Here is a 55,955-nt window from a genome sequence, read left to right as displayed (position 1 = left end):
CGGCGCTCGACGCGCTGGGCGGACAGATTCCGCTCGCGGTGGTCGACCTGCCTTCTGCGCTGCAGCAGATCAAGGCGGGCAAGCTGATCGCTTATGCCGTGACCAGTCCGCAGCGCCTGCCGATGCTGCCCGATGTGCCGACAGTGGCCGAGGCCGGATTGCCCGGCTACGACTCCACGGGCTGGTTCGGCGTGGTGGCGCCTGCCGACACGCCGGCGCCGATCGTCGCGCGGATGAACGCGGAGATCGTGGCCGCGCTGAACGACGAGAAGGTGAAGGAGTCGATGCGCATCCTCGGCGTGGAACCGGCGCCGGGCACGCCGAAGGACTTCGACAACTACATCCGTTCGGAAACGAAGAAGTGGGCCAAGGTCATCAAGACCGCTGGCATCAAGCTGGACTGAAAAGTTGAGAGCGCAATGACGAAAGAAGAACTCCAGGCCGACGTCCTCATCGTCGGCGCCGGCCCGGTTGGCTTGACGCTGGCGATGGATCTGGCCTCCCGCGGCGTGAAAGTCGCGATCGCGGAAATCCGCCGGTATGCCGAACCGCCGAACGTGAAGTGCAACCATGTATCGGCACGCACCATGGAGGTGTTCCGCCGCCTGGGCGTGGCGCAGAAGCTGCGCGACGCCGGTCTGCCCGCCGACTATCCGAACGACGTGGTGTTTCGCACGAGCGTGACGGGCACCGAACTCACGCGCATTCCGATTCCCTGCCGCCGCGACCGCTACACAGAGTCCGAAGGCCCCGACGCATGGTGGCCGACGCCGGAGCCTCCGCATCGCATCAACCAGATTTTTTTGGAGCCGATCCTGCTGGAGCACGCGGCCGCGTTGCCGAACGTGACGCTGCTCAACCGCACGCAGGTGACGGACTTCGAGCAGGACGCTGAGGGCGTGCGCGCCACCGCGTCGGATCTCGACCAAGGCACGACGCGCACCATTCGCTGCCGCTACATGGTGGGCTGCGACGGCGGTGGCTCCGGCGTTCGGAAGGCGATCGGCGCCAAGCTGGAAGGCACTGCCGTGATCCAGCGCGTGCAGTCGACCTTCATTCGTGCCCCTGGGCTGCGCGCGATGATCCCCGGCAAGCCTGCCTGGTCGTACTATTCCGTCAACCCGCGCCGCTGCGGCACCATGTTTGCCATCGACGGACACGAAACCTGGCTGGTACACAACCACCTCAACGCCGAAGAGCCGGAGTTCGATTCGGTCGATCGCGACCAGTCGATCCGGGACATCCTCGGCGTGGGTCCTGAATTCAGCTACGAGGTGATCAGCAAGGAAGACTGGGTAGGCCGGCGCCTTCTGTCCAACCGCTTTCGGGACCGGCGGGTGTTCATCGCGGGTGATGCGGCGCACCTGTGGGTGCCCTACGCCGGCTACGGGATGAACGCCGGCATCGCGGATGCGATCAACCTTTCATGGCTGCTCGCGGCGCGCGTGCAGGGGTGGGCTGACGAAAGCATCCTCGACGCCTACGAGGCCGAGCGGCAGCCGATCACCGAACAGGTGTCGCACTTTGCGATGGACCACGCGCAGAAGATGATCCGCGCCCGGCGCGCCGTGCCCGCCAACATCGAAGCGCCAGGCCCTGAAGGGGATACCCTGCGCCAAGAGGTCGGACGCGAGGCTTATGAATTGAACGTGCAGCAGTTCTGCTGCGCCGGGCTCAACTTCGGCTATTTCTATACCGGCTCGCCGATCATCGCGACCGATGGCGAGGAACCGCCGACCTACTCGATGGGCAACTTCACGCCTTCGACAGTGCCCGGCTGCCGCGCACCGCATTTCTGGCTCGCGGACGGCCGTTCGCTGTACGACGCTTTCGGGCCCGGCTACACACTGCTGCGTTTTGATCATGGCGCGGATGTCTCGGCGCTCGTGCAAGCCGCGAAGTCGTCGGGCATGCCGCTGGCTCTGGTGGACGTCGACGCTGCGGAAATCCCGCCCGCTTACCGGCATCGGCTGCTGCTCTGTCGCGCGGACCAACACGTGGCTTGGCGCGGCGACCGCCTTCCGCCCAACGTGGATGAGCTCCTGGCTCGGCTGCGGGGCGAGCCGGTGCAAGACACAGCCACCGCCTGACGTTTTCGCGCGACGGGCATCGCCGGAGATGCGCGACACTGTCGGCCCATGCCAGTTGCTTCTCCCTCCGGCGCCGCGCCGGATTATTCGCCGCGCCGCGCCACGTTGCGCTTCATGCTCACGCACCCGGCGCACGTCATTGCGCTGGGCTTCGGCTCAGGGCTGCCGCGACACGCGCCCGGAACCGTCGGCACGCTCTGGGCCTGGGCCGCTTACCTTCTGATGAGCCACTGGCTCTCGGCCCCGACCATCGGATGGGTGATCCTGGCGTCGCTGCCGGTCGGCTGGTGGGCCTGCACGGTCACTGCGCGAAACATGAACATCGCCGACCCGGGGTCCATCGTCTGGGACGAAGTGGTCGCCTTCTGGATCATTCTCTGGATCGTGATGCCCGCGGGGCTCTTCGGCCAGGTCGTCGCCTTTGCGCTCTTTCGCTTCTTCGACGCGGTGAAGATCGGCCCCGTCGGCTGGGCTGATCGGCTCTTCAAGCAACGCGGCGCCACGCCCGAGACCATGCGCTGGAGCGCTGCGGGCTTCGGCATCCTGTTCGATGATCTGGTGGCGGCGTTCTGCACCCTTCTGGTGATCGCCGCGTTGCGTGCATGGTGAAACGATGAACCCGACAACTTCTCCTTCCGAACTCGACACGCCCGCCCTCGTCACGCTGCTCGCAGAGTTGCTGCAGCGCAAGCGCTGGATGATGGCGACCGCGGAAAGCTGCACCGGAGGCCTGATCGCGGGCGCATGCACCGATGTCTCGGGTTCGAGCAACTGGTTCGAGCGCGGCTTCGTCACTTATTCGAACGAGGCGAAGACCGAAATGCTCGGGGTCGATGCGGCGTTGATTGCGGCGCATGGCGCGGTCAGCGAGGAAGTCGCGCGCGCCATGGCGGAAGGCGCCGTCGCGCACTCGAAGGCGCAAGTCTCGGTGGCGGTCACGGGTGTTGCCGGGCCCACGGGCGGATCGCCCGAAAAGCCAGTCGGCACCGTGTGGTTCGGCTGGTCGGTGGACGGCCACGTGCGCACCGAACGCCGCCGTTTCGACGGCGACCGCGCCGAGGTGCGCGCCGCCACCGTCCGTTACGCGCTGCAGGTGCTCGCGACGACCATCGACAGCTAGGCGATTAGCGCCAAATGCGCGATCGCTGGGCTACGATGCCGCGATGCGCAACGAACAAACCATCCGCCGCTTCTACGACGCGTTTGCGCAGCTTGACGCCGAGACCATGGCCGCCTGCTACGCACCCGACGCCACCTTCGATGACGAAGCGTTTTCGCTGCGCGGCGCGCGCGAGATCGGCGGCATGTGGAAGATGCTCTGCAGCGGAACCAAGGCCAAGGGCGCGGCGGTCTGGAAGCTGAGCTATGGCGATGTTCAGGCCGATGCAACCACAGGCCGCGCGCACTGGGATGCGCATTACCTCTTCAGCGCGACAGGGCGCATCGTCGACAACGCCATCGATTCGCGCTTCACCTTCACGCCCCAGGGCCTGATCGCGACGCAGCGCGACGAATTCGATTTCTGGCGCTGGGCTCGGCAGGCGCTCGGCGCGCCGGGCCTGTTGCTCGGCTGGTCGCCGATGCTCAAGAAGAAGGTGCGCGCGACTGCCGCTGCCAATCTGGCGACCTTTCTGGCGCGCACGTCATAGACCCTGAAACACCAACACCGGACACCGGGCACTGGACACCGCAAATGACCGATATCACCATCACCAACAATCCCGCCGCGCATCGCTACGAAGCCACCATTGGTGGCGAGCTTGCCGGCTACTGCGAATACAACCTGCTGAGCGAAGCGATCATGTTCACGCACACCGAAGTGCTGCCGGCATTCGAAGGCAAGGGCGTGGGCTCGGCCATTGCGAAGCACGTGCTCGACGAGGCGCGGTCCGAGGGCAAGCACGTCATTCCGGTATGCCAGTTCATCGCAGGCTGGATCCGCAAGCACCGCGACTATGCCGACCTGGTCCGGCCTGACATCCAGCGCGCCTTCAAGATCTGAACGGGAGCGAGCATGGCCGACAAGGTCCTGGTCTTCTACGGCTCCTACCGGTCCGACCGGATGGGCATTCGCCTCGCGGACTACGTCGTCAGGGGTCTCGCAGCGCGCGGTGCGGAGCCCGAACTGATCGACGCCCAGGCCGTGGGCCTGCCCATGCTGGACCGGATGTACAAGGAGTACCCGAAAGGCACCGCGCCGGCGGCGATGGAAGCGCTGGCCGACAAGATCCGCAAGGCCGATGCCTTCGTATTCGTGACGGGCGAATACAACTGGGGACCGCAACCCGGTCTGAAGAACCTCACCGACCACTTTCTGGAGGAGTGGTTCTGGCGCCCCGCTGCCGTTGCGAGCTATTCGGCGGGCCGCTTTTCAGGCGTCCGGTCGGGCACGATCTGGCATTCGATCCTGTCGGAGATGGGCATGGTGGTGGTTTCGAGCACGCTGGCGGTCGGGCCGATTTCCCAGACGCTGGACGCGGATGCCAAACCCACCGGAAGCGCTGGCGATGCGCTGGTGCGTTCGTTCGGACGTTTCGCGGACGATCTTGCCTGGTGGACCGAGGCTGCCCGTGAACAGCGGGCGCGCAAGGCGCCGCCGTACTGAGCCGTCAGGCGCCGTGGCACTTCTTGTACTTCTTGCCACTCCCGCAAGGGCAAGGATCGTTGCGCCCGGGCGTCGCCTCCTTGCGGATGGTCTCCACGCGCGGGCCCATGCTGCGCCATAGCTGGCGCAGGTCGTACACGGCCCAGATCGCCGCGCCGAAATCGTCGATGCGTTCCTGGCTCACGCTCGGCGGGCCGTCTTCGCTGTACATCGAAGCCGTCGGTGTGCCCTTGTCGTCCTCGGTCAGCGTGACGATGGCGTCAAGCGCTTCGTCGAGCATCTGCGCGCCTTCCTTGTCGCGCGGCGGGGTCCATTCATCGGGCCAGTTCTCGACCGCATACATGAAGCCGAGCGCCCACACTTGGGCGAAAGACGGGATGGCTTCGCCCGCCATTTCGGCGCGCTCTTCTTCCGGCAGCGCGGCGATGGCGCCGCGCGTGTCGAGCACTTCGGGCTGCCAGGTGCGTTCGTCGTCCAGCGATTGCACATCGGCGTCGAGGCCGGTCTCGATCTCGCGCCAGCGGCGTTTCCACCGCCAGACGAATTCCATGTGCTGCGCCGGTGCGAATGTGTCGCCGAGCAGCACAGGCCAGTACTCGGCCGGCTCGATCGGCCGGCGCGTGCAGACCAGCGCGGCCATGAAGCCTTCGCAGAATTCCCACTGGGGGATCTCTTCGTCCTGCTCGCGCATTGCATCGAGCGCCTGGTCCTGCGCGTCGAAATCGTCGGGCCCGAGCGGTGCGTTGTCGGGCTGAGAGGGGTTCTGGGGGTCTGAAAGGGTAGTCATGTCTGGCACAGGGAGCCCTCTATGATGCAGCAAGGTTCCCGGAGACTCCTTATTCCTACACCGCTGATTCCGCCGTTTCCAACGCGTTACACGGCCTTTGTGCTGTGCGTGGCTGGCTTATTTGCCAGTCTGGCCGCTGTACTGCTCATGCCGACCCTGTGGACGGGTTGGGTCGCTTTCGTGGTTTTCGCGGTGCTCAGCGGCACCGGCGTGCACGACCTGCGACAGACGCCGCACGCCATCTTGCGCAACTATCCCGTGATCGGCCACCTGCGTTTCCTGCTGGAATACATCCGGCCCGAGATGCGGCAGTACTTCATCGAAAGCGATTCCGAAGCGGCGCCTTTTTCGCGCGCACAGCGCTCGCTGGTCTACCAACGCAGCAAGGGCGAGCCCGACAACCGGCCTTTCGGGACGCAGCTCGACGTCACGATCTCCGGCTATGAGTGGATCAATCATTCGATGCAGCCCACCCGCCTGGACGACCATGATTTCCGAATCGTGATCGGCGGCACGCCCAATCCTGCGTCCGCCGCCGGCGAGGTCTGCACCCAGCCCTACAGCGCGAGCGTGTTCAATATTTCGGCGATGAGCTTCGGCGCGCTGTCCGCCAACGCGATCATGGCGCTGAACCGCGGCGCAAGCCTGGGCGGCTTTGCGCATGACACGGGCGAAGGTTCGATCTCGTCGCACCATCGCGTCCACGGCGGCGATTTGATCTGGGAGATCGGCTCGGGCTACTTCGGCTGCCGCAACGACGACGGCAGCTTCAGCGAAGAGCGCTTCATCGCCAACGCGCGCGACCCGCAGGTCAAGATGATCGAGCTCAAGCTGAGCCAGGGCGCCAAGCCGGGGCACGGGGGCGTCCTGCCCGCGCCGAAGGTCACGCCTGAAATCGCCGCCGCCCGGGGTGTGCCGGTGGGCGTCGAATGCGTTTCGCCCTCGTCGCACAGCGCCTTCTCGACACCCGTGGAGATGATGCATTTCATCGCCCGGCTGCGTGTGCTTTCCGGCGGCAAGCCCTGCGGCTTCAAGTTCTGCCTGGGGCATCCCTGGGAATGGTTCGCGATCGTCAAGGCCATGCAGGAGACGGGCCTGACGCCGGACTTCATCGTGGTCGACGGCGCGGAAGGCGGCACGGGTGCGGCGCCGGTCGAATTCAGCGATCACGTGGGCGCGCCGCTCCAGGAAGGGCTCCTGCTGGTGCACAACACGCTGATCGGCGTCGGCCTGCGCGATCGAATCAAGATCGGCTGTGCCGGCAAGGTGATCACCGCCTTCGACGTGGCGCGGATGATGGCGCTGGGCGCTGACTGGTGCAATGCGGCGCGGGGTTTCATGATGTCGCTGGGCTGCATCCAGGCGCAGGCCTGCCACACCGGCTTCTGCCCGACGGGCGTGACGACGCAGGACCCGGTGCGGCAGAAAGCCCTGGTGGTGCCGACAAAGGCCGACCGCGTGCACAACTTTCATCGCAGCACGCTGCATGCACTGAAGGAACTGGTGCAGGCCGCCGGGCTCGACCATCCCCAGCAAATCACCGCGCACCACATCGTGCGCCGCATCTCCGACACGGAGGTTCGCCTGCTGAGCAATCTGGTGATGCAGGTGCAGCCGGGCGCGCTGCTGGGGCCGCTGGACGGCTTGCACACCGTGTTTCGCAACTACTGGCCGCTCGCCAGCGCGCGCAGCTTCCAGCCTTTGGCCTTGGCCGTATGAATCCTGTGAGAAGGGGCGGGATGTCGACCCGCGTACAGATGCGCAAGGGGTTTGCCTCGGCGCCGGCGCCGCTCGAAGCGGCCGCGGTGCCACACCAGGCCGACGACTACGCCGAGTTTCTGCGGGCCATGCTGCCGCAGCAGACCAAAGCGGTGGCCAGCCATCGCTTCGGCACGGAGCGCGTGTGGATCAAGAAGGCCGGGCCGCGCCACGGGATGATGCGCTACCGCCTGCAAGCGGCGATCTCGGCCATCCTGCGGCTCGATGTGCTGGCGCCCGTGCCCAACCCGGGCGGCGAGGCAGCGCTGGTGATCGAGGCGCGCAGGCTCGAGCAGCTCGCACTGGCGGGCCTGCGTGTTCCGACGGTGCTGGCACAGCAGCCTGACGGACTGATGATTTCCGACCTGGGCGAAAGCGGCCGGCCGGCCGTCGTGCTGCAGGAAAAGCTCGACCATGCAGCAGCGGCGGGCCCCGCATCGCTGCTCGCGGTATGGAGCGAGGGCCTTGCGGCCATCGCGCTGGTCCATTCCCGCGATGCTTATCTGAGCCAGGCCTTCGATCGCAATCTGGTGCAGTGCCCCGACGGCACCATCGGCTATATCGATTTCGAGGACGACCCGGGCGAAACGCTGCCGCTGGCCGAATGCCAGGCCCGGGACTGGCTCAGCTACCTGCACTCGACCGCGATGCTGGTCGATGCAGCGTCACCGCACGCCGCCGGAGCGCACTGGCACAGGACGCTGGCCGATGCGAGCGACGAAGTGCGGGCACGGCTCGCCCTGGCTGCGCGGCGCACCCGCTGGCTCCGGCACCTGCCATCCGGCCGCCGCTGGGGGCGCGACACGCAGCGAGTGCGTGCCGTGGCGAGCCTGATGGCCCGCTGGTACGGCGCCTAGCTCAGGTCTGGCGCCCTGATTCGAAGAGAAACCAGGTCCGCCGCTCAGCGTCGTCGATCCACATTTCCAGCAGGCTGGCCGTGGCGACGTCGCCGTATTCGTCGCAAAGCGAATGGGTCTCGCGCATGAAGGCGGCCACGCGCTGGTTGTCCTCGCGCAGTTCGGCCAGCATGTCGGCCGGCGTCACGAAGTCGGCATCGTTGTCGGCGATGCGTTGCAGGCGCGTGATCTGCCCTGTGGAGCGCAGCGTAGTGCCGCCGAGCTTGCGCACGCGTTCGGCGATGGGGTCGATGGTGGCGTAGATCTGATCGGCCTGATCGTCCAGCAGCAGGTGGTAGTCGCGGAAGTACGGACCGGACATGTGCCAGTGGAAGTTCTTGGTCTTCAAATACAGCGCGAAGGTATCGGCAAGAAGCACATTGAGCTCCGCCGAGATGTCGCGGACTGCCTCGGCGCCCAAGGGACTCGGTGTCTTCAGGGGCGCCAGCCGCCGCTTCTTTGCATCCTTCGCGTTTTTCAGATCTGCCATGGTCATGGACTCCTTGATGATGAACGGTTCGCTTCCGGTTGTCGCGCTCGGCACGCCATTGCGTGTTGAGCGCAAGAAAGGGGTGTACCACCGGATGCCGCATTCCGGCACACAAATTCAAAACCTGAAAGTTAAGCCCGATCGACCTCGACGCCAAGAGCCGCCAGCCGCTTGCGCATTGAAAGTACCGCCCGGTCCTTGCTCAAGAGCCGTGCGCGATGCGCCACAGCAAGGTCGATGAACATCTGGTCGTCCGGATCGCTGCAGACACATGGCGCCCGCGTCGGCGTGCCATCGACCATTCGGCAACGCGCATCGAAGGCGGCGAGCACCTCCGAGGCTTCGCGACCCTGCGAGGCCAGCCGGTTCGCGATCAGCGGATAGCCGAGCACTCGCGCGAGCTCGCCGCGCATGTCTGCGGTGGCAAGCCAGCACAGTCCTCCGGCCTGGAGCGCGGCTTCGAGCGGGGCGCGTGCAGGATCATCGAACACCAGCAGGTCCAACACGATGTTGGTGTCGAGGACGACGCTGCCGATGGGCGCTGAAGGCGGCACAAGCGGGCTCAATCGCGGCGCGGGATTCCCAGGCCGGCAACGACCGCCGGCCGGGCGACGAAAGCCTCCAGCGCGCGCGTCACGTGCGGGAAGTCGGAGATCCCGACGAGGTCGCCTGCCTCATAAAAGCCGACGAGATTGCGCACCCACGGGAAGGTCGCGATGTCGGCAATGGTGTAGTCGTCGCCCATGAGCCAGGCGCGGCCCTCCAGGCGCTGGTTCAGCACGCGCAGCAGGCGCTTGGACTCTTCGACATAGCGGTCACGCGGCCGCTTGTCTTCATAGGCCTTGCCGGCAAACTTGTTGAAGAAGCCGAGCTGGCCGAACATGGGACCGATGCCGCCCATCTGGAACACGAGCCACTGGATGGCCTCATAGCGCGCAGCCGGGTCCTTCGGGAGCAGCTTGCCGGTCTTGTCAGCGATGTAGATGAGGATGGCGCCGGATTCGAACAATGCGAGCGGCTTTCCACCGGGGCCATTCGGATCGATGATGGCCGGGATCTTGTTGTTGGGATTGAGCGAGAGGAATTCCGGCGACATCTGGTCCTGCTTCTCGAAGCTGACCAGATGGGGCTCATACGGCAGGCCGGTTTCTTCCAGCGCAATGGACACCTTCACGCCGTTGGGCGTGGGCAGCGAATAGAGCTGAAGCCGCTCGGGATGCTGCGCGGGCCATTTCTTGGTGATGGGGAAAGCGGACAGGTCTGTCATGGTGCGATGTGACTTGGGACTTGGTTGACGGAATGACGTGGGCGCCATTCTGTCCCAGCCGCTAATCCTTGGCAGGCGGCTCCGGCGCAGGCCGTGCGCGGGCCGAGCCCGCAACCATGTCGAATCGGAACAAACGGCATTCGATGGGACCGTTCCACATCGGCACGCGGCGCGATTCCTTGAGCCGCATGCGCTTGGGCAATTGGAGATCGGGCGTGAGCACCCAGGCGGTCCAGCCTGCGAAGTTCTTTTTCCAGTGGGTGGCCAGTTGACTGAAGAACTGTCCGCCGTCTTCGGTCTGCGCCTGTTCGCGGCCGCGCGATACGCCGCCGACTTCGATGCGTTCACCGTAAGGCGGGTTCAGCACGATCACGCCAGATTCGGCGGGCGGCATTCGCTGCAAAGCGTCACCGCCGCGGAACTGAATGGCTTGCGCGACGCCGGCACGCTCGGCATTGCGTTCGGCGAAGTCCACCATGCGGTGCGAGACGTCGGAGCCAAAAACGGCGGGCGCCTGCTTCGGCTCCTTCGGCGCCGCCTCGGCTTTGAGGGCGGCCCAGACGTGGGCCTGAAAAGGCAGCAGCTTTTCGAAGCCGAACCGCCGCAGCGAGCCCGCGGCGATGCCGGACGCAATCTGCGCCGCCTCGATAGCGATGGTTCCGCTGCCGCAGCAGGGGTCGTACAGGGGCTGGGTCGACACCGCGCCGGTTTCGGGGTTCCACCAGCCGCTGGCAGCCAGCATGGCTGCCGCAAGCGTTTCCTTGAGAGGCGCATCGCCCTTGTCCTGCCGCCAGCCGCGTTTGAAGAGCGGCTCGCCGGAGGTGTCGATGTAGAGGGTGCAATCGTCGGTGGTCAGGTGCGCGAACACTCGGCTGTCGGGCCACTGGGTTTCGATGCTCGGCCGCACGCCGCCTGCCTTGGCCCGAAAGCGGTCGGCAATGGCGTCCTTGATGCGCAGGGTGGCGAAGTTCAGGCTCTGCAACGGGCTGTGCTGGGCCGTGGTCTCAATCTTGAAGGTCTGCTTCGGGGTGAACCAGATTTCCCAAGCCACGCCGTTCGCGATGGCGTAAAGGTCGTTCTCGCTGCGATAAGGCGCATGGGCCAGCTCGATCAGCACGCGCTGCGCCAGACGGCTGTGGAGATTGAGCTTCAAGGCGTCGCGCCAGTCGGCTCGCACCCGCACGCCGCCGCGCAGCGTCAGGAGGTCCTGGCCGACGCGGCCGGTCAGCGCATGCACTTCCTGTGCAAGGAAATCCTCGACGCCGGCGGCGCAGGGAAGAAAAAGCGAAAGATCATTCACGGCCCGATTGTCGCCTTGTCTCGATGCTGCTCTATAGTGGGCCGCCGATGAGTTCCTTGCCCACCACAGCCGTCGCAGAGGCTTCCACAGCCGATCGGTTCGCTGTGCATTGCGAGGTTCTGCGGCTCAGCACCCAGCCGAGCGGGCCGGTGCTGCTCGTGCAGTTTCTGCTCGACTGCGGCGTGGCAGCCCTTTTCGCATGGCAGTACTCGGTGCAGCATGCGGCCATCTGGATCGCGATGATCGCGGCCACCACCGCGTATCGCGGCTTCTTTCCGCAACGGCTGCCGGATCCGCTCACGCCGGAGAACATCCGGCCGGCCTTGCGCCTGCACACCCTGCGCATCGCGGTGCATGAGGGCGCCCACGGCGCGGCGGGCGTGCTGCTCTTCGATCGTGCCGATGCCACCTCGCAGCTGATGATCGGTCTGGTGGTCATGGCGATGACGCTGTCGTCGGTGTTTTCGGTCTCGTACTACACGCCTGCCATGCAATTGGCGATCACCTTGCTGTTGGCGCCGGTGATCGTCATGGGCCTGGCATTCGGCGCGCCGTCCATGATGGTGCTGGCACTGCTGGGTATCGGCCTGCTCGCCATGGTCTGGCGCCTGGTGGCCGAGCGTGCGCGGCAGCTCGAGGAAAACATCGGCCTGCGCCACAACGAAAGCGCACTGCGCGCGCAGGCACTGGCGGGGCTGCGCGAATCTCAACAGGCGCAGGCCGAGCGCTTGCGCTTCTTCTCGGCGGCCAATCATGATTTGCGCCAGCCGGTCATGGCGATGGGTCTCCAAGCCGAGGTGCTCCGGCACCAGTTGGATGTCGGCGAAGATCGATCGACGGTGCAGAACACCGTCGCTGCGCTGTCGCGGGCGCAGCAGGCGCTGGAAGGCTTGACCAATCAGTTGCTCGAGATCGGGCGCATCGAGGCCGCGGTGGATCCGATCGCGCCGGTTGCCGTGGCGCTGGCGCCGCTGCTGAATGACTTGGCACGCCAAGCGGGCAGCGGTCGCGTTCGTGTGCGGTGCCCCGCCAATGTGCTGGTCTGGACCGACGCCGTGGCGCTGCGGCGCATCCTTGGAAACCTGGTCGACAACGCGCTGAAGTTCACGCCGAGAGGACGCGTGCTGCTGGCCTGCCGGCGGCGGCCTGGAGGGTGGCGCATCGAGGTGCGAGACGCCGGAATCGGCATTGCGCCGGAAGCGCAGGAGCGCGTGTTCGGTGATTTCGAACAGGTCGGCAACATCGAGCGCAACCTGCAGCGCGGCCATGGTCTGGGGCTCGCCATCGTGCGGCGGCTTGCCGATCGGCTGGGCGTCCAGGTCACGCTGCGTTCGGCGCCTGGGCGCGGATCCGTGTTCGGCTTCGAATTGCCGGTCGCGCCAGAAGGCACGCCAGTGGCGTCGTCGATGGGTCTGGCCGCCGATGCCGCCGCCACCCCGGCCACACTGCGGCCGGGCCTCGCAGTGCTCGTGGTCGAGGACAACGCCGTGGTGGCCGACAGCGTGGCGGCGCTGCTGCGTCTATGGGGTGCGCGTCCATATGTCTGCGCCTGCGCGGCGGAAGCATTGGCGCTGCCCTACCTCCCCGATTTCGAAATCGCCCTGTGCGACATCCGGTTGCCCGGCGAGCTCGACGGCATCGCGCTCGCCCAGGAGCTGCAACGGCGAAATCCGCGCCTCGCGATTGCATTGATTTCGGCAGACATCGACGACGCCACGCTTGAACTGGCCCGCGAGCGCGGTTGGCAGGCGCTGCGCAAGCCTGTGCAGACTTCAGCGCTGCGCACGCTGCTGCTGCGTGCGCAGCGCGATCCGGTCCCCTAGAGCGCCTTGCGCAGATTGGCCGGCGCGATGCGCAGGGCCTCGCGATACTTCGCGACGGTGCGGCGAGCGCACTCGATGCCCTGCTCCTTGAGCATTTCGGAAATCTGGCTGTCCGACAGCGGCTTCTTGAGGTCCTCCGCACTCACGAACTGTTTGATCAGCGCCCGAACTGCCGTGCTGGAGGCGTTGCCGCCGGTTTCAGTACCAAGTGCCGAGCCGAAGAAATACTTGAGCTCCACGGTGCCGTAGGGCGTGGCCATGTACTTGGCCGTGGTCACGCGGCTGATGGTTGATTCGTGCAGGCCCAGTTCGTCGGCGATCTCGCGAAGCACCAGTGGACGCATCGCGAGTTCGCCATGGACGAAGAAGCTTTTTTGCCGCTCGACGATCGCATTGGACACGCGCAAGATGGTGTCGAAACGCTGCTGGATGTTCTTGATGAACCACCGCGCCTCCTGCAGGCGCTGCGACAGGGCCTGGCTGCCTTCGCCCTTGTGCTGCTTGAGCGCGCTGGCATAGATGTCGTGCACGCGCAGGCGCGGCATGACTTCGGGGTTGAGCATCACGCGGAACTTGGTGTTCGTGCCGTTGCCGACGCGCGAAACGATCACGTCCGGAATGACCACGTTGCGCTCCACGTCGACGAAGCGGCGGCCGGGCTTGGGCTCGAGCTTGGCGATGAGTTGCAGCGCGCCGCGGACTTCGTTCTCGTTGCTTCGCGTGAGCGTGACGAGGCGCTTGATGTCACGCCGTGCCAGCAATTCCATCGGCTGCTTGCAGACGGCGATGGCAGTCTTGCGGATCTGCGCTTCTTCTTCGCTTTCGTCCTCGCTCGCCAGTGCGCGCAACTGGATGCTGAGGCACTCCCCAAGGCTGCGCGCGCCGACGCCCACCGGCTCCAGGCTCTGCAGCAGGCCGAGCGCGACCTGGAAGTGATGCACGAGGTCGTCGAACTGGTCGTTGTCGTCGCCGGCAAGGCCGGACGCGAGCGCGGGGAGCGAGTCTTCGAGGTATCCGTCGTCGTTGAGGGATTCGATCAGAAAGCGCAGCGCCGCACGGTCGGTATCCGTCAGCCGAAGTCCCAGCGCCTGACGATGCAGAAACGACTGGAGGGACTCTTGGCTGCGCGCGAGTTCGGTCGCGTCGGTGCGCTCGTCGTCGCCGAGGTTGTTGGCACGGGCCGGCGCATCGCCACCCCATTCGCTGTCGTCCGGCGCGAGATCGGTGGTGCCGTCGCCCTCCCAGTCGGGTTCGCTGTCGGTACCTTCGCCGGTGGCAGCCTCGGTGTCGGCGCTGGACGTGGTTGTAGATTCCGCCGTCGAGCTGGATGGACCCGCCACGAAGTCGCCTTCACCCTCACCCTCGGCCATCCGGTCGTCGTCCCGAACGGGTGCGTCAGCGGCATCCAGGCCGAATTCCTCGCGCGCAGCTTCCTCGGCGGTGCGCTCCAGGAATGGGTTGTCGTCCAGCATCTGCTCGACTTCCTGCGAAAGCTCGAGCGTGGAGAGCTGAAGCAGACGGATCGACTGCTGCAGTTGGGGCGTCAACGCGAGGTGCTGCGAAACACGCAGCGAGAGACCCTGCTTCATAGGAAACCGTTAGCCCTCGCCTGTACGGAGCACGAAGTGCGTAGCCAGAGGGGGAGCAACATGGTCACATCCTGAAATGCTCACCGAGGTAGACGCGCCGCACCTCGGCGTTGTCGACGATTTCCGAGGGCGTGCCTTGGGCGAGCACGTGCCCATCGCTGATGATGAAAGCGTGATCGCAGATGCCCAGCGTTTCACGGACGTTGTGGTCGGTGATCAGCACACCGATGCCACGCTCTTTCAGGAAACTGATGATCCGCTGGATCTCGATCACGGCGATGGGGTCGATCCCCGCGAACGGTTCGTCGAGCAGGATGAAGCGCGGCTGCGTGGCCAGGGCGCGGGCGATCTCGACGCGACGGCGCTCACCGCCGGACAGGGCCAGCGCAGGCGAATCGCGCAGATGGTCGACGCGCAGATCGGCCAGCAGTTCGGCCAGGTGCTCCTCGATGCGTTGCTTACTCAGGGGCGCCAGCCGCCCCTGGGAATCGGGCTCGTACTGCAGTTCGAGCACGGCCCGGACGTTTTCCTCGACCGTGAGCTTGCGAAAGATCGATGCTTCCTGCGGCAGGTAGCTGAGCCCCATGCGCGCGCGGCGGTGGATGGGCATGTGGGCGATGGGCTCGCCGTCGATGGTGATCTCGCCGGCATCTGCGCGAACGAGGCCGACGATCATGTAGAAAGACGTCGTCTTGCCGGCGCCGTTGGGGCCAAGCAAGCCGACGACTTCGCCCTTTTGCACGCCCAGCGAGACGTCCTTGACGACAGTACGGCTGCCGTAGCTTTTTTGCAGGCCGCGCGCCTCCAGGCGGCTTCCCGCCATATCAGCGCCCGTGCTCATGCCAGCGGTCTCGATCACTTCTTTGCCTCTCCGCCCAAGATGGTGGTGGACCGCAGGCCCCTGCCCTCGGCGGGCTTGGCGGCCGCGGCGGGCGCCGGCTTGCCGCCAGCGGCAGGCGCTGGGGCCGCGGCGGCCTTGGGCGTCAGGATGGCTCGGACGCGTCCGCCGGGCTGAGTGGCCACGCCGGCATTCGGAGGCACGGATGATCCGTTGACGGTGAACGTGTCGTTGCTCTGGTCGTAGACGATCATCGGGCCGCTGCTTTCGTCGTTGACGGTCGCGCCGATCAGCCGGCGCATGACGGCCTGGCGGATGAACTTCACGTTGTCGGCGCGGCTGTCGTATTCGATGGTTTCGCCCTGGCCTTCGATCCACTCGTCCGTACCGGCATCGCGCTTTTGCTTGTAGTACGCAAGTTTTCCTGGTGCGCCGGTGACCACGCCATATTGGTAGCCTTCCGGGTCCTGGCGGACGTCGATGCGGTCGCCGCGGATGAGGATAGTGCCCTTGGTGACCACCACGTTGCCTGTGAACACGCTGGTCTGCTTGAGATCGTCATAGCGCATCGAGTCGGCCTCGATGTTCATGGGCTTGGCGCGGTCGGCCTGCTCGGCTTGCGCAAACGATGCGATGCCGGTGAAGACCAGCGCCAGCAACAGCGCGCGACCTGAACGACGAATAGGGATGAAGGTAAGGGGGGATTGCATAGAGGCACGAAACTTGCTCTGTGATTGTATGCCCCCGGGTTGGCGCGGCCGTGCAGGCCTAGCGAAAAAGCCCGCCAAAGCGGGCCTTTCGGGGGAAGGAAGTCGGGCCGGCCCGACCTTGTCAGCCCTTGCGGGCTTCGGCAACCAGCGAATCCACGACCTGCAGTGCGCGCTCCATCGAACCGGCTGTTTCACCGTCAACATACCAGCGCCCGGCCACGCCGAATGCGGGTACTCCGGCCACCTGATAGTCGTTCGTGAGTTGGGCGGCGCGCTTGGCTTTGCCGACCACCGAGAAAGACTTGAACAGTTCGGCGAACTTCTTGGCATCCAGGCCTTGCTGCTTTTCTGCCCAAGCGAGGATGGCCGCATCGCCGAAGATCGGCTGCCGCTGCTTGTGGATGGCATCGAAGAGCACCGGCTGGAATTCGTCCACCTTGCCCATGGCTTCCAGCGTGTAGTACAGGCGCTGCTTGGCTTCGGTGTCGTTGCCGACGAAAGGCACGGGCACGCGCTTGAAAGCAACGTTCGCGGGCAGCTTCTTGGCCCATGCTTCCAGTTGGGGCTCGAACGCTGCGCAATGCGGGCAGTTGTACGAGAAGAATTCGATCACTTCGACCTTGCCAGCCGGCGTGTCGACCGGCGCAGGCTTGCCCAGGACAATGTAGTCCTTGCCAGCTTTGGGAGGTTGCTGCTGAGCGTGCGAAGGTGCGGCCAGCGGAAGAAGACCCAGCGAAGCTGCGGCCAGCGAAAAGTCACGACGTTTCATATATGAATTCTCCTATGCGGCTGAAAGAGCCCGGCCTCCGGGTGGAGTTCCCGGAGCGCGAAGTGAAGGTTGGCAAAGCTCAACGTTGGACGCGAACCAGGGCGGACTCGAGACCGCCGCTGTCCAGCCGCTCCTTGAGCCGATCGGCGTCGTCTTTCTTGTTGAATGGACCCGCACGCACACGGTAAACGGTGCGCCCCGCTTGCTCGCGCTCGGTCACGCGGGCCTCGACACCCATCAGCGACAGTTTGGCGCGTTGGGCTTCGGCATCTTCCGGCGTGCGGTAGGCGCCGGCCTGGACGAAATAGACAAAGGGATCGGCGCTGGCGCCCGACGAATTCGCGCTAGCGCTCGCAGTGGTGCTCGATGCCCCGATGCCCGATCGGGCGCGGGCCAGATCACCGAGGGGGTCGCTGGACGGCGTTGCATTCGCCTCGGCTGGCACGGGTGCGGTGCGCGGGGGACGCGCCGGCGTTGCCGGCGCCACCACCACGGGAACGGGCGCCGAGCTCGGCGGATTCAACGGGCCGACGGTGGCCGGCTGGGATGGCGTCGCGGCGGCATTGGCTGGCGCGGCCGGTGGACGGGCGGCCGGCGCCGACTTGCCTGCCAGCGGCGCATTCGGATCCCAATCGCGGTTCTTGCGCGCCTCGGCCTCGTCCTGCTCGGGGCCGCTGCGCTGGGTTTTCGTCATGAACGGAATCGGCACCTTGGTCACATAGACCGCGATGCCCAGCGCCACACCGAGCCCGAGCACGAGGCCGATGATCAGGCCGATGACGATATTGCCGCTTTGTCTTTTATTCATGGTGGAAGTCAAATCACATCTTCCTCGGCGCGCTCACGCCGAGAACAGCGAGGCCATTGTGCAGCACCTGTGCGGTCGCGGCGACGAGGGCCAGGCGCGCCAGCTTCACGGGCTCTTCGTCGACCAGAATGCGCTCGGCGTCGTAATAGCTGTGATAGGTCGCGGCCAGTTCGCGCAGATAGAAGGTCACGTCGTGCGGCGCAAAATCCTTGGCCGCTGCCGTGAGCATGGTTGGATATTTGGCGATCTGCAGCAGCAGCGCCTGCGAGGCAGCGCTCTGCAACGGCGAGAGGTCGACGTCGTTCAGTGTGCCGACGTCACCGCCCCAGCCCGCCAGCACCGAGCAGATGCGCGCATGCGCGTACTGCACGTAGTAGACGGGGTTGTCGTTGTTCTGCGCCAGCGCGAGATCGATGTCGAAGGTGTATTCGGTATCGGGCTTGCGGCTCAGAAGGAAGAAGCGCACGGCGTCGGTGCTGGTCCATTCGATCAGGTCGCGCAGCGTGACGTAGCTGCCCGCCCGTTTGCTGATCTTGACCTCTTCGCCGCCCCGCATCACGCGCACCATGGTGTGCAGGACGTAGTCCGGGTAGCCGGCCGGGATACCGACGCCCGCTGCTTGCAGGCCGGCGCGCACGCGCGCGATCGTGCCGTGGTGGTCGGTGCCCTGGATGTTGACGACCTTGTGGAAGCCGCGCTCCCACTTGGCGATGTGATAGGCCACGTCGGGCACGAAGTAGGTGTAGGTGCCGTCGCCCTTGCGCATGACGCGGTCCTTGTCGTCGCCGTAGTCGGTCGACTTGAGCCACAACGCGCCGTCCTGCTCGTAGGTCTTGCCGGCTTCGATGAGCTTCTTTACCGTCGCCTCGACGCGCCCGCTCGTGTAGAGGCTGGACTCCAGGTAGTAGTTGTCGAACTTCACCTGGAAAGCCTTCAGGTCCAAGTCCTGTTCATGGCGCAGGTAGGCAACGGCAAACTGGCGGATCGAGTCGATGTCTTCGACGTCGCCGCTGGCGGTGTATTCGCGGTCGTCCGAGCGGACCGTTTTCTTCGCCTTGAAATCCTCGGCGATATCGGCGATGTATTCGCCGTTGTAGGCCTGCTCGGGCCATCCCGGTTCGCCCGGCTTGAGCCCCTTGGCGCGCAATTGCGTGCTGGTCGCAAGCGTCTGGATCTGCACGCCGGCATCGTTGTAATAGAACTCGCGATAGACGCTCTGGCCCTGCGTTGCAAGCAGGTTGCAGATGGCGTCCCCCAGTGCGGCCTGGCGCCCATGGCCCACATGCAGAGGGCCGGTCGGGTTTGCCGAAACGAATTCGACGAGGACGCGTTCTCCACCAGCGGGCTGGCTACCGAAAGCATCGCCCGAATTCAGTACTTCGCGCACCACCTGTTGCTTGGCGGCCGTCTTGAGGCGGATGTTGAGGAAACCAGGGCCGGCGATTTCGATCGACTCCACCCACTGGGTGAAGGCCGGCGTCGCCAGCAATGCGGCGCTGAGTTCTTCGGCCAGCTCGCGCGGCTTGCGCTGGAGCGGCTTGGCGAGCTGCATGGCGGCTGTGCTGGCGAAATCGCCATGTGCGGCGACCTTGGGTGACTCGAACGCGGCTTTGTTGCCGGCGCCGGGCGAGAGGGATTCGAGCGTGTTCGCGAGCGCCGCGAGCAGCTCCTGTTTGACCAATAGCATCGCGGGATTTTACCGGGGGCAAAACCGGGATACGTCACGTTCGTCAATGAAGGTCATCCAACCGTGAAGGTCGCCCGTTAGAGTGGACAGCCCCGGGGTGGGGGAACCAGTCACAACCTGTCGTCAAGGATTCCAAACACCATGAAAAAACTCCTTTCCCTGCTGGCTCTGGGCGCATCGCTGTCCTTCGGCGCCGCGCATGCGCAATCCACTTGTGATGCTCAGGCTGCGGACAAGAAGCTGAACGGCGCCGCCAAGACGAGTTTCGTCAAGAAGTGCCAAAAAGACGCGAAGGCAGCCGTGGAGTCGAGTTGCGCGGCGAAGGCGATCGACAAGAATGGCAAGGCGCTGGCTGGGGCGGCCAAGAACAGCTTCATGAAAAAGTGTGAAAACACTTAACCCCCCAGGCTCGCGCACTTCGTGTCGCTCTCCACCCCCCTGCTGGGGGCAACACCGGCGGCCCGGCGAAGCCGGTTCCGCGGTGTTCCACGGATTGGGCTCAGCGGCGGACGGCCTGTGCGAGCCTAGGATCTTGCGGCGAAGCCGCGGGCGAAGAAGACTGCGACGAGGGGGATGACGGCGATGATGTGCGCCTGGATCATCACGAGTTTGCGAGTCTTGCGGATGTCGGCCTCTGCGGGTAGCGAGCCGCTGGAGCGCAGGGTTTTGCGCCAGCGGAAGTAGGTGAGGGTCGGGAAGATGGAGATTGCGCCCACGATGATGAAGAGCGCGAGCTTCACGTGCAGGAGCGGATTGGTCCAGTACCACGCGGTGCCCTTGATGCCCCACAAGGTGCGCGCGACGCCGGTGGCGAGCACGCTGATGGCGGCAATGCCATAGATCATGTCGACCTTGGCGAGTCGCTCCACGACAGCGGCGTTGAGCCACTCCACGCGGCAGAGCGCAGCCTCGCTCGCGATGAAAACGACCATCGTGAGAATGGCCAGGAGATGCAGGTATGCAAGGATCGCTTCAAGCGTCATCGGTGGGGTTCCTCGGTTGTCGACGGCGGTGCGATTGTGCCGCCCCAGAACTCCGGCCGCGCATATTGCGCCTTCAAAAAATCGAGCCAGAGCCGAACCCGCAACGGCAGATGCTTGCGCTGCGGAAAGACCGCATAGATGCCATTCGGCGGAGCGGCATATTCGTCGAGCAGCGGCACGAGCAGTCCAGCATCTATTTCCGCCTCGACTTCCCAGGTGCTGCGCCACGCAATGCCGTGGCCGGCCAGGCACCAGTCATGAAGTACCTGACCGTCGGAGCAATCGAGCGGCCCGGTTGGCTTGAGGTGGATCACCTCGTGCTCCCCGCCGTCGGTCGGTACGCGAAACGCCCACCCGCGAGTCTGCGATGCGTCGCTCGACAGGCTGAGGCACGCAAAGCGCACCAGTTCGCCAGGATGGCGAGGCGCGCCATGCCGGCGCACGAATTCTGGCGTCGCGACGCAGCGGCGACGATTGTCGGCAAGGCGCAGGCTGACCAGCGATGAATCGGGGAGATCGCCGACGCGCACCGCACAGTCGAAGCTCTCCCCGGCCATGTCGACCACGCGGTCGCTCAGGTTCAGCGAGATGGTCACTTCCGGATGCAGTTCATGAAATCGCGGCACCAGCGGCGCCACGTGCCGCCGCCCGAAGCCCGCAGGCGCAGTCACCCGCAGATGGCCGCTGGCCTTCACGCCGCCCGCACTGACGCTGGCCTCCGCGTTCGCGAGTTCGACCAGCAGGCGCTGGCAGTCTTCCAGGAAGGCGCTCCCCTCGTGAGTGAGCGAGATGCGCCGAGTGGTGCGCACCAGCAGCTTCACGCCCAGGCGCTCTTCGAGCGCATCGAGGCGGCGACCGATGATGGCTGGCGCGACCCCCTCCGCCTTGGCCGCTGCCGTGAGGCTTCCGCGCGTTGCGATCGAGACGAAGGATTCGAGTTGCTTGAGTCGGTCCATGGCAGGCGCCAATGATGCCTTCAATGCCTTGCCGTCAGCTATGTCGCTTAGGCTCGGCGCATGCAGCCTCTTCCCTCGACGCGCGATGCGCCAGCCCCCGTCAGCTTCGCGGAGGCTTTCAGGTTCTGGCTCAAGCTCGGATTCATCAGCTTTGGCGGACCGGCCGGGCAAATAGCCATCATGCACACCGAGTTGGTGGAGCGCAGGCGCTGGATCAGCGAGAAGCGCTTTCTGCATGCGCTCAACTACTGCATGCTGCTTCCCGGCCCCGAGGCCCAGCAATTGGCGACGTACATCGGCTGGCTGATGCATCGCACCTGGGGCGGCATCGTCGCTGGCGCCCTGTTCGTCCTGCCGTCGCTGTTTATCCTGATCGGGCTGTCGTGGATCTACCTTCGATTCGGCAACGTGCCGATCGTGGCGGGCATCTTCTACGGGATCAAGCCGGCGGTGACAGCCATCGTTCTTCATGCTGCGCACCGCATCGGTACCCGGGCGCTGAAGAACGCGTGGATGTGGGGCATCGCAGCGGCGGCTTTCATCGCGATCTTTGTCTTCGACACACCTTTCCCGGCCATCGTCGCCGCGGCCGGGTTGATCGGCCACTTCGGCGCACGCCGGGCGCCGGGGGTGTTTGCGCTCGGCGGCGGCCATGGGAGCGAACAGAAGAGCTATGGCCGCGCGCTGATCGACGACGACACGCCGCCGCCTGCGCATGCGCGGTTCTCGCGCCGCCACCTGGCAAGGCTGCTGACTGCGGGCATCGGACTTTGGCTCGCGGCGATGGGCGCACTCATCGCCGCACAGGGCGTGCAAGCGACGCTCACTCAGCTGGCATGGTTCTTCACCAAGGCGGCCCTGCTGACCTTCGGAGGTGCCTACGCCGTGCTGCCCTACGTCTACCAGGGCGCAGTCGAACAGCATCACTGGCTCTCCGGGACGCAGATGATCGACGGGCTCGCGCTGGGCGAAACAACGCCCGGACCTCTGATCATGGTGGTGGCGTTCGTCGGATTCGTGGGCGGTTGGACGCATCGCGTGCTGGGCCCGGATGCTGTGTTCCTGGGCGGCGCGTTGGCCGCGACCGTGGTGACCTTCTTTACCTTTCTTCCGTCGTTCATCTTCATCCTCGTCGGCGGGCCGCTGGTCGAGGCCACCCATGGAAAGCTCGGCTTTACCGCACCGCTGTCGGCGATCACAGCGGCGGTGGTGGGCGTGATCCTGAATCTGGCGCTGTTCTTCGCGTACCACGTGTTTTGGCCCAGAGGCTTTGGCGGGAGCTTCGATGTGTCCTCGGCCGTGATTGCAGCCTTGGCGCTCGTTGCACTCTTCCGGCTCAAGCTCGGCGTGATGCCGCTGCTCGGCATCTGCGCGCTTGCAGGGTTGGCGCTGACTCTGCTGGTCCCCGGCTCCCGGTGAGAAAGCATCGACCGATGGGCCTAGGCCTTCTTTCGCATGGCGAAGCCGGCGCGAAGGGCCTACAACGAGGGTCGAGAACTGTGCGGAGCGTTCACCATGAGCCCACTTGCCTCCAGCCACGTCACTTGCATGCTGCCCGTGAAGGACCTCGCTCGGGCGCGACGTTTTTACGAAGACGCTCTAGGCCTGGAGCCGCTCGGCGCGAAACCCGACGGCAAGTTCATCTACCTGTGCGGCGGGACTGAACTGGCACTTTTTCCGAAGCCAGAGGGCACCAAGGCCGAGCACACCGCGTTGAGCTTTCGGGTGACCCACATCGGCGAATCCGTCGCCGCACTGAAGGAGCGCGGCGTTCGCTTTGCCGACTACGACCTGCCGGGGCTCAAGACAGTCGAGCATGTCTGCGTGCTCGGTTCCGAAAAGGCGGCGTGGTTCGAGGACCCTGAAGGCAACATCCTTTGTCTCCATGAAGACATCGAATAAAGACCTCGCCTGACGGTTCAGTCTCCGGCGGCGATGTTCTGCGCCTTGAGCCCGGCGATCTGCGCGTCGCTGTAACCCACTTCCTTGAGCAACGCGCTCGTGTGCTCGCCGAGCAGCGGGGGCTGCAGGCGAATTCCCGGACGTTCGCCGCCTAGCGTGAAGGGCATCAGCGGCACCTTCGACTCGCTGCCGTCGTTCATGCGGACCGGCGCGAGGCCGCCGGTTGCGTTGAGGTGCGGATCGTCGAAGAGCTCTTGCGGCTTCGTGATCGGCGCAAAGGGCAGTTCGTTCTTCTCGAACACGGCGCTCAGCTCGGCCGCGCTGTGATTGGCCAGGTGCGAGCGCAGGATCGGCATCATCCATTCACGCGCCAGCACGCGGTCGTTGTTGGTCTTCAGGCGCGGATCGGCCAGCATCTCGTCGAGCCCGAAGGCCTTGCAGAAGATCGCCCATTGCTTGTCGCTCACTGCCGCGAGAAAGATCTGCTCGCCGTCCTTCACGGTGAAGACGTCGTACACGCCCCAGGCAGAGATGCGGCTCGGCATCGGGTCGGCGGCCTTGCCCGTGGCGGCGAACTGCATCATGTGCTGCGCGACGAGGAAGATGTTGTTCTCGAACAATGCCGACTGCACTTCGGAGCCTTCGCCGGTGCGCTCTCGCTGACGCAAGGCCGCCATCGCGCCGATGGCGCCGAACATGCCGCCCATGATGTCGTTCACGCTCGTGCCGGCACGCAGCGGGTCACCCGAACGGCCCGTCATGTAGGCGAGCCCGCCCATCATCTGCACGACTTCGTCCAGGGCAGTCCGATGGTCGTACGGGCCGGGCAGGAAGCCCTTGTGGCTCACGTAGATGAGGCGCGGGTTGAGCTTGCGAACGCTCTCGTAGTCCAGCCCCAGCTTCTTCATCGTGCCGGGCTTGAAGTTCTCGCTGACGATATCGGCCGTCGCGATGAGACGCAGGGCGGCTTCCACCCCTTCCGGCTTCTTGAGGTCGAGCGCGATGCTCTTCTTGTTGCGATTGAAGGTCGGAAAGAAGCCCGCGCCGGAGCCCAGCAGCCGCCGCGTGTTGTCGCCCTCGACCGGCTCGACCTTGATGACCTCGGCGCCCAGGTCGCCAAGCAGCATTCCGCAAGTCGGCCCCATCACCATGTGGGTGAACTCGACGACGCGGATGCCGGCGTAGGGCAGCGGGGTGGATTCAGTCATGAGCGGTTCCTTGCATTCCTTGCATTCCTTGCTTTCGTTGCTTTCGTTGCGCGAATCCCTTGGGCAGACCTGCCTCGGGCGTCATGCCGTAGACCGGTTCGCCCGGCAGGCCGGCGATGAGCGGCGCGCGCGCCGCGATGAGTTTGTCGATGTCGATGCCGGTGCGCACGCCCATGGCCTCGAACATGAAGACGAGGTCTTCGGTCACGACGTTACCCGATGCGCCCGGCGCGTACGGACATCCGCCGAGGCCTCCGAGCGATGCGTCGAACGTGCGAACGCCCTCTTCGTAGGCGGCGAGGCAATTGGCGAGACCCAGGCCCCGCGTGTTGTGCATGTGAGCGGCGCCGGCCTTGTCGCCAAGCTCCGCACGCAATCGTCGAAACAAGCGCCTCACCTGCGCCGGATTGGCGTAACCCACGGTGTCCGAGAGGCCGGACTCGTCGGCGCCCGCGGCGACGCACTGGAGCGCGAGGCGGATGACCTCGTCCTCGGGCACGTTGCCCTGCAGCGTGCAGCCGAAGGCGGTGGATATGCCGGCTTCGAGCTTGACGTGCGGCGCGATCTGGCGGCGCAGGTCCGCGATGGCGCGAACCTCCTCGACCATCTCCTCGCGCGTCTTGCGCACGTTCGCAAGCGAATGCGCGGCGCTGGCCGAAACAGGCATCGTCAGCTTGTGCACCCCGGCAGCGATCTCGGCTTCGGCGCCCCTGCGGTTGGGCACCAGGGCCATCACCGTCAGTCCCGGCAAGGTGATGGCGTGCCGGACCACCTCGCCGGCGTCGGCCATCTGCGGCAAAAGGCGCGCGGGCACGAAGGAGGCCACTTCGATCTCGCGCAAGCCGGCGTCATAGAGCGCGTCGATCCAGCGCAGCTTGTCGGCCGTCGGCATGGTCGCCTTGACCGACTGCAGGCCGTCGCGCGGGCCTACCTCGCTGATGAGCACATCGGGCACTGTCACGTTTCTTGTCTCCATGAATGGGAAGTTTGACACTTCTCAAAGGCCGGATCGTCGCAGCGCTGCGGCGATTACCTCCATTTTGGTCATTGATAAAACTCGATTTTCGTCATTACTCGCTAACCAGGTATCGAATAAAGTCACCGGCTGCACCTGCATCCAAGGAGAAACGAACATGACCGCCCGCACCAACGTCCACGGCCTTCAGGTCGCCAGTGAACTTCATCGCTTCATCGAAGAAAAGGTCCTGCCCGCCACCGGCGTGGCGAGCGACGTCTTCTGGAAGGGCTTCGACGCCATCGTCAGCGAATTCGCGCCCAAGAACCTGGCGCTGCTGGCCGAGCGCGATCGCCTGCAAGCTGAAATGGACAAGTGGCACAAGGCGCATCCCGGCCCGATCACGGACATGCCCGCCTATCGCGCTTTCCTCGAATCGATCGGCTACCTGCTGCCGCAACCGAAGGACGTGAAGGCGACGACGACCAACGTCGACGCCGAACTCGCGCTGCAGGCCGGCCCGCAGCTCGTGGTGCCGATTTTGAATGCGCGGTATGCGCTCAACGCGGCAAATGCTCGCTGGGGTTCGCTGTACGACGCGCTCTACGGCACCGATGCCATTCCCGAAACGGGTGGTGCCGAGAAGGGCAAGGGCTACAACCCGACGCGCGGCGCGAAGGTCATCGAATTCGCGCGCAACGTGCTCGACCAGGCAGTGCCGCTCGAAAACGGCTCGCACAAGAACGCAACCGGCTACAAGGTCGAGCACGGCAAGCTGGTGATCGCGCTGCAGAGCAGCAGCACCGGCCTCAAGGACCCGTCGCAGTTCATCGGCTACCAGGGCGATGCGGCCGCGCCGACTTCGGTGCTGCTCAAGCACAACGGCATTCACCTGGACATCCAGATCGATCGCAGCACGCCCATCGGCAAGAGCGATGCCGCGGGTGTCAGCGATGTGGTGCTCGAAGCCGCGCTCTCGACCATCCTCGACCTCGAGGACTCGGTCGCCGTGGTCGACGCCCAGGACAAGGTGCTCGCCTATTCGAACTGGCTCGGCATCCTGCAGGGCACGCTGACCGAAGAGGTTGCCAAGGGCGGAAAGACCTTCACGCGCGGCCTCAATCCCGATCGCGAATACACGGGCGCCGACGGCAAGCCGGTCAAGTTGCACGGCCGCTCGCTGATGTTCGTGCGCAATGTCGGCCACCTGATGACCAACTCGGCCATCCTGTACGCGGGCGACAAGGAGATCCCGGAAGGGATCATGGACGCGGTGATCACCACGACCATCGCCACCGTCGACCTCAAGCGCAAGGGCAATTCGCGCGCGGGCAGCGTCTATATCGTCAAGCCGAAGATGCACGGCCCCGCCGAAGTGGCTTTCGCGAGCGCGTTGTTCGGCCGCGTCGAAGAACTGCTCGGCCTGCCGGCCAACACGGTCAAGCTCGGCATCATGGACGAGGAGCGCCGCACCAGCGTGAATCTCAAGGCGTGCATCGCCGAAGCGGCCTCGCGGGTGGCCTTCATCAACACCGGCTTCCTCGATCGCACAGGCGACGAGATGCATACGGCCATGCAGGCGGGCCCGATGCTGCGCAAGGGCGACATGAAATCCACGCCGTGGATCCAGGCTTACGAAAAGAACAACGTGCTGGTGGGCCTGTCCTGCGGTCTGCGCGGCAAGGCGCAGATCGGCAAGGGCATGTGGGCCATGCCTGACTTGATGGCCGCGATGCTCGAGCAGAAGATCGGCCATCCCAAGGCCGGCGCCAACACCGCCTGGGTGCCCTCGCCGACGGCTGCGACGCTGCATGCGCTGCACTACCACCAGGTCAACGTTGCCGACGTGCAGAAGCAGTTGGAACAGAGCGACGCTAATGCCGAGCGCGACAACATCCTCAATGACCTGCTGAAGGTGCCGGTCGCCCCGTCGGTGAACTGGACCGACGCCGAGCGTCAGCAGGAGCTCGACAACAACGTGCAGGGCATCCTGGGCTATGTCGTGCGCTGGATCGATCAGGGCGTAGGCTGCTCCAAGGTGCCAGACATCCACAACGTCGGGCTGATGGAAGACCGCGCCACGCTGCGCATTTCAAGCCAGCACATCGCCAACTGGCTGCTGCACGGCGTGGTGACGCGCGAGCAGGTCGACGCCACCTTCCAGCGCATGGCCGCGGTGGTCGACCAGCAGAACGCCGGCGATCCCTTCTACAAGAACATGGCCGGCAACTTCGACACCTCGTTTGCCTACAAGGCGGCGCAGGATCTGGTGTTCAAGGGCATCGAGCAGCCCAGCGGCTACACCGAGCCGCTGCTGCACGCATGGCGCCTGAAGGTGAAAGCCGCCGCAGCCTGATCAGGCTGGCCGACCAGCCCGCGCGCGCGCCAGGGTCCGGTCGACCTCGGCCGGATCCATGCCGTACATTTCGGCGAACTCGGCGACCGTGCGGCCACTGGCCTCGAAAGCGCGGAGCAGGGCTTCGCGCTTGGCTGTTCGTGCGCCGACTTCGGCAAACGCTTCGTCGAGCACCGCGTTCGATGTTTCGTCGTTGGAGCGGACGACCAGCATGTATTCCTCGCGCGTCAGGCCCGACGATTCGATGGCATCGATCAGGCGGGCGCGCAGCTTGGGGCGCAGGTCTTCTTCGGTGCGCGCCTGCCGGCGCTTGAAGACTTCGAGGATCGCGTGGTGCACGTGCTCCGGGGCAACGGGCTCCACCGGCACGCCGTTGAGGTCGTGCCGCTTCTCGCCGGCGGCTACCGCCTCCAGATAGCGCGTGGAACGTGCGTGCAGGCCGAGCGCGATCTTGAGGTCTTCCTTCTTGAACTCGTCCGGATGCAGGGTCAGCAGATCCTGGTACACGCCGAGCTTGAGCGGCAGGAAGCGCGCGCCGAACATCTTTGGATACAGCTCGAAGAGCTTTTCGAGCACCGGGTTGACTTTGCGCGGACGCTGGGATCCCTTGGGGTTGGTGTTCTGCCGTTCGCGGCCGCCCCTCTTGGCAGCGGTGGGCGCGGGGGCGTTTTCGGTCGTCGAGGTCATCGGAATTTCTTGTCTACGGAATCGGTGCACGTCGGAGGTGCGTTGCCCCCGACTTTAATGCCCCGGGGCCTTCAGCTTCGTTGCGCGGCTTCGGCTTCCGCCCGCAGCCAACGTACAAAGTCCTGCGCATCGGGATTGGCAGCCGCTCGGCGCGAAGTCTCGATGAAATAGCCCCGGCGCGACGCGGCACTCTCGCCGAAAGGGGCTACCAGCTGCCCCGTCCGCACCAGTTCGCGAAGCAATGGGAGGCGGCCGATCACGACGCCTTGTCCGGCAACGGCGGCGGCCACTGCGTCGGCGTATTGCGTGAAGCGCATGGCGTTTTTCATGCGCAGATCGGTGAGGCCCATCACTTCGAGCCAGGGTTCCCAGTCTGCCGTGGGCGCCTCGGCATGGTTGGGCAGGTCGACGGTGAGCAGGGTCTGCGCGATGAGATCGCCAGGCGCACGCAATGCTGCCGCAATGCGCGGCGCACACACGGGCATGACAGACTCCTCAAAAAGCGTCGGGCCGGTGCCGCGCCCGACCGGGACGAAGCGCACAGCGACGTCCAGGCGGCTGCGCTCCAGATCCAGCACGTCGAGCGTGGCTGACACCCGCACGTCGACCAGTGGATGGTCGGCCGTGAAGCGCGCGAGACGCGGAATGAGCCACAGAGACGCAAAGCCCGGCGTGGTGGTGAGCGCCACCTGGCGCAGCACCGACACCTCGCGCACTCTCGCTGCGGCATCCCGCAGCCTTTCCAGGCTCTCGACCACCGCACGCTGGAAGACGTGGCCCGACTCGGTCAGGGCCAGCGCCCGATGGCGACGCTCGAAAAGCATCACGCCGAGGCTGCTTTCGAGTTGCTGGATCTGTCGGCTGACGGCCGACTGCGTGAGGAACAACTCGCCCGCTGCTTGCGTGAAGCTCAGCGTGCGCGCCGCCGCCTCGAAGCTCCTGAGCAATTCGAGGGGCGGCAGGTCAGCGGCGGCCGACAGTGGTTTCGCATTCTCCAGACGCATGCAACGAGTTCCGAATGACCGTATGACAGAGGTATTGCCGGTGACTATATTCATTCGTACAACGAATGCCAAGGAGCTCCCATGACAACGCAACGCCTGAGCCTCAGCCTGCCGAAGAGAGCCATCTTCACCCTGCCCGACTCGCACGACGTCGACATCGAATGCCAGAGCGGCACGGTGTGGATCACGCTCGACCACGACCGGCGCGACATCGTGCTGGAACGCGGCCAGCGCTTTCGCAGCGATGCGCATCGGCGCGCGCTGGTCGCCGCGCTGGAGCCGTCGTGCGTGCGCTTCAGCGCCGAAGGCCTTTCCATCGCCGCGACCCCGGAGCGTTCGCAGCATTCGTCGTCGCCTTGGCGACTGTGGTCACACGGGATGTCCCCGGCTTGACCGAAAGTACCCGGCGTTGAACCATCGACGTCCGGGGCCATGGACATACTGAGCCGGCCCTTCTCATTTCGGACGAAGGACTTTCCATGGCAGAGGCATACATCGTTGCCACCGCGCGCACAGCGGGTGGCCGTCGCGGCGGCAAACTCGCGGGCTGGCATCCCGTCGATCTGGCGGCACAGGTCATCGACGCACTGGTGGCAAGGAGCGGCATCGACCCGGCAGCCGTGGAGGACGTCATCCTCGGGTGCGTGAGCCAGGTGGGCGAACAGGCTACCAATGTTGCGCGAAACGTCGTGCTGGCATCGAAGCTACCCGAATCCGTGCCGGGCACTTCCGTCGACCGCCAGTGCGGCTCGTCGCAGCAAGCGCTGCATTTCGCGGCGCAGGCCGTGATGTCCGGCACCATGGACGCGGTGATCGCCGCCGGAGTCGAGAGCATGACGCGCGTGCCGATGTTCACGCCCAATGCGCTGCCCGCGAAGGCGGGTCTTGGCACCTACATGAGCCCGGCGATGCAACGGCGCTACCCCGGCATCGAGTTCAGCCAGTTCACCGGCGCCGAGATGATCGCGAAGAACTACGGCATCTCGAAGGAAGCGCTCGACCGCTATGCCTTCGAGAGCCACCAGCGCGCCATTGCGGCCACGCGTGAAGGCGTGTTCAAGGACGAGATCGTGCCGATCGAGATCCGCCTCGCGGACGGCTCGACCAGCGGCGAGATGCACACGATCGACGAAGGCATCCGCTTCGATGCCACGCTGGAGGGCATCGCCGGCGTCAAGCTCATCGCCGAAGGCGGGCGCTGCACGGCCGCGACGGCAAGCCAGATCTGCGACGGCGCAAGCGGCGTGCTCGTGGTCAACGAGCGCGGCCTGAAAGCGCTGGGCGTGAAGCCGCTCGCCCGCATCCATCATCTGAGCGTGATGGGGCACGACCCCGTCATCATGCTGGAAGCGCCGATTCCCGCGACTGAGCGAGCGCTCGCCAAGGCCGGCATGAAGATCGACGACATCGATCTCTTCGAAGTCAACGAAGCCTTTGCGCCGGTGCCGCTGGCCTGGCTGCAGAAGCTGGGCGCCGATCCGGCACGGCTCAACGTGAATGGCGGCGCCATTGCGCTCGGCCATCCGCTGGGCGCATCGGGCACCAAGCTGATGACGACGCTCGTGAACGCGCTCGGCCAGCGGGGCAAGCGCTATGGCCTGCAGACCATGTGCGAAGGCGGCGGCATGGCCAACGTGACGATCGTCGAGCGCCTCTGACATGAGCTTCGTCCTCCATGAAGTCGAAGACGGCGTTGCGACGCTCACGCTCAATCTTCCGGCCAAGCTGAATCCCGTCGCCATCGATTTGCAACGCGAGCTTCGGGATTCACTCGCGCGCATCCGAAATGACCGCGAGGTGGGCGCCGTGGTGCTGACCGGCGCGGGCAAGGCTTTCTGCGTGGGCGCGGACCTGAGCGCGATGCGGCCGCCCGCCGATGGGCAGACGCTGGGTGACCAGACCGCCGAATGGATGCAGTCGATGAGCAATCCGCTGATCGAGGAACTGCGTTCGCTTCCGGTGCCGGTGGTCTGCGCGGTGAACGGCCCGGCGGCTGGCGCCGGCGTGGGGCTGGCGCTTGCTTGCGACATCGTCATCGCAGCGCGCGGTGCGTATTTCTACCTGCCGTTCTTGCCCAAGCTGGGCATCGTGCCGGACCTGGGCTGCACGTGGTTCATTCCTCGGCGCGTCGGGCCCGCGCGGGCGATGGGCATGGCACTGCTGGACGAAAAGCTGAGTGCCGAGACTGCCGCGCAATGGGGCCTCATCTGGGCGAGCGTCGAAGACGACCTGCTGCTGCTCGAAGCCCAGAAGATCGCGCAGCGGCTTGCCCGCTTGCCGGCACATGCCGTGACCGAAGCACGCAAGGCCTTCGAGGCGTCGGAGCGCCATTCGCTGCCGGACCAACTCCACTACGAGAGCGAGCGCCAGCGTGAGCTGATCGGGCAGCCGAGCTTCGCTGAAGGCGTGACGGCTTTCCTGCAGAAGCGCGCACCGGTGTTTCAGAAGCGCTGACAGAAGAGGTGACGGCAATGATCGAACGCACACTCTTCACGCCCGACCACGAGGCCTTCCGCGACAGCTTTCGCCGGTTCATGGACAAGGAGATCGCGCCTTTTCACGAAGCCTGGGAAGAGCAGGGCTACGTCGACCGCCAAGTGTGGAACAAGGCCGGCGACAACGGCTTTCTCTGCATGTCACTCCCGGAGGAATACGGCGGCTCGGGCGCCGACTTGCTCTATTCGGTGATCCAGTTCGAGGAACTCTGGGCGCGGGGCTACACCGGGATCGGCTACGGGCTGCACAGCGAGATCGTCGCGCCTTACATCCTTCGCTACGGCACGCAAGTGCAGAAGCAGCACTATCTGCCCAAGCTCGCGAGCGGCGAGATGATCGGCGCGATTGCGATGAGCGAACCGGCCGCCGGCAGCGACCTGCAGGCCGTGCGCTCGACCGCGCTGAAGCAGCCGGACGGCAGCTATCTGCTCAACGGCAGCAAGACCTTCATCACCAACGGATGGCACGCCGACGTGGTGATCGTCGTCGCCAAGACCGATCCGGCCGGCGGCGCCAAGGGCACGAGCCTCTTCCTGGTGGAGCGCGGCACGCCCGGCTTCGAGAAAGGCAAGCGGCTGAAGAAGCTCGGCCTGAAAGCGCAGGACACGTCCGAGCTGTTCTTCAACGACGTGCGCTTGCCGGCCGATGCGCTGCTCGGCGGGGTCGCCCAGGAGAACCGCGGTTTCGTCTGCCTGATGGAGCAGTTGCCGTGGGAACGGCTTCAGATCGCCATCAGCGCAGTGGCAGCGTCGCAATCGGTCATTGATCAGACGGTGGCCTACGTGAAGGAACGCAAGGTCTTCGGCCAGCCGGTGGGCGCCTACCAGAACACGCGCTACACGCTGGCGGAATTGCAAACCGAAGTGCAGGTCGCACAAGTCTTCGTCGACAAGTGCATCGAATTGCTCATGCAGGAAAAGCTCGACACCGCGACCGCGAGCATGGCCAAGTACTGGACCAGCGATCTTCAATGCAAGGTCGCCGATGAATGCGTGCAGTTGCATGGCGGCTATGGCTTCATGTGGGAATACGCGGTCACGCGCGCCTACGCCGATGCGCGGGTGCAACGCATTTACGGCGGCACGAACGAGATCATGAAAGAGGTGATCACGCGATCGATGGGACTGCCCGGACGCTGACGGGCCACTGGCGCGCTGGCGGGTGCTGCAGGAGAATGCCGCAATGCCCGCTCTCAACGCCTTCTACGCCCAGTCCGGCGGCGTCACATCGGTCATCAACGCCTCCGCCTGCGGCGTGATCGAGACCGCGCGCCGCCATCCCGACCGCATCGGCACCGTCTACGCGGGCCGCAACGGCATCCTCGGCGCACTGGCCGAAGACCTGATCGACACCAGCCGCGAGTCGGCGGAGGCGATCGCGGCGCTGCGCTCCACGCCGTCCGGCGCCTTCGGCTCGTGCCGCTACAAGCTCAAGTCGCTCGAGAAGAACCGGCGCGAGTACGAGCGGCTGATCGAGGTCTTCAAGGCGCACGGCATCGGCTATTTCTTCTACAACGGCGGCGGGGACTCGGCCGACACCTGCTTCAAGGTGAGCCAGCTGTCGCAAGCAATGGGCTACCCACTGCAGGCCATTCACGTGCCCAAGACCATCGACAACGACCTGCCGATCACCGACTGCTGCCCTGGCTTTGGGTCCGTCGCGAAATACGTCGCCGTGTCGACGCTGGAAGCCTCGATGGACGTGCGCTCGATGGCGGCAACTTCCACCAAGGTCTTCGTGATCGAGGTCATGGGTCGCCATGCGGGTTGGATCGCTGCGGCGGGCGGGCTGGTGGCCGATCAGGGCATTCCGGTCGTGATCCTCTTTCCCGAAATCCCGTTCGATCAACCGGCTTTTCTCGCCCGCGTCGATGCGCTTGTGAAGTTCCACGGCTACTGCACGGTCGTGGTGTCCGAAGGCTGTCATCACCCGGACGGCACCTTCCTCGCCGAGCAGGGCTCCAAGGACGCCTTCGGGCACGCGCAACTCGGCGGCGCTGCGCCTGTGGTGGCGCAGATGGTCAAGGAAGCCCTCGGGCACAAGTTCCATTGGGCTGTTGCAGATTACCTGCAGCGCGCTGCACGACACATCGCATCGGCGACGGACGTGAAGCAGGCCTATGAACTCGGGCAGCGGGCGGTCGAGCTCGCCATCGAAGGAAAGAACTCGGTCATGCCCACGATCGAACGCCTCTCCGACGTGCCCTACTCGTACCGCATCGGCACGGCGCCGCTCGATGCGGTCGCCAATGCCGAAAAGTTCATGCCGCGCGACTTCATCTCGGAAGACGGTTACGGCATCACTGAAAAATGTCGCCGGTATCTGCTGCCACTGATTCAGGGGGAGGACTATCCGGCCTACCGCGATGGCCTTCCGGTGTACGTGACGCTGCAAAACCACGCTGTGCCGAAGAAGCTCCAGGCTTTCGAGATCGCGTGATGGGCGAGACCGCGCCAATCGATCCCTCGCGCTGTCCGCTTTGCGGGCAAGCGAACCGCTGCGCGCTGGAAATCGAACGCGAAACCGGCCGCAAGCAGGCTTCGTGCTGGTGCATGCAGGCCGACTTCAGCGCCGAGCTTCTCGACAAGGTGCCTTTGGAAAGGCGCGGGCTGGCTTGCATTTGCGCAAGCTGCGCTGCGCTCGCCATCGTTCAGGACTGAGGGGCGGCCTGTGTCGCCGCTGACGGTGCGGGTGCTGGCGCCTTCGGCGGCTGGTCGCCGCGCTCACGCTGTTCGGTGATCACCCGGTGAATGAACTGGAGCTTGCCGACGGCGGCGCGCGGCAGCACGAACGGGTAGTAGTCGGGCTGCCCCATGCTGCGCGAGAGCTCGTTGAGCACATTCGTGAGCCGCACCCAGCCGTTGAGGAAATCCAGGAATTTGGCAGCGTCCGGATGATCGGGCTCCCAAAGGTCCGCGGGCTCGAAGAGGTCACTGGCGAGTTCGACGTTGTGCGCATCGATGCCGAAGCTCATGGCCGTGTCGGCCGTGTCGGCCATGTGAAGATAGTGCGCCCAGGTTTCGGCCCAGTCTTCCCATGGGTGAGAGCTCGCATAGCTGGTCACGAAACGAACGGCCCAATCCGGCGGCGGACCGTTGTCGTAGTGGTTGCGCAGCGCCGCAGCGTAGTCTGCGCGCTCATCGCCGAACAGCTGTCGAAAGCTGTCGATCCACGGCGTCGGCGCGACCAGCAGGTCCCAGTAATAGTGGCCGATCTCGTGCCTGAAGTGCCCCAGCAATGTGCGATAGGGCTCTCGCATCTCGGCTCGGATGCGCTCGCGAACGGAGTCCTCAGCCTCTTCGGCGTTCAGCGTGATGACCCCTGTGTCATGCCCGGTCAATACGTGCGGCCCGCCGGGCGTGTTGCTGAGAAAGTCGAACGCGAGGCCATGCACCGGGTCGCTCAAGCGCGTGACCACCGGCAGTCGCAGCGCGAGCAGTTGCGAGATCAGCCGGCGTTTGGCCAGTTCGAGGTTTCGCCACAGATTGCCGTTGTTCTCGACCGAAAGATCCGGGATGGTGCGCGTGACGCTGCACGACAGGCAGAAGCCCGGCGCGAGGCCCTCGACGTTGAAAGCGGGATCGTCGCCTTCGCGCGGCGCGGGCACCATCCAGTTGCAGGCTGCCGGGGTCAAGAGGTTGGCGCAGCGGCGGTATGCCTTGCCCTCGGGGTCTCCGAAGACGGTGAAGGTGTCCGGCTCGGCGCCTTCGTGCGTGGACGGCGCCAGTGGGACCACGCCGAGCCGTTCGATCACATAGCCCAGGGGCGTGTGGCACGCGAGGCACTCGCTGTTGCGCAGGAAGACCGGTCGGCCGCACTGGCACTGATAGGCGCGGGTGAGCGTGGGGGCATGGAGTTCCAGCGCCTGGCCTGCCTGAACCTGAAGCCGACCTTGCTGGTCTTGCTGGTCTTGGGTTTGCATGGCCCATTGTGGCCGGGGCGTCGGAAGCGTATCGGCACCCAAAACGCCGATATCCTTGTAGGACGCCTGAATCGCCCCGCTTGAGCTTGATGACCTCCCCACCTCCCCACGCCCTCAGCATCCGCTACGGCAAGCGATATCGCTGGCTGTTGCTGATCTCTGTCATGGTGGGGGTGATGGCCTCGATCATGTCGTCCACCATCGTGAACGTGGCCATTCCGGGCATGAGCCACCACTTTGCGCTCGGGCAGGAGCGCGCGCAGTGGGTCAGCTCCGGCTTCATGGTGGCGATGACGGTCTCGATGCTGACGACGCCGTGGCTGCTGTCCCGCTATGGCTACCGCCGAACCTATGTCGGCACGATGGTGCTGTTGCTGGCGGGCGGATTGACGGGCGGGCTGGCGAGCAGCTTTTCGCTCGTCCTGCTCGCACGCGTCGCGGAAGGGCTGGCTGCGGGCGTCGTGCAACCGATCCCGGCCATCATCATCCTGCGCGCGTTCGAGCCGCATGAGCAAGGCCGTGCGAGCGGCATCTTCGGCATGGGCGTGGTGCTGGCGCCGGCGATCGGGCCGAGCATCGGCGGCGTGCTGGTGGACCTCTTTGGATGGCGCTCGATCTTTTTCATGGTGGTGCCGTTCTGTATCGCCTCGATCTGGCTGGCCTTCAAGTTCGTGCCGACCACGGCGCCGGGCGGGGTGGCCGCGGAGCGCGGCAGCGGGCTGGACTGGCGAGGCCTGACGCTCGGCACCGTCGGCACGCTGTGCCTGCTGAACGGCTTGGTTGAACTGCGCGGCGACGCCCCACTGCAAGCGGCCGCGCTGCTGGTGGCCGCTGCCGTGTCGTTCGCGGCGTTCCTGGCCTGGCAGGCCCGGCTGGGGGCGAACGGCGGGGCGCCACTGATGAACCTGGCGCTGTTCAAGTACCGGCAGTTCGCCATGGGAAGCATCGTCGCCTTCATCTACGGCACTGCGCTGTTCGGATCGACCTACCTGCTGCCCGTCTATATGCAGGTCGGATTGCAGCTTTCCGCATCGCACGTCGGCACCATCCTCTTGCCCGCCGGCATCGTGCTCGCCCTGACGATTGCCGGCGTAGGCCGGCTCGCCGACCGGCATCCGACCTATCTGCTGGTCAGCATCGGCCTGGTGCTTCTGGCCGCGTCGTTCGCGCTGATGATGGTGCTGCATCTCGACAGCGGGATCTGGCTGCTGGTCGCCTTTGCCATCGTGGGCCGCCTCGGGTTGGGGTTCATCCTTCCGTCGCTCAATCTCGGATCGATGCGCCCGCTCGCAAAGCCGCTGATCCCGCAAGGCGCCAGCGCCATCAACTTTCTGCGCATGCTGGGCGGCGCCGCCGGCGTCAGCCTTTGCGCGATCGTTCTCGAGTGGCGCTTGGCCGCTCATGGCGATTCGCTCAGCAATCCGGTGAGCAGCGCCGCCCGCCTGGCCGCCTTCGACGAGGTATTCGCCATGTTGGCCGCACTTTGCGCATTGGCCATCTGCGCCGCGCTGCAATTGCGCGAAAAAGCTCCCAAGGCGCTGAGCGAGCAGCCGGTGCAGTAAATCGCATGGCCGCGCGGGTAAGCTAGACCCCATGTGCCAGCTCCTGGGAATGAACTGCAACACGCCCACCGACGTGACCTTCAGCTTCACGGGCTTCGCGCAGCGCGGCGGGCGAACCGACCATCACGCGGACGGCTGGGGCATTGCCTTTTTCGAGGATCGCGGGCTGAGGCACTTCGTCGATCACCAGCCGGCCTGCGCGTCACCCGTGGCCGAACTGATCCGGCGCTATCCCATCAAGAGCCGCAATGTCATCGCGCACATCCGCAAGGCGACGCAGGGCGCGGTCAACCTGCAGAACTGCCATCCCTTCGTGCGGGAGCTGTGGGGCCGCTACTGGGTCTTCGCTCACAACGGCGACCTGAAGGATTTCAGGCCCCGCCTGCACGGCAACTTCCATCCCGTTGGCAGCACCGACAGCGAACACGCCTTCTGCTGGATCATGCAAGAGCTTGCGAAGTCCCATGCTGGCGTTCCGAGCGTCAGCGAACTCACGCTCACGCTGCGCGAACTGGCGCCGCGCCTTGCGGCCCATGGCACCTTCAATTTCATGCTCTCGAACGGACAGGCGCTGTGGGCGCATGCGTCCACGCATCTCTGGTATGTGGAGCGCAAGCATCCGTTCGTGACGGCAGAGCTGTCGGACGAAGATCTGAGCATCGACTTCGCCGAGCACACGACCCCGAACGATCGCGTCGCGGTCGTAGTGACGGCGCCGCTGACGACCAACGAGGCGTGGACGGCTTTTGCGCCGCAGGAGCTGGCGGTGTTCGTGGACGGCCGCCGCAACGGCTGAGGTCGGCGTCCGCGGCTGCGCCGAACTCTTTTTGACATGAAAACAACGTGTCCGGCTCTTTTGGGGCGGGTGGGATTCTTCGTCCGCAAGTCGGCGGAGATAATAATCATTCTCATTTCCGTAGCCAAAAACGAGCCCCCTCATGCTTCCAGTCAGGTTTCCCCTCCGTCCCGCCGCTCTTGCCACCACTCTCGCCCTGCAGGCGCTGATCGCAACCGCGCAAACGACGCCAGCCGCACCGGCCGAATCGGGCGGGACTTTGGCCACGGTGACGGTCGAAGCCAGCGCAGACGCATCGGCTGCCGGCCTGGCCAAGCCGTTCGCCGGCGGGCAGGTCGCGCGCGGTGGACGCTTCGGGGTTCTGGGCACGCTGGACAACATGGATTCGCCCTTCAGCGCGACGAGCTATACGAACGAGCTGATCCAGAACCAGCAAGCACGCAGCGTGGGCGACGTGCTGTTAAACGACCCTTCGGTGCGCGTTGCGCGCGGCTTCGGCAATTTCCAGGAGACGTACTTCATCCGCGGCTTCCTCCTGGGCTCCGACAGCATCGCGTACAACGGCATCTACAGCCTGCTGCCGCGCCAATACATCTCGTCCGAGCTCTTCGAGCGTGTCGAAGTGCTGCGCGGCCCCAGCGCTTTCCTGAACGGCTCGGCGCCCGGTGGAGACGGCATCGGCGGCTCGGTCAACCTGTCGCCCAAGCGAGCGGGCAACGAACCTCTCACGCAGATCACGCTGGGAGGCGCCACGGGCTCGGAGTTCTATGGCGCGGCGGACATTTCGCGCCGCTTCGGACCTGACGACAGCACGGGCATCCGGGTCAACGCCGCGCATCGCGAGGGCGGCACGGGCGTCGACAACGAAGGCGTGAACCTCGACGTCGCATCCGTCGGTCTCGACTGGCGCAGCCGCAATGCGCGCCTTTCCGCCGACGTCGGCTATCAGGATCATCGCCTGAGCCAGACCCGCACCAATGTCACGCTGGCAAGCGGCCTCACCCGCGTGCCGTCACCGCCGGACGCCAAGACCAACTGGGCACAGCCCTGGACCTATTCGAACGAACGCGACACCTTCGGCACGGTGCGCGGCGAGTACGACTTCAGCGACAACGTCACCGGCTGGTTCGCCGCCGGCGCGCGCAGCGGCAGCGAAGCCAATTCGCTCGCCAACATCACCGTCGACAACGCATTCACCGGCGCAGGAACCACGTACCGTTTCGACAATACGGGCGAAGAAGACGTGAAGGCGGGCCAGGTCGGCATTCGCGGCACCGTCAAGACGGGCCCGGTCAAGCACGCGCTGGTCGCGTCGTACGACTACTTCAACTCGGAGCGAAAGAACGCCTATCGCTTCGACTTCCTCAACACGCAGGCGACCAATCTCTACAACCCTGTCTATTCGCCGCTGCCGGCCTTCGGCCCTCTCTCGCTTGGCGGCAACAACCTGGCTTCTCCCGCGCTCACGCAAGAAAAGCGGCTGACGAGCTATGTTCTCGGCGACACCATGTCCTTCATGGATGACACGCTGCTGTTCACCCTGGGCGCACGCCGCCAGACGATCAACGTCGACAACTTCGCATACGACACCGGCGCCGCGGCAGGCGGCAGCGACCAAAGCCATACCAGCCCTGCCGCTGGCGTCGTCTTCAAGTTCAGCAAAGAAGTGTCCGCCTACGCGAACTACGTCGAAAGCCTCGCTCCGGGCGAAACGGCGCCCGCGCAGATCGGCGGGCTTCCCGTGGTCAACGTGGGCCAGGCGCTGGACCCCTACGTCGCGAAGCAGCAGGAGATCGGCGTCAAGTACGAAGGCGCCGGCCTCGGCGCCACGGCAGCGCTGTTCTCCATCGAAAAGCCGCGCGCATTGCGCAATTCGGCCGGCCTGTTCGTGGCGGAGGGCCAGGACCGCCACCAAGGTCTCGAATTCACGGTGTTTGGCGAACCGGTCAAGGGCTTTCGCGTCCTTGGCGGGGTGACCTTCCTCGACGCCGTGCAGCGAAACACCGGCGACATCGCGACCAACGGCAACAAGGTCATCGGCGTGCCGGACCAGCAGGGCACCATCGGGCTCGAATGGGACGTGCCGGGCGTGCCCGGCCTGACGCTGGACGGCCGCGTGATCGCCACCGGCGGCAGTTATGCGAACGATCTGAACACGCTGCGCGTGCCCGGCTGGGGCCGCCTGGACCTGGGTGCCCGCTATGTCACGGGCGTCGCCGGCAAACTCGTGACGCTGCGCGCGCGCGTCAACAACGTCGCCAATCGCGACTACTGGGCGTCCGTCGGTGGCTACCCAGGCTCCGGCTACCTGGTGCTCGGCAATCCGCGCACCTTCAGCCTGACCGCTTCCGTCGAGTTCTGAGCAGAGAAAGAGGACAGCCATGCGCGCAATCTGGACGGTGGTCCATCGCTGGCTGGGACTGGCGGTCGCGCTCTTCCTGATCGTCGCCGGCCTCACCGGCGCGGTCACGTCGTGGGACCACGAGCTGGACGAGTGGCTCAACAGCGATCTGTATCTGACCGACAGCCAGGGACCGTTCCGCGATCCGATGGCGCTTGCCGCCGCCGTCGAGGCATCGGATCCGCGCGCCAAGGTCTCCTACATTTCGCTCGGCTTCGAGAAAGGCCATACCGCAGGCTACTTTGTCGAGCCGCGCATGGACCCGGCCACGGGCCAGCCCTACTTGCTCGGCTACGACAAGGTCCACGTCGATCCCGTGACGGGTGAGATCAAGGGGCGGCGCGACACGCACGCTGTCTCGCTGTCGCGCGAGAACCTGATGCCCTTCCTTCGCACCGTGCACTACAGCCTGCACATTCCGGCGATGTGGGGCACGGACCGCATCGGCTACTGGATCATGGGCACCGTCGCGCTCGTGTGGCTGCTCGACAGCTTCGTGGCGCTCTACCTGACCATGCCGCGACGCCGGCGTGTTCCGGCGGGCTCCCGTGCACCGCACCATCGCGACGCAGCGACCTGGTGGGCGCGATGGAAGCCCTCTTGGCTGATGCGCTGGCGCGCCGGCGGCTACAAGCTCAATTTCGATCTGCACCGAGCGGGCGGGCTGTGGATCTGGCTGGCGATCATCGTCATCGCCTTCACTTCTTTTTCGCTCAACCTCTACCGCGAAGTTTTTTATCCCGTGCTGTCGCTGGTGTCCAAGACCACACCCGGCCCTTACGAGACGCGCGCGATGGTGCCACTGGGCCAGGAAGTGACGCCGAAGCTCGGCTTTGCCGAGGTGGTGCGCATCGCCGACGCGGAAGCAAGGGCACGCGGATGGACGACGCCGCTCGGCGGCATCTATTACGAGAAGCGCAGCGGCTTCTATAACGTGTCGTTCTTTCAAGCCGACGATGACCACGGCGAGGCCGGCATGGGCCTGAGCAATCTCTACATCGACGCGCAGGACGGCCGCGTGCTGAGCCAGAACCGTCCATGGGAAGGAACTGCGGCCGATATCTTCGTGCAGTTGCAGTTCCCGCTGCACTCGGGACGCATCCTTGGGCTGCCCGGGCGCATTCTCATGTCGTTCATGGGCGTGATGGTGGCGATGCTGTCGGTCACGGGCATCGTCATCTGGGCGCGCAAACGCCGGGCCCGCCTGCTCCAGGCGCAGCTTGGGCATGGAAGGCCGGGCACACGGCGTGCGGCGACCAAGGCCGCCGGGGCCGCCGACTCGGTCAAGCCTTCTTCAGCTCCGCTTCGAGCGCGTCGATGAACATCGCCGGCACGTCGAAGCCGGTCTGTTCGGTGATCTCCTGAAAGCACGTGGGGCTCGTCACGTTGATCTCGGTCAGCGAGCCGCCGATCACGTCCAGGCCGATCAGCAGCAGTCCGCGCGCGCTCAGCACCGGTCCGATGGCCTCGGCGATCCGGCGGTCTTGATCCGTCAGCGGCTGCGCCACACCCTTGCCACCCGCGGCCAGATTGCCGCGCACTTCGGTGCCCTGAGGAATGCGCGCGAGGCTGTAGGGCACCGCCTGCCCGCCGACTACCAGCACGCGCTTGTCGCCTTGCGAGATTTCGGGCACGAAGCGCTGCACCATGATGGTCTGCGCGCCGTCCTTGTTGAGCGTCTCGATGATCGATCCGAGGTTGAGGGCGTTTGACGTGACGCGGAAGATGCCCATCCCGCCCATGCCGTCGAGCGGCTTCAGGATGATGTCCTTGTGCTCAGCATGAAACGCACGCACCGCGGCTGCATCGCGCGTCACCAGCGTCGGCGTGGTGAACTCCGCGAACTCCATGATCGCGAGCTTTTCCGGGTGATCGCGCAACGCGCGCGGCTTGTTGACGACGAGGGCGCCCTCTCGCTCGGCCTGCTCGAGCAAGTGCGTCGCGTAGATGTATTCGGCGTCGAAGGGCGGGTCCTTGCGCATCAGAACGACGTCGAAGCCGTGCAGCGGGCGCTCTTCAACGGATTCTTCGCGGTACCAGTCGTCCGGCGAGCCGGTCAGTGTGATCGCACGCGCCTTGGCAGTGACCGGCCGGCCGCGCTGCCAGCCCAAGTCGCGCGGTTCGCAGACCGAGATGGCATGGCCGCGGCGCTGCGCTTCCCGCATCATCGAAAAGGTCGTGTCCTTGTAGATCTTGAACTGGGAGAGCGGATCGGCGACGAAAAGAATGTGCATGTCAGTTGCTCCACTGCGCGACGCGCCCGAATTGGCCTTGCCGCGCCGCAGCGGCTGTCTTTGAAGAGAAGGTAGCGACCCGACGAAGTGGGCGAATCTGGGAAAGTGCTGGCATTCAGGAAGTCTTTCGAACGTTGTCGGACTCGATCTTGCGGGCAGCGGCGATGTCCTTGCCCGCGAAAGGTCTGCGCCCCAATTGCTGAATGCCCAGTGCGATCGCCCCGGCTACCACGCCCCAGAAGGCCGAGCCGATGCCAAGCAACGTCACACCCGAGAGCGTGACGAGAAAGGTGATCAGCGCCGCTTCGCGATGCGATTCGTCCTTCACGGCGGCAGCAAGCCCGCCGCCGATCGTGCCAAGGAGCGCCAGGCCGGCGATCGCGGCGACGAGCTCTTTCGGAAACGCCGTCAGCAGCCCCGTGACCGCCGCGCCAAAAAAGCCGATCACCACATAGATGGCGCCGCAACTCACCGCCGCTGTGTAGCGGCGTGCCGGATCTTCGTGCGCCTCGCGCCCCATGCAAATCGCCGCAGTGATGGCGCTGAGATTGAGCGCAAACGCACCGAAAGGCGCCAGAACCAGCGTCGTCAGTCCACTGATCGTGATGAGCTTGGACACTGGCAATTCGTAGCCGGCCGCCCGAATGGCAGCAACGCCCGGGAGATTCTGAGATGCCATCGTCACCACGAACAGCGGCAGCGCGAGGCTGACCACAGCCTGCCAACTGAACACCGGCGTCGTGAACACCGGCATCGCCACGCTGAAATGCACCGCGCCCCAGGCAAGGTCGCCGCGCGCGGCAACGAAAACAATCGCCACCAACAACGTGAGAGGAACCGCATAGCGCGGAAGCACCCGCTTGCCCACCAGATAAGTGCCCAGCATCAGCAGCACCAGCGGCAAAGCCGTCTGCGCTGCCACAAAGGCCTGCAGCCCAAACCGCGCCAGCACCCCCGCCAGCAAGGCAGAAGCCAGCGCCATCGGAATCTTGTTCATCACCCGCTCGAACCATCCGGTGGCGCCCGCAGCCGTCATCAGCACTGCACAAACGATGAACGCCCCCACCGCCTCATTCATCGAGTACCCCGCCCCTGCCACCGCCAGCACGGCCGCCCCTGGCGTGCTCCAGGCAATCATTACCGGCTTCCGCCACCAAAGCGAAGGCACCGCCGAAGCCAACCCCATCCCAAGTCCCAGCGCCCACATCCACGAAGAAATCATCTCCGGCGTAGCCCCAAACGCCTGCGCAGCCTGAAACACGATCGCCACCGAACTCGTGAACCCCACGAGCACCGCAACAAACCCCGCAGTAAAAGCCGAAAGACTAAGGTCCCTGAAAAATCGCATGCCGGGATTGTGCCGCCCAACACCCCACCCCGCTCATCCCAGAAACACCGCGGAACTGGCTTTGCCAGGCCGCTGGTGTTGCCCCCGGTCAGGGGGTAGGCGAAGCGACACGAAGTGCGCGTAGCCTGGGGGCGAGTCAAATCTCGATTTTCGAGCCCAGCTCCACCACAGCGTTGTTAGGCAACCCAAGGAAGTCCGCAGCGCCGCTGGCGCTGTGATGCATCTGCGCAAAGAGCTTCTCGCGCCATGGGGCCATGCCGCTGCCCAGCGTGGGGATCACCACGTCGCGCGACAGGAAGTAGCTGGTCGTCATCGCCTCCAGCTGGCATCCGCGCAAGCGCGCATGTTCCAGCGCGCGCGGCAGGTCGACGTCGTTCTTGAAACCATAGTGGACGATGATCTGCCAACAGTGATGCCCGAGCGGTTCCATCTCGATGCGCTTGTCCATGGGAATCCAGGGCACCTCGTGGTTGCGCACGGTGACGAACAGGTTCTGGTCGTGCATCACCTTGTTGTGCTTCAGGTTGTGCAGCAGCGCATTCGGCACGACGCCCGGCTCCGCCGTCAGGAACACCGCCGTGCCATCGACGCGCGCCGGCGGACTGACAAACACCGAGTCGAGAAAGCTGCGCAGGTCGATGGCTTCGGCCAACTGCAGCTGACCCATCAGCCGCCGGCCTTCTTTCCAGGTCAACATCAGCATGAAGATCGACCCACCGATCAGCAGCGGGAACCAGCCGCCCTCGAAGAGCTTGAGCAGGTTCGACGCGAAGAACATGAAGTCGACCACGAAGAAGGCCCCGGTCGCGCCGATGCACAGGATCAGCGGGTACTTCCATGCATACCGGATGACGAAGAAGGTCAGCACCGTCGTGATCAGCATGTCGGTCGTCACGGCGATGCCGTATGCAGCCGCCAGGTTGCTGGACGAGCGGAACATCAGCACCGCCAGCACGATGGCGACGAACAGGCCCCAGTTGACGAAGGGCATGTAGATCTGCCCGGTGGTGCGCACGCTGGTGTGCTCGATGTTCAGGCGCGGCAGATAGCCAAGCTGGATCACTTGGCGAGTGACGCTGAAGGCGCCCGTGATGAGCGCTTGCGATGCAATCACCGTGGCCGCCGTTGCAAGAAAGACCAGCGGCAACAGCGCCCATTCGGGTGCCATCATGAAGAAGGGGTTCTTCACCGCTTCAGGGTTCTCGAGCAGCAGGGCGCCCTGTCCGAAGTAATTGAGCGTGAGCGCCGGCATCACGACCGAGAACCATGCGACGCGAATCGGCCGCTTGCCGAAGTGCCCGAGGTCGGCGTAAAGCGCCTCGGCCCCGGTCACGCAGAGCACCGTGGCGCCCAGGATGATGAAGCTGGTGAGCGGATTGCCCCACATGAAGCGCAGCGCATAGTGTGGGCTCATCGCCTTGAGGATCTCGGGGTGGGTCACGATCTGCGACACGCCGAGCAGCGCGATCGCCAGGAACCACGTCAACGTGATCGGCCCGAAAAACCGGCCGATGCCTGCGGTGCCGCGCTTCTGCACCGCGAACAGGCAGAACAGCACGACGAGGGTGATCGGGATCACATAGTGCCGGAACTCGGGCGACACGACCTCCAGGCCCTCGACCGCCGAGAGCACCGAGATGGCCGGGGTGATGACGCCATCGCCATAGAAGAGCGAAGTGCCGAAGATGCCGACCACCAGCAGCACGCTGCGCAGCCGCGGTTTGTCGACCACCGCCTGCGATGCCAGCGCCAGCATCGCGACCAGCCCGCCTTCGCCTTCGTTGTCCGCCCTGAGCACGAGGACCACGTACTTGATCGAGACGATGACGGTCAGGGTCCAGAAGAACATCGACAGGATGCCGTAGACGTTCTCGATGGTGAAAGGGACGTGGCCGTGGCCGAAGACCTCCTTGACCGCATAGAGAACGCTGGTGCCGATATCGCCGTAGACGACGCCGATCGCAGCGAGGATCAACGCAAGGGAGGAGGATTTTGGGGCGGACACGAAGTCGATGCAGAGGGCGTTGGGGTGCTGCACCCGTGCGCGCCAGCGACGTTGATGGTCGCCGGTCGCCTCCGCCCTCGTTTTGCGTTGCTATGGGGTCGCTATTTTGCCGCCGCCGCAGGGGCCTGCAATATGTACTCCGAAATCATTCATATATTTCGGCGTCGGGGTTCGTGGCCTCGAGTTCGTAGCTCGCCGCGACCATCGCCAAGCGCCCGATCACCCCGTACATGTAGAAGCGGTTGGGTGCGCTGGCGCCGGGCTTTGCCCCCGGTTGCGGTAAGTGCGCACTCTCCGAAAAGGCAAGCGGCACGAAGCTCGCGCCCGGCAGCTTGAGGTTTTCGTCGGGATTGCGCTCTGCATGAACACGGTAGAAGCCGCCGACCACGTAGCGGTCCATCATGTAGACGACCGGCTCGGCGACGCCGTCATGCACGCGTTCGTTCGTGAGCACACCTTCCTGCACGATCAGTTCGCTCGGCTCCTGCCCTTCCTTGGCCGAGCCGGTCTTGCTGCGCGACTTGCGGGCGAGCGCTTCGATTTCCTTGGCATCGCGCACCGTCACGACGCCCAAGCCGTCTCTTCCGTTGTCGGACTTGACGATCACGAAGGGCTTCTCGTTGATGCCGTATTCCTTGTACTTGCGGCGAATCTTGGTCAGAAGCGCGTCCGCGTGGCTGGTCAGTACGTCAACGCCCTGGCCGGTCGAGAGATTGATTTCGCCCGCCTTGGCGAACATCGGATTGATCAGCCACGGATCGATGCCCAGCAACTTGCCGAAGCGCTTGGACACTTCTTCATAGCTGTGAAGATGATTGCTCTTGCGCCGCACCGACCAGCCGGCGTGCAGCGGCGGCAACAGGTACTGCTCGTGCAGGTCTTCGAGAATGCCCGGCGTGCCGGCGATAAGGTCGTTGTTGAGCAGGATCGTGCAGGGATCGAAATGCTTGAGCCCGAGACGGCGCTTGCTGCGAACGACCGGCTCCAGGCACACCGTCTCCCCGTTCGGAAGCTCGATCTTCTTGGGCGACTTGATGGCTGGGTCAATCGAGCCGACCCGGACATTGAGCCCAGCCATGTGGAAGATGCGTACGAGTTGAGCAACATTCGCCAGGTAGAAGGTGTTGCGCGAATGGTTCTCGGGGATCACGAGCAGGTTGCGCGCTTCGGGGCAGATTTTCTCGATGGCTGCCTGCGCCGCCTGCACGGCCAGCGGCAGCATCTCCTGCGTCAGGTTGTTCCAGCCGCGCGGAAACAGGTTGGTGTCGACCGGCGCCAGCTTGAAGCCGGCGTTCCGAATGTCCACCGAGCTGTAGAACGGCGGCGTGTGCTCCATCCATTCGAGTCGAAACCAGCGCTCGATGGCCGGGGTTGAATCGAGAATGCGTTGCTCGAGTTCGTTGATCGGGCCGTTCAGGGCGGTGACGAGATGGGGGACCATGCGGCGGCCTTCTTTGATTTGCAGCTTGAGCTAAGAGCGAATTGTAGATTTGGGGCCCAATGCCCCAATGACAACCCATCCCGCCCCGGGAACCAGACCAGAAACACCGCGGAACCGGCTTTGCCGGGCGCGAGCCTGGGGGTCAGCTTCTGGTCTCGCCTTGGCCCAGCACCACGTATTTGAGGGACGTCAGCCCCTCGATTCCTACCGGCCCGCGAGCATGGAACTTGTCGGTGCTGATGCCGATTTCAGCGCCGAGTCCGAACTCGAAACCATCTGCGAATCGCGTGCTGGCGTTGACCATCACGCTGGCCGAATCCACTTCGCGGAGGAAGCGCTGTGCGTTCATGTGGTCGCGCGTGACGATCGCGTCGGTGTGATGGCTCGAATAGCGATTGATATGCGCAATCGCCTCGTCGACGTCCTCGACGACCTTGATACTGATCACTGCGGCGAGGTATTCCTCCGACCAATCCGATTCGACCGCATCCACTACGGCCTTCCCACTCGTCTCCAGGCTTTCTCGCAGGATCCGCGCGGCGGCAGGGTCGCATCGCATCTCGACGCCCTTGGCCGCGAAAATGGCGCCGATCTCGGGCAGGAAGGCGTCGGCGATCGATGCGGCCACCAGGAGGCCCTCAGCGGCATTGCAGGGGCTGTACTTCTGCGTCTTGGCGTTGTCGACGATCTTCACGGCCATGTCGAGTTCGGCTGTGTCGTCGACGTAGACGTGGCAATTGCCGTCCAGATGCTTGATCACCGGCACCTTGGCATCGCGGCTGATGCGCTCGATCAGCCCCTTGCCGCCGCGCGGGATGATCACGTCGACGAATTCGGGCATCGCGATCAACTGGCCGACGGCTTCGCGGTCAGTGGTCTGCACGAGCTGGACGGCGTCGGCAGGCAGGCCCGCCTCGGCAAGCGAATCGGCGACGAGCAAAGCCAGCGCCTTGTTCGATTCAATGGCCTCCGAACCTCCCCGGAGGATCGCGGAGTTGCCGCTCTTGATCGCCAGGCTCGCCGCCTCGATGGTCACGTTCGGACGGCTCTCGTAGATCATGCCGAACACGCCGATCGGCACGCGCATCTGGCCGACGCGGATGCCGCTGGGCTGCTGCTTCATCCCGATCACTTCGCCGATCACGTCGGGCATGGCTGCCAGTTGCTCGCAGCCCAGGGCGACGGTCTCGATCACCTTTGGCGTCAGCTTGAGCCGGTCAACCATGGGTGCAGAAAGGCCGGCGCCTTCGGCGCGGGAGAGATCCTTGGAATTGGCTTCGGCGAGCACGCCGCCAGCAGCGCGCAAACGGCGCGCCAAAGCCTTCAGAGCCTTGTTCTTGGTGGCGGCGTCCGCGCGCGCCATCAGGGTCGAGGCGTGCTTGGCCTGCGCACCCAGGGCCCGCACGTAGTCGGGGACATTCAGCATGTTCATTTGCGGATTGTGCCGCGCCCATGAAGAGCAATGGGCATGAAGGGGCGAGTCCGCACCATTCCTGTGCGCTTATGGATTTGCGCACGCGCGGCAAAGCATCAGCGCCAACCGCTGGAGGGCTTGCCAGCCGTCCGCGGACCAGTCAGGCTGCTTCAGTCCCTTGACGATGCCGTCGACCACGTGCGCTGCACGCAGCAGGCGCGCCAGCGCGCGATCGTCGACCCGCGGCAACACGCGCTCGAAAGCTCGCTCGCGCGGACCCCAGATCCGGTTTTCGCGCAGCGCCATGGGCAAGGGCCGTCCGGCGGCCATGGCGTCTTTCACCCGCTTCAGCGCGCGGATGTCCTCTGCAAGCGTGTAGTGGACCAGCACCTCGGCCTCGCCTTCGGCCTGCAATCCCTCGAGCATCCGCGCGACGCGCTGCGGATTGCCGGCCAGCACGGCTTCAGACAGCTTGAACACGTCATAGCGCGCGACGTTGTTCACCGCACCTTCGACCTGCTCCCAACTCAATTCGCCCTCGGGGTAGAGCAGCGCCAGTTTCTGGATTTCCTGATGCGCCGCGAGCAGATTGCCTTCCACCCGATCGGCAAAGAACTGCAACGTCCGCTGACCCTCTTCCCCGCTCTTGACCCGCTGCCCCTGCTGCGCGAGCCGCTGCGCGATCCATTGCGGCAAAGCGGCCCGCTCGATCGTCTCGATCTGCAGGCTGACCCCGTTGTTCTCCAAAGCCGAGAACCAGGCGCCCGTCCGCGTCGCCTTGTCCAGACGAGGCAGCATCACCAAAGTAAGAGTGCTGTCATTCCCTTGCGCTGCTTCCGCGATCTGCTGAAGGGCCGCACTGCCGTCCTTGCCCGGCTTCCCCGAAGGAATGCGTATTTCGACAATCTGCCGATCCGCAAAAAGGCTCAACGAGCCTCCCGCCGCCAGCACCGCGCTCCAATCGAAATGCGCCCCAGCCACCGTATAGGCGCTCCGCTCCGTGTATCCCCGCACCCGAGCCGCCGCCCGAATGGCGTCCGCAGCCTCCTGAGCCAGCAATGCCTCGTCCCCATGAATGACGTAGAGCGGCGCCACCCGCTGAGCCAGATGCCCCAAAAGCTGCGCGCTGGTCAGTTGCATATCCAAGAGCAAAGTGAAGCGAGCCGATCCCGCAGAACACCGCGGAACCGGCTTTGCCGGGCCGCTGGTGTTGCCCCCCGCGGGGGGTAGGCGAAGCGACACGCAGTGCGCGCAGCCTGGGGGGTCATATCTGTCTAGCTGCAGCGAGACGCCGAAGAAGCTGCTGAGCAATATCCGTCTGCATGTCCCGGTACAGCAGTTCGGTTTCCGATTCTTTCGCCAGCGCCACGGTTTCGTTGTAGGTGATGTCGCGCGACTGCTGGATCTCGGACGGTGGCAGCAATTCCTTGCCGCCCTTTCCGCGCAACCTGAAGCGCACCCTCAGGACCAGTTGCATCTCCCGCACCTGGCCCGCCGAGTTGGTCGAGATCACGACGTTCTCGCGGTTCTCCGCCAGGATGTCGAGCACGGCCTCGGCTTTCTCTGCCTGGTCGGCCGGCAGCACCTCGACGGTTCCGGTCGCTCGAAGATTGCGACGCACGTAATTGGCAAACGGCGTGGTGCTCGGCACCACGGCGATGGTCTTGAACGAAAAGGTCGGCGCCTTGCGCAGCTCGAATCCGCATCCGGCCAGCACGAACACGGCCGAAGCAGCCGCGAGGAAGCCGCGGCGCGGCAAAACGTGTCGCGGGGTCATGCCGCTCATATCACCACGTTCACGAGCCGCCCCGGCACGACGATGACCCGCTTGGCAGGCGCGCCCTCCGCATGCTTGACGAAGATCTCGCTGGCAAGCGCGAGCTTCTCGATTTCCGGCTTCGTGGCCGTTGCAGGAACATGCAGCGATCCCCGGAGCTTTCCGTTGATTTGCAGCATCAGTTCGATTTCGTCCTGCTCCAGCGCAACGACGTCGACCGCCGGCCAAGGCGCGTCGAGAAGATCGCCCATGTCCTTGTCGTAGCCAAGCTCGTGCCAGAGCTGGTGCGCGATGTGCGGCGTCGCCGGATAGAGGCAGCGCAACAGGATGCCCATGCCTTCGCGCACTGCCGCGCGGTCGCCGGCGTCCGCAGCCTCGGGCTTGAACCCTTCGAGCGCGTTGAGCAGCTTCATCGAGCCCGACACCACCGTGTTGTATTGCATGCGCTGGTAGTCGTAATCGATCTGGCGCAGCACCGTGTGCACTTCGCGTCGCAGTTCCTTGGCACCCTTGCCGAAGACCGGCGCCTTTTCCTTTTTGCCGGTCGCGGCGGCGGGCTCCGCGCCCTGAAGCGCCACGCCAAAATTCCAGACTCGCCGCAGGAAGCGATAGCTGCCCTCCACCGCCGCGTCGTTCCATTCGAGCGTCGCTTCGGGCGGCGCCGTGAACATCGTGTACAGGCGCGCGGTGTCAGCGCCGTATTTTTCGATCAGGTCCTGAGGATCGACGCCGTTGCGCTCGGTCTTGCCCATCTTGCCCACGCCACCGTATTCCAGCTTCGTGCCGTCAGCCAGCGTCCCGCCGGTGATGCGGCCCTGCGCGTCGAGCACCGGCGTCACGTCCGAAGGCGGGAAGTAGTCCTTGCCGCCCTTCTCGCCGCGCGTATAAAAGATGTGGTTGAGCACCATGCCCTGCGTGAGCAGCTTGCTGAAAGGCTCGTCGACCTTGACGAGCCCCAGGTCGCGCATCACCTTGGTCCAGAAGCGCGCATAGAGCAGGTGCAGGATCGCGTGCTCGATGCCGCCGATGTACTGGTCCATCGGCATCCAGTACTTCGCGCCCTCGGCCACCATGGCGTCGTCGTTCTTCGGATCGCAGTAGCGCATGAAGTACCACGAGCTGTCGACGAAGGTGTCCATCGTGTCGGTTTCGCGCCGCGCGGCCTTGCCGCAGACCGGACACACGACGCCGGCATGGAAGCCTTCGTGCTTGGCGAGCGGATTGCCCGATCCGTCCGGCACGCAGTCCGTCGGCAAGACCACCGGCAGATCTTGCTCGGGCACCGGCACGGCGCCGTGCTCTTCGCAATGGATGATCGGGATCGGCGTGCCCCAGTAGCGCTGGCGGCTCACGCCCCAGTCGCGCAGTCGCCAGGTGGTTTGAAGGGCGCCCAGTCCCTTCTGCTCGAGCGCGTGCGCCACGGCCTTGACGGCCTCGATGTGCGACATGCCGCTGAAGTTGTCCGAATTGATGGTGACGCCGCGCTGCTTGTCGGCGTACCAGTCCTGCCATCGGTGGTAGTCGAAATGCGGCTCGTCGTCGACCAGGACGACCTGGATGATCTCGATGCCGTATTTGTTGGCGAACGCGAAATCGCGCTCGTCGTGCGCGGGGACGCCCATCACCGCGCCGTCGCCATAGCTGATCAGCACATAGTTGCCGACCCAGAGCGGAACCTCTTCATCGGTGAGCGGGTGCGTGACGGTCAGGCCGGTCGGTACGCCCTTTTTTTCCTGGGTGGCGAGTTCGGCCTCGGTGGTGCCGCCGCTCTTGCACTCTTCGATGAAGGCGGCGAGCTCGGGATTGTTCTTGGCGGCGTGCAGCGCCAGCGGGTGCTCCGGCGCGACGGCGCAGAAAGTGACGCCCATGATGGTGTCGGCGCGCGTCGTGAAGACGTACATGCGGCCGCCCTGGATCAACTGGCCCTTCTCGTCCTTGATCTTGTGCTTGAACGCGAAGCGCACGCCTTCGCTCTTGCCGATCCAGTTTTCCTGCATCAGCTTGACGCGCTCCGGCCAGCCAGGGAGCTTGTTCTGCGTGTGCTCCAGCAGTTCCTCGGCGTAGTCGCTGATCTTGAGGTAGTAGCCCGGGATCTCGCGCCGCTCGACCGTGGCGCCGGTGCGCCAGCCCTTGCCGTCGATCACCTGTTCGTTGGCAAGCACCGTCTGGTCGACCGGGTCCCAATTGACGACTTGCGTCTTGCGATAGGCGATGCCTTTTTCGAGCATCTTGAGGAACAGCCACTGGTTCCACTTGTAGTAGCTCGGATCGCACGTCGCGATCTCGCGGCTCCAGTCGATCGCCAGGCCCATCGCCTGGAGCTGGGTCTTCATGTAGCCGATGTTCTCGTACGTCCACTGCGCGGGCGGCACGCCGTTCTTGAGCGCAGCGTTTTCGGCCGGCAGGCCGAAGGCGTCCCAGCCCATCGGCATCAGGACGTTGTAGCCGCTCATGCGCAGGTAGCGCGTGAGCATGTCGTTGATGGTGTAGTTGCGCACGTGGCCCATGTGCAGCTTGCCGCTGGGGTACGGCAGCATCGAGCAGGCGTAGTACTTCTTTTTGCGCGCGTCCTCGGTCACGCGATAGGCGTCGGCAGCGGTCCAGTAGGCCTGGGCTGCGGACTCGACGTCACTGGGTTTGTAGCTGGGATTCATTGGGCTTGGGCAAGGCCGGCGCCAGGCGGCCGGGGAAGGCGGATTATCGCGGCTAGAGGCATGGCGCACTTCTCGCGTGCCACAATGATTTACGAACCGGAGAGCCGCTCCATGACACCTGATGCCGAAGTCGGTGCGTTGATGCGTGCCGAGCATGGCGACCCCTTCGCCGTCCTCGGTCCGCACCAGACGGACGAGGGGCTCGAGATTCGCGCGCTGTTGCCGGGCGCGAAGTTCGTGACGGTCATGCAGTCGGGCTCAGGCTGGCCGCTGGCGGAACTGGTCCGGCAGGGCGGCAGCGATCTGTTCGCCGGGCTCGTTCCTGCATCGGAAGCCCGGCTCGGCTATCGCTTTCACATCGACTGGGGCGGGCACACCTCGCTGCTCGAAGACCCCTATCGATTTCCGCCCGTCCTGGGCGAAACGGACGTCTGGCTGCTGGCGGAAGGCACGCATTTGCGGCCTTTCGAGCAACTCGGCGCCCATTTGCGCGAAATGGATGGCGTGCGCGGCGTCGCTTTCGCGGTGTGGGCGCCGAACGCGCGCCGCGTTTCGGTGGTGGGCGATTTCAACCAATGGGATGGGCGTCGCCACATGATGCGGTTCCGGCGCGAATGCGGCGTATGGGAGATCTTCGCGCCCCATGTCGCGCCGGGCGACAGCTACGAATTCGAAATCCTGTCGGCCCACGGCCATGTGCTGCGCAAGGCCGATCCCTTTGCATTCTCCGCGCGCCTGCGCCCCGACACCGCCTGCGTCGTTCAGCCGCTGCCGCCGCCCGCCAAAGTGCCGACCGTCCGCGCCCAGGCCAATGCGCGCAACGCGCCCATCAGCATCTACGAGGTGCACATGGGCTCCTGGCGGCGCAAGAACGGCCACGAATGGCTCGACTACCGCGAGCTGGCCGAAACGCTGGTGCCCTACGTACACGACATGGGCTTTACCCACATCGAGCTCTTGCCGATCAGCGAGCATCCGTTCGACGGTTCATGGGGCTATCAGCCGATCGGCTTGTACGCGCCGACGTCGCGCTTTGGGACGCCCGGTGATTTCCGCGCCTTCGTCGAAGCGGCACATGCGGCCGGACTCGGCGTGATCCTCGATTGGGTGCCCGCGCATTTTCCGACCGACTCGCACGGCCTCGGCACCTTCGACGGAACCGCGCTGTACGAATACGCCGATCCGCGCGAGGGCTTTCATAACGATTGGCAGACGCTCATCTTCAATTACGCGCGAACGGAGGTGCGCAACTACCTTGTCGGCAACGCGTTGTATTGGCTGGAGCGTTATGGCGTGGACGGCTTGCGTGTGGATGCAGTGGCTTCGATGCTCTACCGCGACTACAGCCGCGAACCCGGCGAATGGGTGCCCAACGCACAGGGCGGCCGCGAGAACCTCGAAGCCATCGACTTCCTGCGCCGCATGAACCATGTCGTGGGCGTCGAGCGGCCCGGCACCGCGACCATTGCCGAGGAATCGACCAGCTTCCCGGGCGTGACGCGTCCTCCCGAGAGTGGCGGCCTTGGTTTTCACTACAAGTGGAATATGGGGTGGATGAACGACACGCTCGCCTATGCCGGGACTGACCCTGTCTTTCGTAAGTTCCACCATCGGCTCATTACCTTCGGGCTGATGTATGCGCATTCGGAGAACTTCGTCTTGCCGCTGTCGCACGACGAAGTTGTGCATGGCAAGGGTTCGATGATCGGCCGCATGCCGGGCGATGTCTGGCAGAAGTTTGCTGGGCTGCGCAATCTGTACGGCTACCTGTGGGCTTATCCGGGGAAGAAACTGCTCTTCATGGGGGGCGAGTTTGCGCAATGGGCCGAGTGGAATGCCGATCGCGGGCTGGATTGGCACCTGCTGGAGCAGGCTTCTCATCAAGGGGTTCGGAGGCTGGTGAAGGACCTGAACAACGTGTACCGGCACTTTGGTGCGCTGCATGAGCTGGACTGCGAGGCGCGGGGGTTTGAGTGGCTCTGTCATGACGACGTGGAGCAGTCGGTGTTTGCGTTTTTGCGGCGGGATGCGCAAGGGGGGTTCGTGGTGGTGGTTTGCAACTTCACGCCGGAAGTTCGGTATGGGTATCGGGTGGGGGTGCCTTTGGCTGGGGTTTATCGGGAGATTATTAATACCGATAACTTGATTTATGGGGGGAGTGGGGTGGGGAATGGGGTTGTGAGTAGTGAAGCTGTTGGGTGGCATGGGCAGGGGGAGTCTGTTGTTCTGACTTTGCCTCCTCTGGGGACTGTGATGTGGGTGTTGGGGTGAGGGGGTTTGGTGAGGGGGTTGGCCGGGACTCGCCCCGGCGGGCGACTTACTTTTCTTTGGGTCGCCAAAGAAAAGTAAGCAAAAGAAAGGCGACCCCACTGTGCGCGTCCCTGCGCTTCGCTTCGGGCAACCTGCGGTGCTCGCTTCAGGCGGGGTCCGCGCGAAA

Annotated in this window: 51 protein-coding genes (1 of these 51 running past the window's edge); 25 read left to right on the top strand and 26 right to left on the bottom strand. The window is 64.9% G+C overall.

The window, feature by feature from the left end; all coding sequences use genetic code 11:
- The 7 genes in view from AC1DEK_RS28215 to AC1DEK_RS28185 are tightly spaced (at most 48 nt apart) and all read left to right on the top strand, a layout consistent with a single transcriptional unit that may run on beyond the window.
- A protein-coding gene (locus AC1DEK_RS28215) for a Bug family tripartite tricarboxylate transporter substrate binding protein (RefSeq protein ID WP_478128629.1) crosses the window boundary here: on the top strand, positions 1 to 404 show its 3' portion. The gene continues 592 nt to the left of window position 1, outside the view; 404 of the gene's 996 nt are visible here — the last part of the coding sequence; its start codon lies beyond the left edge, outside the window; the stop codon is at positions 402 to 404.
- Between the two features lie 15 nt (positions 405 to 419).
- Positions 420 to 2,090, top strand: coding sequence for an FAD-dependent oxidoreductase (locus AC1DEK_RS28210; RefSeq protein WP_478128628.1), 1,671 nt, complete (start codon positions 420 to 422; stop codon positions 2,088 to 2,090).
- A gap of 48 nt (positions 2,091 to 2,138) precedes the next feature.
- On the top strand, positions 2,139 to 2,699 hold the full coding sequence (locus AC1DEK_RS28205; protein ID WP_478128627.1) for a phosphatidylglycerophosphatase A family protein: 561 nt from the start codon (positions 2,139 to 2,141) through the stop codon (positions 2,697 to 2,699).
- A 4-nt stretch (positions 2,700 to 2,703) separates the two neighbouring features.
- Positions 2,704 to 3,210: a CinA family protein gene (locus AC1DEK_RS28200; RefSeq protein ID WP_478128626.1), complete on the top strand. Its 507-nt coding sequence runs from the start codon at positions 2,704 to 2,706 to the stop codon at positions 3,208 to 3,210.
- Between the two features lie 43 nt (positions 3,211 to 3,253).
- Positions 3,254 to 3,739, top strand: coding sequence for a nuclear transport factor 2 family protein (locus AC1DEK_RS28195; RefSeq protein WP_478128625.1), 486 nt, complete (start codon positions 3,254 to 3,256; stop codon positions 3,737 to 3,739).
- The gene (locus AC1DEK_RS28190; protein ID WP_478128643.1) at positions 3,661 to 4,092 is read left to right on the top strand and encodes a GNAT family N-acetyltransferase; all 432 of its coding nucleotides are present in this window, start codon (positions 3,661 to 3,663) and stop codon (positions 4,090 to 4,092) included. The genes AC1DEK_RS28195 and AC1DEK_RS28190 overlap by 79 nt, the downstream gene beginning before the upstream one ends.
- 12 nt (positions 4,093 to 4,104) lie before the next feature.
- On the top strand, positions 4,105 to 4,695 hold the full coding sequence (locus AC1DEK_RS28185; protein ID WP_478128624.1) for an NADPH-dependent FMN reductase: 591 nt from the start codon (positions 4,105 to 4,107) through the stop codon (positions 4,693 to 4,695).
- A 4-nt stretch (positions 4,696 to 4,699) separates the two neighbouring features.
- Here the strand turns inward: AC1DEK_RS28185 and AC1DEK_RS28180 are convergent, their stop codons facing one another.
- Entirely contained in the window at positions 4,700 to 5,482 is a 783-nt protein-coding gene (locus AC1DEK_RS28180; RefSeq protein ID WP_478128623.1) for a UPF0149 family protein, read from the bottom strand.
- Positions 5,483 to 5,506: 24 nt separating this feature from the next.
- On the opposite strand from AC1DEK_RS28180, the gene AC1DEK_RS28175 reads away from it, so the two are divergent.
- Positions 5,507 to 7,201 (top strand): FMN-binding glutamate synthase family protein, encoded by a 1,695-nt coding sequence (locus AC1DEK_RS28175; protein ID WP_478128642.1) that lies wholly within the window; start codon positions 5,507 to 5,509, stop codon positions 7,199 to 7,201.
- Between the two features lie 20 nt (positions 7,202 to 7,221).
- The gene (locus tag AC1DEK_RS28170) at positions 7,222 to 8,097 is read left to right on the top strand and encodes a BUD32 family EKC/KEOPS complex subunit (protein ID WP_478128622.1); all 876 of its coding nucleotides are present in this window, start codon (positions 7,222 to 7,224) and stop codon (positions 8,095 to 8,097) included.
- A gap of 1 nt (position 8,098) precedes the next feature.
- Here the strand turns inward: AC1DEK_RS28170 and AC1DEK_RS28165 are convergent, their stop codons facing one another.
- From AC1DEK_RS28165 to AC1DEK_RS28150, 4 genes are all read right to left on the bottom strand, one after another.
- Entirely contained in the window at positions 8,099 to 8,626 is a 528-nt protein-coding gene (locus AC1DEK_RS28165; protein WP_478128621.1) for a Dps family protein, read from the bottom strand.
- Positions 8,627 to 8,757: 131 nt separating this feature from the next.
- Complete coding sequence (locus tag AC1DEK_RS28160; protein WP_478128620.1) at positions 8,758 to 9,180, bottom strand: putative toxin-antitoxin system toxin component, PIN family; 423 nt, start codon at positions 9,178 to 9,180, stop codon at positions 8,758 to 8,760.
- Positions 9,181 to 9,188: 8 nt separating this feature from the next.
- On the bottom strand, positions 9,189 to 9,893 hold the full coding sequence (locus AC1DEK_RS28155) for a glutathione S-transferase N-terminal domain-containing protein (protein WP_478128619.1): 705 nt from the start codon (positions 9,891 to 9,893) through the stop codon (positions 9,189 to 9,191).
- A gap of 61 nt (positions 9,894 to 9,954) precedes the next feature.
- A complete protein-coding gene (locus tag AC1DEK_RS28150; protein ID WP_478128618.1) occupies positions 9,955 to 11,193 on the bottom strand; it encodes a THUMP domain-containing class I SAM-dependent RNA methyltransferase in 1,239 nt (412 codons plus the stop codon).
- A gap of 47 nt (positions 11,194 to 11,240) precedes the next feature.
- Between AC1DEK_RS28150 and AC1DEK_RS28145 the strand changes: the two genes are divergently transcribed.
- Complete coding sequence (locus tag AC1DEK_RS28145) at positions 11,241 to 13,016, top strand: sensor histidine kinase (protein WP_478128617.1); 1,776 nt, start codon at positions 11,241 to 11,243, stop codon at positions 13,014 to 13,016.
- Here AC1DEK_RS28145 and AC1DEK_RS28140 read toward each other — a convergent pair.
- From AC1DEK_RS28140 to argS, 6 genes are all read right to left on the bottom strand, one after another.
- Positions 13,013 to 14,605 carry an RNA polymerase factor sigma-54 gene (locus AC1DEK_RS28140; protein WP_478128616.1) on the bottom strand — a complete coding sequence of 531 codons (1,593 nt, stop codon included), beginning with the start codon at positions 14,603 to 14,605 and terminating at the stop codon, positions 13,013 to 13,015. The two genes, AC1DEK_RS28145 and AC1DEK_RS28140, sit on opposite strands and share 4 nt — an antisense overlap.
- Positions 14,606 to 14,669: 64 nt before the next feature.
- The gene (gene lptB, locus AC1DEK_RS28135) at positions 14,670 to 15,446 is read right to left on the bottom strand and encodes an LPS export ABC transporter ATP-binding protein (RefSeq protein WP_478128615.1); all 777 of its coding nucleotides are present in this window, start codon (positions 15,444 to 15,446) and stop codon (positions 14,670 to 14,672) included.
- Between the two features lie 14 nt (positions 15,447 to 15,460).
- Positions 15,461 to 16,153: a lipopolysaccharide transport periplasmic protein LptA gene (gene lptA / locus AC1DEK_RS28130; protein ID WP_478128614.1), complete on the bottom strand. Its 693-nt coding sequence runs from the start codon at positions 16,151 to 16,153 to the stop codon at positions 15,461 to 15,463.
- 121 nt (positions 16,154 to 16,274) lie between these two features.
- Positions 16,275 to 16,922: a thiol:disulfide interchange protein DsbA/DsbL gene (locus AC1DEK_RS28125; protein WP_478128613.1), complete on the bottom strand. Its 648-nt coding sequence runs from the start codon at positions 16,920 to 16,922 to the stop codon at positions 16,275 to 16,277.
- A gap of 79 nt (positions 16,923 to 17,001) precedes the next feature.
- A complete protein-coding gene (locus tag AC1DEK_RS28120; protein ID WP_478128612.1) occupies positions 17,002 to 17,730 on the bottom strand; it encodes an SPOR domain-containing protein in 729 nt (242 codons plus the stop codon).
- A 13-nt stretch (positions 17,731 to 17,743) separates the two neighbouring features.
- Positions 17,744 to 19,417 carry an arginine--tRNA ligase gene (gene argS / locus AC1DEK_RS28115; protein WP_478128611.1) on the bottom strand — a complete coding sequence of 558 codons (1,674 nt, stop codon included), beginning with the start codon at positions 19,415 to 19,417 and terminating at the stop codon, positions 17,744 to 17,746.
- 141 nt (positions 19,418 to 19,558) lie between these two features.
- Between argS and AC1DEK_RS28110 the strand changes: the two genes are divergently transcribed.
- Positions 19,559 to 19,816 carry a hypothetical protein gene (locus tag AC1DEK_RS28110; protein ID WP_478128610.1) on the top strand — a complete coding sequence of 86 codons (258 nt, stop codon included), beginning with the start codon at positions 19,559 to 19,561 and terminating at the stop codon, positions 19,814 to 19,816.
- Positions 19,817 to 19,941: 125 nt separating this feature from the next.
- Here AC1DEK_RS28110 and AC1DEK_RS28105 read toward each other — a convergent pair whose 3' ends face one another.
- Together AC1DEK_RS28105 and AC1DEK_RS28100 are read right to left on the bottom strand one after the other, a co-directional pair.
- Entirely contained in the window at positions 19,942 to 20,400 is a 459-nt protein-coding gene (locus AC1DEK_RS28105; RefSeq protein WP_478128609.1) for a DUF2214 family protein, read from the bottom strand.
- Positions 20,397 to 21,356 carry a LysR family transcriptional regulator gene (locus AC1DEK_RS28100; RefSeq protein WP_478128608.1) on the bottom strand — a complete coding sequence of 320 codons (960 nt, stop codon included), beginning with the start codon at positions 21,354 to 21,356 and terminating at the stop codon, positions 20,397 to 20,399. The genes AC1DEK_RS28105 and AC1DEK_RS28100 overlap by 4 nt, the downstream gene beginning before the upstream one ends.
- A gap of 60 nt (positions 21,357 to 21,416) precedes the next feature.
- Here AC1DEK_RS28100 and chrA point away from each other — a divergent pair, with 60 nt between their 5' ends.
- Positions 21,417 to 22,775 carry a chromate efflux transporter gene (gene chrA / locus AC1DEK_RS28095; protein WP_478128607.1) on the top strand — a complete coding sequence of 453 codons (1,359 nt, stop codon included), beginning with the start codon at positions 21,417 to 21,419 and terminating at the stop codon, positions 22,773 to 22,775.
- Between the two features lie 96 nt (positions 22,776 to 22,871).
- Positions 22,872 to 23,258: a VOC family protein gene (locus tag AC1DEK_RS28090; protein ID WP_478128606.1), complete on the top strand. Its 387-nt coding sequence runs from the start codon at positions 22,872 to 22,874 to the stop codon at positions 23,256 to 23,258.
- 17 nt (positions 23,259 to 23,275) lie between these two features.
- Here AC1DEK_RS28090 and AC1DEK_RS28085 read toward each other — a convergent pair whose 3' ends face one another.
- Positions 23,276 to 24,466, bottom strand: a complete 1,191-nt coding sequence (locus AC1DEK_RS28085; RefSeq protein ID WP_478128605.1) for a CaiB/BaiF CoA transferase family protein — start codon at positions 24,464 to 24,466, stop codon at positions 23,276 to 23,278.
- Positions 24,459 to 25,427 (bottom strand): hydroxymethylglutaryl-CoA lyase, encoded by a 969-nt coding sequence (locus tag AC1DEK_RS28080; protein WP_478128604.1) that lies wholly within the window; start codon positions 25,425 to 25,427, stop codon positions 24,459 to 24,461. The genes AC1DEK_RS28085 and AC1DEK_RS28080 overlap by 8 nt, the downstream gene beginning before the upstream one ends.
- A gap of 172 nt (positions 25,428 to 25,599) precedes the next feature.
- Between AC1DEK_RS28080 and AC1DEK_RS28075 the strand changes: the two genes are divergently transcribed.
- Positions 25,600 to 27,777, top strand: coding sequence for a malate synthase G (locus AC1DEK_RS28075; RefSeq protein ID WP_478128603.1), 2,178 nt, complete (start codon positions 25,600 to 25,602; stop codon positions 27,775 to 27,777).
- Here AC1DEK_RS28075 and AC1DEK_RS28070 read toward each other — a convergent pair whose 3' ends face one another.
- Both AC1DEK_RS28070 and AC1DEK_RS28065 read right to left on the bottom strand, forming a co-directional pair.
- The gene (locus AC1DEK_RS28070) at positions 27,778 to 28,464 is read right to left on the bottom strand and encodes a ProQ/FINO family protein (RefSeq protein ID WP_478128602.1); all 687 of its coding nucleotides are present in this window, start codon (positions 28,462 to 28,464) and stop codon (positions 27,778 to 27,780) included.
- Positions 28,465 to 28,535: 71 nt separating this feature from the next.
- A complete protein-coding gene (locus tag AC1DEK_RS28065) occupies positions 28,536 to 29,468 on the bottom strand; it encodes a LysR substrate-binding domain-containing protein (protein ID WP_478128601.1) in 933 nt (310 codons plus the stop codon).
- Between the two features lie 81 nt (positions 29,469 to 29,549).
- Between AC1DEK_RS28065 and AC1DEK_RS28060 the strand changes: the two genes are divergently transcribed.
- The 6 genes from AC1DEK_RS28060 (at position 29,550) to AC1DEK_RS28035 (ending at position 34,624) form a co-directional block, all read left to right on the top strand.
- Positions 29,550 to 29,861 (top strand): DUF2917 domain-containing protein, encoded by a 312-nt coding sequence (locus AC1DEK_RS28060; RefSeq protein WP_478128600.1) that lies wholly within the window; start codon positions 29,550 to 29,552, stop codon positions 29,859 to 29,861.
- A gap of 86 nt (positions 29,862 to 29,947) precedes the next feature.
- Positions 29,948 to 31,126 carry an acetyl-CoA C-acetyltransferase gene (locus tag AC1DEK_RS28055; protein WP_478128599.1) on the top strand — a complete coding sequence of 393 codons (1,179 nt, stop codon included), beginning with the start codon at positions 29,948 to 29,950 and terminating at the stop codon, positions 31,124 to 31,126.
- A 1-nt stretch (position 31,127) separates the two neighbouring features.
- Positions 31,128 to 31,922 (top strand): enoyl-CoA hydratase-related protein, encoded by a 795-nt coding sequence (locus tag AC1DEK_RS28050; protein WP_478128598.1) that lies wholly within the window; start codon positions 31,128 to 31,130, stop codon positions 31,920 to 31,922.
- 17 nt (positions 31,923 to 31,939) lie between these two features.
- Positions 31,940 to 33,103, top strand: coding sequence for an acyl-CoA dehydrogenase family protein (locus tag AC1DEK_RS28045; protein ID WP_478128597.1), 1,164 nt, complete (start codon positions 31,940 to 31,942; stop codon positions 33,101 to 33,103).
- Between the two features lie 43 nt (positions 33,104 to 33,146).
- Positions 33,147 to 34,403, top strand: coding sequence for a 6-phosphofructokinase (locus tag AC1DEK_RS28040; RefSeq protein ID WP_478128596.1), 1,257 nt, complete (start codon positions 33,147 to 33,149; stop codon positions 34,401 to 34,403).
- Positions 34,403 to 34,624 carry a cysteine-rich CWC family protein gene (locus tag AC1DEK_RS28035; RefSeq protein ID WP_478128641.1) on the top strand — a complete coding sequence of 74 codons (222 nt, stop codon included), beginning with the start codon at positions 34,403 to 34,405 and terminating at the stop codon, positions 34,622 to 34,624. Before AC1DEK_RS28040 ends, AC1DEK_RS28035 begins: the two co-directional genes overlap by 1 nt.
- Here AC1DEK_RS28035 and AC1DEK_RS28030 read toward each other — a convergent pair.
- Positions 34,615 to 35,886, bottom strand: coding sequence for a zinc-binding metallopeptidase family protein (locus AC1DEK_RS28030; RefSeq protein WP_478128595.1), 1,272 nt, complete (start codon positions 35,884 to 35,886; stop codon positions 34,615 to 34,617). The genes AC1DEK_RS28035 and AC1DEK_RS28030 overlap by 10 nt on opposite strands.
- Before the next feature lie 89 nt (positions 35,887 to 35,975).
- Between AC1DEK_RS28030 and AC1DEK_RS28025 the strand changes: the two genes are divergently transcribed.
- The 4 genes from AC1DEK_RS28025 to AC1DEK_RS28010 all read left to right on the top strand — a co-directional run bounded on the left by AC1DEK_RS28025 (position 35,976) and on the right by AC1DEK_RS28010 (position 41,966).
- The gene (locus tag AC1DEK_RS28025) at positions 35,976 to 37,448 is read left to right on the top strand and encodes a DHA2 family efflux MFS transporter permease subunit (RefSeq protein WP_478128594.1); all 1,473 of its coding nucleotides are present in this window, start codon (positions 35,976 to 35,978) and stop codon (positions 37,446 to 37,448) included.
- 31 nt (positions 37,449 to 37,479) lie between these two features.
- On the top strand, positions 37,480 to 38,244 hold the full coding sequence (locus AC1DEK_RS28020; RefSeq protein WP_478128593.1) for a class II glutamine amidotransferase: 765 nt from the start codon (positions 37,480 to 37,482) through the stop codon (positions 38,242 to 38,244).
- Between the two features lie 142 nt (positions 38,245 to 38,386).
- On the top strand, positions 38,387 to 40,606 hold the full coding sequence (locus tag AC1DEK_RS28015) for a TonB-dependent receptor (protein WP_478128592.1): 2,220 nt from the start codon (positions 38,387 to 38,389) through the stop codon (positions 40,604 to 40,606).
- 19 nt (positions 40,607 to 40,625) lie between these two features.
- On the top strand, positions 40,626 to 41,966 hold the full coding sequence (locus tag AC1DEK_RS28010) for a PepSY-associated TM helix domain-containing protein (protein ID WP_478128591.1): 1,341 nt from the start codon (positions 40,626 to 40,628) through the stop codon (positions 41,964 to 41,966).
- Here AC1DEK_RS28010 and gshB read toward each other — a convergent pair.
- The 8 genes from gshB to leuS all read right to left on the bottom strand — a co-directional run bounded on the left by gshB (position 41,929) and on the right by leuS (position 53,518).
- The gene (gene gshB / locus AC1DEK_RS28005) at positions 41,929 to 42,879 is read right to left on the bottom strand and encodes a glutathione synthase (RefSeq protein WP_478128590.1); all 951 of its coding nucleotides are present in this window, start codon (positions 42,877 to 42,879) and stop codon (positions 41,929 to 41,931) included. The two genes, AC1DEK_RS28010 and gshB, sit on opposite strands and share 38 nt — an antisense overlap.
- A gap of 115 nt (positions 42,880 to 42,994) precedes the next feature.
- On the bottom strand, positions 42,995 to 44,227 hold the full coding sequence (locus AC1DEK_RS28000; protein ID WP_478128589.1) for a benzoate/H(+) symporter BenE family transporter: 1,233 nt from the start codon (positions 44,225 to 44,227) through the stop codon (positions 42,995 to 42,997).
- A 136-nt stretch (positions 44,228 to 44,363) separates the two neighbouring features.
- A complete protein-coding gene (locus AC1DEK_RS27995) occupies positions 44,364 to 46,232 on the bottom strand; it encodes a potassium transporter Kup (RefSeq protein ID WP_478128588.1) in 1,869 nt (622 codons plus the stop codon).
- A gap of 145 nt (positions 46,233 to 46,377) precedes the next feature.
- The gene (gshA, locus tag AC1DEK_RS27990) at positions 46,378 to 47,673 is read right to left on the bottom strand and encodes a glutamate--cysteine ligase (RefSeq protein ID WP_478128587.1); all 1,296 of its coding nucleotides are present in this window, start codon (positions 47,671 to 47,673) and stop codon (positions 46,378 to 46,380) included.
- 142 nt (positions 47,674 to 47,815) lie between these two features.
- The gene (locus AC1DEK_RS27985) at positions 47,816 to 49,105 is read right to left on the bottom strand and encodes a glutamate-5-semialdehyde dehydrogenase (protein ID WP_478128586.1); all 1,290 of its coding nucleotides are present in this window, start codon (positions 49,103 to 49,105) and stop codon (positions 47,816 to 47,818) included.
- A 69-nt stretch (positions 49,106 to 49,174) separates the two neighbouring features.
- Positions 49,175 to 50,227: a DNA polymerase III subunit delta gene (gene holA, locus AC1DEK_RS27980; protein WP_478128585.1), complete on the bottom strand. Its 1,053-nt coding sequence runs from the start codon at positions 50,225 to 50,227 to the stop codon at positions 49,175 to 49,177.
- A gap of 124 nt (positions 50,228 to 50,351) precedes the next feature.
- Positions 50,352 to 50,864: an LPS-assembly lipoprotein LptE gene (locus tag AC1DEK_RS27975; protein ID WP_478128584.1), complete on the bottom strand. Its 513-nt coding sequence runs from the start codon at positions 50,862 to 50,864 to the stop codon at positions 50,352 to 50,354.
- 5 nt (positions 50,865 to 50,869) lie between these two features.
- The gene (gene leuS / locus AC1DEK_RS27970) at positions 50,870 to 53,518 is read right to left on the bottom strand and encodes a leucine--tRNA ligase (protein WP_478128583.1); all 2,649 of its coding nucleotides are present in this window, start codon (positions 53,516 to 53,518) and stop codon (positions 50,870 to 50,872) included.
- Positions 53,519 to 53,629: 111 nt separating this feature from the next.
- On the opposite strand from leuS, the gene glgB reads away from it, so the two are divergent.
- Positions 53,630 to 55,789: a 1,4-alpha-glucan branching protein GlgB gene (gene glgB / locus AC1DEK_RS27965; RefSeq protein ID WP_478128582.1), complete on the top strand. Its 2,160-nt coding sequence runs from the start codon at positions 53,630 to 53,632 to the stop codon at positions 55,787 to 55,789.
- The last annotated feature ends 166 nt before the right edge of the window (positions 55,790 to 55,955 follow it).

The sequence above is a fragment of the Variovorax sp. 10N420 genome, from assembly GCF_056394705.1.
Note: the sequence above shows the minus strand (reverse complement) of the source record. Positions and strands in the feature narration are given on the sequence as shown.

Bases quoted from the DNA above. Each gene is read 5' to 3' on its own strand.
- AC1DEK_RS28140 (WP_478128616.1), bottom strand. From the start codon at position 14,605: ATGAAGCAGGGTCTCTCGCTGCGTGTTTCGCAGCACCTCGCGTTGACG.
- AC1DEK_RS28125 (WP_478128613.1), bottom strand. From the start codon at position 16,922: ATGAAACGTCGTGACTTTTCGCTGGCCGCAGCTTCGCTGGGTCTTCTT.
- gshB (WP_478128590.1), bottom strand. From the start codon at position 42,879: ATGCACATTCTTTTCGTCGCCGATCCGCTCTCCCAGTTCAAGATCTAC.
- AC1DEK_RS28070 (WP_478128602.1), bottom strand. From the start codon at position 28,464: ATGACCTCGACGACCGAAAACGCCCCCGCGCCCACCGCTGCCAAGAGG.
- AC1DEK_RS28040 (WP_478128596.1), top strand. From the start codon at position 33,147: ATGCCCGCTCTCAACGCCTTCTACGCCCAGTCCGGCGGCGTCACATCG.
- AC1DEK_RS28035 (WP_478128641.1), top strand. From the start codon at position 34,403: ATGGGCGAGACCGCGCCAATCGATCCCTCGCGCTGTCCGCTTTGCGGG.
- AC1DEK_RS28180 (WP_478128623.1), bottom strand. From the start codon at position 5,482: ATGACTACCCTTTCAGACCCCCAGAACCCCTCTCAGCCCGACAACGCA.
- AC1DEK_RS27975 (WP_478128584.1), bottom strand. From the start codon at position 50,864: ATGACCCCGCGACACGTTTTGCCGCGCCGCGGCTTCCTCGCGGCTGCT.
- glgB (WP_478128582.1), top strand. From the start codon at position 53,630: ATGACACCTGATGCCGAAGTCGGTGCGTTGATGCGTGCCGAGCATGGC.
- AC1DEK_RS28060 (WP_478128600.1), top strand. From the start codon at position 29,550: ATGACAACGCAACGCCTGAGCCTCAGCCTGCCGAAGAGAGCCATCTTC.
- AC1DEK_RS28185 (WP_478128624.1), top strand. From the start codon at position 4,105: ATGGCCGACAAGGTCCTGGTCTTCTACGGCTCCTACCGGTCCGACCGG.
- AC1DEK_RS28205 (WP_478128627.1), top strand. From the start codon at position 2,139: ATGCCAGTTGCTTCTCCCTCCGGCGCCGCGCCGGATTATTCGCCGCGC.
- AC1DEK_RS28085 (WP_478128605.1), bottom strand. From the start codon at position 24,466: ATGACTGAATCCACCCCGCTGCCCTACGCCGGCATCCGCGTCGTCGAG.
- AC1DEK_RS27985 (WP_478128586.1), bottom strand. From the start codon at position 49,105: ATGAACATGCTGAATGTCCCCGACTACGTGCGGGCCCTGGGTGCGCAG.
- AC1DEK_RS28030 (WP_478128595.1), bottom strand. From the start codon at position 35,886: ATGCAAACCCAAGACCAGCAAGACCAGCAAGGTCGGCTTCAGGTTCAG.
- AC1DEK_RS28170 (WP_478128622.1), top strand. From the start codon at position 7,222: ATGTCGACCCGCGTACAGATGCGCAAGGGGTTTGCCTCGGCGCCGGCG.
- AC1DEK_RS28105 (WP_478128609.1), bottom strand. From the start codon at position 20,400: ATGACGCTTGAAGCGATCCTTGCATACCTGCATCTCCTGGCCATTCTC.
- AC1DEK_RS28155 (WP_478128619.1), bottom strand. From the start codon at position 9,893: ATGACAGACCTGTCCGCTTTCCCCATCACCAAGAAATGGCCCGCGCAG.
- AC1DEK_RS28015 (WP_478128592.1), top strand. From the start codon at position 38,387: ATGCTTCCAGTCAGGTTTCCCCTCCGTCCCGCCGCTCTTGCCACCACT.
- AC1DEK_RS28200 (WP_478128626.1), top strand. From the start codon at position 2,704: ATGAACCCGACAACTTCTCCTTCCGAACTCGACACGCCCGCCCTCGTC.
- AC1DEK_RS28000 (WP_478128589.1), bottom strand. From the start codon at position 44,227: ATGCGATTTTTCAGGGACCTTAGTCTTTCGGCTTTTACTGCGGGGTTT.
- AC1DEK_RS28100 (WP_478128608.1), bottom strand. From the start codon at position 21,356: ATGGACCGACTCAAGCAACTCGAATCCTTCGTCTCGATCGCAACGCGC.
- AC1DEK_RS28050 (WP_478128598.1), top strand. From the start codon at position 31,128: ATGAGCTTCGTCCTCCATGAAGTCGAAGACGGCGTTGCGACGCTCACG.
- AC1DEK_RS28075 (WP_478128603.1), top strand. From the start codon at position 25,600: ATGACCGCCCGCACCAACGTCCACGGCCTTCAGGTCGCCAGTGAACTT.
- AC1DEK_RS28175 (WP_478128642.1), top strand. From the start codon at position 5,507: ATGCAGCAAGGTTCCCGGAGACTCCTTATTCCTACACCGCTGATTCCG.
- argS (WP_478128611.1), bottom strand. From the start codon at position 19,417: ATGCTATTGGTCAAACAGGAGCTGCTCGCGGCGCTCGCGAACACGCTC.
- AC1DEK_RS28020 (WP_478128593.1), top strand. From the start codon at position 37,480: ATGTGCCAGCTCCTGGGAATGAACTGCAACACGCCCACCGACGTGACC.
- holA (WP_478128585.1), bottom strand. From the start codon at position 50,227: ATGCAACTGACCAGCGCGCAGCTTTTGGGGCATCTGGCTCAGCGGGTG.
- AC1DEK_RS28090 (WP_478128606.1), top strand. From the start codon at position 22,872: ATGAGCCCACTTGCCTCCAGCCACGTCACTTGCATGCTGCCCGTGAAG.
- AC1DEK_RS28165 (WP_478128621.1), bottom strand. From the start codon at position 8,626: ATGGCAGATCTGAAAAACGCGAAGGATGCAAAGAAGCGGCGGCTGGCG.
- AC1DEK_RS28210 (WP_478128628.1), top strand. From the start codon at position 420: ATGACGAAAGAAGAACTCCAGGCCGACGTCCTCATCGTCGGCGCCGGC.
- AC1DEK_RS28045 (WP_478128597.1), top strand. From the start codon at position 31,940: ATGATCGAACGCACACTCTTCACGCCCGACCACGAGGCCTTCCGCGAC.
- lptA (WP_478128614.1), bottom strand. From the start codon at position 16,153: ATGCAATCCCCCCTTACCTTCATCCCTATTCGTCGTTCAGGTCGCGCG.
- leuS (WP_478128583.1), bottom strand. From the start codon at position 53,518: ATGAATCCCAGCTACAAACCCAGTGACGTCGAGTCCGCAGCCCAGGCC.
- AC1DEK_RS28120 (WP_478128612.1), bottom strand. From the start codon at position 17,730: ATGAATAAAAGACAAAGCGGCAATATCGTCATCGGCCTGATCATCGGC.
- AC1DEK_RS28195 (WP_478128625.1), top strand. From the start codon at position 3,254: ATGCGCAACGAACAAACCATCCGCCGCTTCTACGACGCGTTTGCGCAG.
- AC1DEK_RS28055 (WP_478128599.1), top strand. From the start codon at position 29,948: ATGGCAGAGGCATACATCGTTGCCACCGCGCGCACAGCGGGTGGCCGT.
- chrA (WP_478128607.1), top strand. From the start codon at position 21,417: ATGCAGCCTCTTCCCTCGACGCGCGATGCGCCAGCCCCCGTCAGCTTC.
- lptB (WP_478128615.1), bottom strand. From the start codon at position 15,446: ATGAGCACGGGCGCTGATATGGCGGGAAGCCGCCTGGAGGCGCGCGGC.
- gshA (WP_478128587.1), bottom strand. From the start codon at position 47,673: ATGGTCCCCCATCTCGTCACCGCCCTGAACGGCCCGATCAACGAACTC.
- AC1DEK_RS28145 (WP_478128617.1), top strand. From the start codon at position 11,241: ATGAGTTCCTTGCCCACCACAGCCGTCGCAGAGGCTTCCACAGCCGAT.
- AC1DEK_RS28110 (WP_478128610.1), top strand. From the start codon at position 19,559: ATGAAAAAACTCCTTTCCCTGCTGGCTCTGGGCGCATCGCTGTCCTTC.
- AC1DEK_RS28010 (WP_478128591.1), top strand. From the start codon at position 40,626: ATGCGCGCAATCTGGACGGTGGTCCATCGCTGGCTGGGACTGGCGGTC.
- AC1DEK_RS28025 (WP_478128594.1), top strand. From the start codon at position 35,976: ATGACCTCCCCACCTCCCCACGCCCTCAGCATCCGCTACGGCAAGCGA.
- AC1DEK_RS28065 (WP_478128601.1), bottom strand. From the start codon at position 29,468: ATGCGTCTGGAGAATGCGAAACCACTGTCGGCCGCCGCTGACCTGCCG.